Raw genomic sequence first — 57,372 nt, 5'->3', positions numbered from 1 at the left:
CGGGGATGTGCCCCGCGTCGTAGGCCTGCTGGCCGGCGTCGAGCTTGGTCAGTTCGAAGCTGCAGTCCAGCACCAGTGGGGGATGCGCACTGCGTTGCGCGTCGGCCAGTTGCTCGGCGGAGATGAGGGTGTCGTAGGTCATGTGGTTCATTTCCTGGAATCGGGGAGGGCGTCCATGGCGCGCAGCGAACAGGGGGTGCGGCTGGCGATGGTTCATTGGGAGACTTCCTTCATCAGCGCAGGCGTGATCGCCGCCTTGTAGCGCGTGATGTCCTCCACGATGAAGTTTCGAAAGCCATCCATCGGCAGGTCGCGCTCGATGGCGGCGTCCTTGCGAATGGCATCGCGCACCTCCGGCGTCGCCAGTGCGCGGCCGAGGTGATCGGACAGCAGCTTCACCACCGCCTGCGGCGTGCCGGCGGGCGCCACCAGGCCGTACCACTGCGTCACCGGCACGTTCACCCCAAGCTCCCTGAAGGTCGGCACCTCGGGGATCGCCGGGTTGCGCTTTTCTCCGGTGATCGCCAGCAGCCGCAGCTGGCCCTGGCGCACCTGGCCGACCAGCGGGGATGCGGTGGCGAAGAAGCTGTCGACCTGGCCGCCCATCATGTCGGTGATGGCCGGGCCCGACCCTTTGTAGGGCACGTGCAGCATCTCCACGCCGGCCTTCTGCTTGACCATTTCCATGCCGATGTGTGCGGCGCCGCCAGTGCCGGTGGAGGCGAAGCTCAGCTTCTGCGTCTTCGCGGCATCGAGCAGGTCGCGCGCCGTCTTGAAGCGCGAACCTTGGCTGACGAACAGGCCGTGCGGCGCCTCCAGGATCAGCCCGATCGCCGTGAAGTCGTCGGGCACCTTGTAGGGAATGCTCTGCGCCTTCATGGCGGGCGAGACCGCCAGGTTGCCGCTCATGGCCAGCAAGAGGGTGTAGCCATCGGGCCTGGCCTTGGCAACGATGTCGGCGGCAATGTTGCCGCCGGCGCCGGCGCGGTTGTCGACGACCACGGCCTGCCCGAGCGTCTTGCCCATGGCGTTGGCGATCAACCGGCCGTACAGGTCGCCGCCGCCGCCGGGCGGAAAACCCACCACGAGCTTGAGGGGCTGCTCGGGGTAGGCCGCCTGGGCGGCGGGCGCGGCCAGGGCCAGCATGCCGGCGCCGGCCAACGCGAGGACGCACAGACGGCGGCGGCTCGGGACGAGGGTGTGCATGTCATGTCTCCTTTGTTTGTTCGTGAGCGGGGAGGCGCTGTGCGCACCCGTGGGGATGCAATTCAGCGGAGCCAGGCCGCCTGCGCGGCCACGACACGGTCGACCGAGGCGCCGCACTGGCCCAGATAGGCCGCGGGATCCGTCATGTCGCGGATCTCGTCGTCGGTCAGCAGCTTGCCGAGGCCCGCGTGCTCGCGCATCGCGTCGGCGAACGTCAGCTTCTGCGTGATGCCGTGCATCGAGGCCTCGTAGATCCATTCGTGCGCGGTCTGCTTGCCGACGCGCTCCGACAGTTCCAGCATCACGCGTTCCGACAGCAGGTAGCCGCGCATCCTGTCGAGGTTGATGGCCATCACGTCGGCATTCACCTTCAGGCCCGCCAGCAGGTTCCTGGCCTGGAACAGCATGGCGCCGGCGATCATGCAGCACTCGGGCAAGGCCTTCCATTCCATCTTCCAGGCGATGCCGTCGCGCTCGCCCTCCTGCACCATGCCCTCGACCATCATTGCGGCGTTGTAGCGCAGCGGCCTGGACAGGCCCGCCAGGTTCTCGGCGGAGGTCGGGTTGCGCTTGTGCGGCATGGTGGACGAGCCGAGCTTCCCTTCAGAGAAACCTTCCTCGACTTCGCCGAACTCGTTGCGCTGCATGTTGAAGAGCTCGTTGCCGATCTTCGACAGCGTGCTGCCCACCATGGCGAGCAGGCTCGTGTATTCGGTGAAGCGGTCGCGCGCCGGTGCCCAGCTGATCGTGGGCACGCCCAGGCCGAGCTTCTGCAGCAGCAGGGCCTCGAGCTCGATCGCCTTCGGGCCCAGCGAAGCCTGGCTGCCCACCGCACCGGCGAGCATGCCGACCAGGACGCGCGGTGCGGCCTGCACCAGGCGCTCGTGGTGGCGGCCGAGCTCGTCGAGCCACAGCGCACACTTGTGGCCAAAGGTGATCGGCAGCGCCTGCACGCCGTGCGTGCGGCCCGCCATGGGCGTGTCGCGGTGGGCCACGGCCAGGCGGCTGAGTTCCTTGCCCACGGCCTGCAGGTCGCGCATCGCCACGGCGTGGAATTCCTTGAGCTGCAGTGCCACGCCGGTATCGACCACGTCCTGTGTGGTGGCGCCGTAGTGCACCCATTCGCCGTTCTCCCTGGAGCAGGCGGCCTGCAATTGCTTGAGTGCTGGTACCAGTGAATGCTTGATGCGGCGGATCTCGGCCGACATCGCGGCGATGTCGATGTTCTCGACCTTGGCCTTGCTCGCGATCTCCTTCGCGGCGGCTGCCGGGATGATGCCCAGCTCGGCCTGTGCGGACGCCAGCGCGGCTTCGAAGTCGAGCCACTTCTGGATGCGGTTCTCCTCGCCGAAGATGGTGCGCAGTTCATCGGTGCCCCAAAGGTGCTGAAGCGATTGCATGTCGAAGACGGAAACGGGCATGGAAGTCCTGTGGGTATTAGCGAGAGGTGAGGGAGTCCAGCAACGCGCGCGGCAGCATGCGGCCTGGGTTGAAGGTGTTGGCCGGGTCCAGCGCACGTTTGATTTGCGCCATCGCGGCCAGCGCGACCGGGCTCTTGTAGTGCATGAAGGCCGCTTGCTTTTGCCGCCCGATGCCGTGCTCCGCGGAGATGGAGCCGCCCAGCCGCGCAGCGGTGGCATGCACGACGCCGTGCACCGCCTCCTCGTGCGAACGGAAATCGGCATCGGCCATGCCGGCAGGCTTGCTCTGGTTGTAGTGCAGGTTGCCGTCGCCCACGTGGCCGAAGCAGACGATGCGAATGCCGGGCATCAGCTGCTGCAGCGCCGCGCCGGCCTCGGCGATGAAATCGGGAATGCGCGAGATGGCCACGGAGATGTCGTGCTTGATCGACGGGCCTTCCAGCCGCTGGGCCTCGGGGACGTGCTCGCGCAGCGCCCAGAAGGCATGGGCCTGGCTGTCGGAGGCGGCGAGCGCGGCATCCAGCACCAGCCCGTCATGCATTACGGCACCCAGCACGTCCTCCACCGCTGGCTGCAGGTCCAGGCTCGCGGAGACTTCGGACACGTCGAGCAGGACCGACCACGGCGTCACGCCGCCAAGCGGTGCGCGCATGCCTGCCGTGGCGTGCCGGAGCACCAGGCCCAGCGGGCCTTCGCCGATCAGCTCGAACGCGGTCACGCGCTCGCCCACCGCATCGGTCAGTCGCGACAGCAGCACCACCGCGGCCTGCGGGTCGCGCACCGCGACCCAGGCCGTGACCACCTGGCGCGGCCGCGAAAAGAGCTTGAAGGTGACGGCGGTCACGATGCCCAGCGTGCCTTCGCCGCCGATGAAGAGCTGCTTCAGGTCGTAGCCCGTGTTGTCCTTGCGCAGCGCACCCAGCAGATCGAGCACGCGGGCATCGGCCAGCACCACTTCCAGGCCCAGCACCAGCTCGCGCGTGTTGCCGTAGCGCAGGACCTGCTCGCCGCCCGCGTTGGTGGAGACCACGCCGCCCACCGTGGCACTGCCTTCGGATGCCAGAGAGAGCGGGAACAGGCGGCCCGCCGCCTCGGCCGCCGCCTGCGCCTCGAGCACGGTGCAGCCGGCCTCGACCGTGAGCGTGTTGTCCAGCGGATCCGCGCGGCGAACGGCGCGCATGCGCTCGAGGCTCAGCACCACCTCGGTCCTCGAATCGTCGGGCGTAGAGCCACCGACGAGGCCGGTGTTGCCGCCCTGCGGCACGATGGACACGCCCGCGGCCGCGCAGGCCGCGACCACGCGCGACACCTCGTCGGTGCTGGCCGGCCGCACCACGGCGCGTGCGGCGCCGGGGTAGGTGCGGCGCCACTCGGCCTCGTAGCGGGCCATGTCGGTGGCGGCCGTCAACACGTGGGCGGCGCCCACGATATCGGACAGCGTCTCGGCCAGCGTGTCGGTGACAGGGGCGGCGGGAATGGCGATGGTCGCGGTCATGCAGAAGGCGGGTGCCTCTACGCGCCGATCGTCCTGGCGCGAGAAAAACACCCGATGTCTCCGTCTCTAAAAACGCTTCTCGGCAACCCTGCACGATGGAGCAGGGCGGCCCTGCTCCATCGTGCAGGGATGGCTCATCTATGATTTGAAGTATTTCATTGATTGAAATATAGTTCAATAAACAAAATTCTAGTGAGCGTGCCCGGCACTGTCAACCGTGCCCGCACCGATGCGACGATCGAACACAATCTGCACCCATGAGATCCACCCCACCTTCGAAAAAGACATCGGACCTGAGCCCGGCTCGCAAGACGGCACGGCGTGCATCGAACGTCGCCTCGCTCGCGAAAGCGCCGGCATCCGAGGTGGAGGCCAGTGCGCCGCAGCCGCCCTCCGGCGTGCTCGAGCGCGGCCTGTCGATCCTCGAATGCTTCACCGAGGACCGGTTGCGCCTGAAACTGCGCGAGCTGGCCGAATGCACGGGCCTGGACAAGGCCACGCTGCTGCGGCTGCTCGGTGTGCTGGTGCGAGCCCGCATGGTCCACCGCTTCGACGACGGCGCCTACGCGCCCGGCCCGGCGCTGCTGCACATGGGCATGCTTTACCGGCGCACCTTCGATATCGGGACACGGCTGCAGCCGGTCCTGCAGGAGGTGATGCGGCAGACAGGCGAGACGGTGGCCTTCTACGTGCGCGATGGCGATGAACGCGTCTGCCTCTACCGCGAGAACAGCAGCAACGAGGTGCGCCACCATGTGGAAGTGGGCGCGCGGCTCAAGCTTTCGGCTGGCGGCTCGTCGTCGCATGTGCTGCGCTATTTCACGGGTGGCAGCACGCCCCAGGCGGCGGCCATAGCGCGCGACGGCTTTGCCATCACTCGCGAGGAACGCGTGCCGCAGATCGCGTCGGTGGCCGTGCCGGTGTTCGACAGCGATGGAGTCTTCCAGGGCGCGCTGGTCGTGATCGGTATCGCGCAACGGCAGAGCGCGGCGGCCCAGCGCAAGGCCGTGCAGATCGCGCAACAAGCCTTGGTGCAGCAGGGCTTCAGCAGCCGTCCGCCCCGGGACTGGCACCGCTAGCCGCAGCGGGCGGGGCGCGCATGCCCCGACGGGTCAGCCGTTGTGCCGGTTTCGCCTTCCAGGCATGAAGCGGCAGACGCTAGGTTGCGCCGAACAGCGCGCTGGCCGGCGCGAAGGGCGCTGCGTCCTGCGCTGCATCCGTGAACCTCTCGCACCAAGCCCCCAGCGCGGCGGCCTGCGCATCGTTCATCGCGGGCACGAAGATGCGCATGCGTTGCTGCAGGCCGGCCCACGTGTAGGGGTCTTCGGGATCGCCGCGGCGCAGTTCACGGTAGGCCGCGAGCTGCCTTCCATCGTGCAGCGTGATGGTCACCCGGCTTGGGCGGCGCTGTGGAAAGGCCTCTTGGAACTCGTCCTTCGGCAGCACCCACATGCGCGCGGCTAGCGCACGCAGCGTCGGGTTGTCGATGTCGGGCGCCTCGGTGTCGGCGATGCCGAGCGCGCCTTTTTGCAGCAGCACCGCCAGCACGTAGCGCAGGCAGAAGCTAGCCTCGGCCGGCTTGACGGGCCACTGCACACCAGCGATCTTGAGCGCGTGCGGGAAGATCTCGATCTTCATCGACTGCACGTCGGCGGCGCTGATGGCGTGCTCCTCGATGAGCGCGCGCGTGGCGTCGAGCGGCGTGAAAAGCATCGCGCATGCCGGCCAGGCCTTGATGCTGGCTGTATGCAGCCGCTCGGGCGCGTCCAGCCCCCCATCCACTGAGGCCAATGGCCCTTCGCCCGCGAGCGCGGCGTACATGCCGCGCCGCCCGGTAAAGAAGGCTCGCGCGCCCGGCAGGCCGACCTGAGCGGCGTATGCTGCCGTCATGCCGTTACGCACGGCGAACGCGGGGTGCAGCGACTTGGATTCGTGCGCATCGTCGTCCACCAGTTGCCAGAGGCCGGCCGCCTGCGTGGCGGCGATGCCCAGCGCATGGTGCAGCCGTGGAGCATCCAGTCCCATCGCCATGCCGGCCGCAGCGGCTGCGCCGACGGTGCCGGCCGTGGCGGTCGCGTGAAACAGGCCTGCGTGGCGCGCGCCCAAGGCCTCGCCCAAACGCAGTGCGACTTCGTAACCGGCCACGATGGCCCGTGCGGCGCGTTCGCGCGTCAGCCTGAGGGAAGACGCCAGCGCCAGCACAGGCGTGATGGCGACCACGCCCGGATGCAGCATCGCCGCACGGTGGGCGTCGTCGATTTCGCGAAGGTGCGTGATGCCGGCGTTGACGAAGCCAGCGGCCAGCGGTGTCGCGCACGCGGCGTTGGTTCCGAACAGCGCCGCTTGGCCCGCGCCGGGCATCAGCGTCTGTCCCAGGCCGCGCAGCGTCGCGGCGGCCGGCAAGTCCCGAGCCGACCAGCCGGCGGTGAACCAGTCCAGCAGTGCCTGCGCCAGTCGCGCGCGCGCAACTGCCCGCAACGGCTGCGCCGCCTGATCGAACAGGTGCGCCACCAGAGTGGATTCGGGCAGGGCCGCGTTGGCGGAAGCTGTGGTCACGGCGATCACCATATTTTATTGAATGAAATAGATATCATTATATAAAATACTGCTTCTTGCTGAGACTTCCATGAGCCTCTCCATTCAATCCTTCTTCGATACGTCCACCGCCACGTTTTCCCATGTGGTCGACGACGGCGCTGGCGTCTGTGCCGTCGTCGACCCGGTGCTGGGCTTCGACCAGAATTCCGGTCGCACCCATTCGCGTCCGGTCGAGACCGTTGCCGCGCACATCGATGCGCACGGCCTGCGGGTGCAGTGGCTCCTTGAGACGCATGCCCATGCGGATCACCTGTCCGGCGCGCCCTGGCTGCAGCGGCGCTTCGGCGGCGCGCTGGCGATCGGCGCGGGCATCACCGAGGTGCAACGTGAATTCCGCGGTGTCTTCAACGCCGACGACATGGCTGTGGACGGCTCGCAGTTCAACCGGCTGTTCGCCGATGGCGAGGTCTTCTCCATCGGCCGACTGCAGGCTCAGGCGATGCATGTGCCTGGTCATACGCCAGCTGACGTGGCGTATCGCATCTCGGATCCCGGGGGCGGCCCGGATGCCGTCTTTGTGGGCGACACCTTGTTCATGCCCGACGTGGGCACGGCCCGCTGCGATTTCCCAGGCGGCGACGCGCCCACCTTGTTCCGTTCGATCCGCCGCCTATTGACGCTGCCGCTGAAGACAGTGCTCTACCTTTGCCACGACTACCCGCCCGCGCACCGCGAGGCAACCTGCATCACCTCTGTCGCACAACAGCGCGCTGACAACATCCATGTGCGCGACGGCGTACTCGAGGCGGTATTCGTTGCGCGCCGCCAAGCTCGCGACGCCACGCTGGCTTTGCCGACGCTGATGCTGCCGTCGGTGCAGGTCAACATGCGCGGCGGCCGCATGCCGCCTTCGGATGCCAACGGCACCGCCTATCTGAAGATTCCCGTGGACCGGTTGTGAACACGCGTTGGCGGCAGAAGGACTTGGGGGGGCGGTATTCGATTGCGTCTTCGCCCCGATCTCGCGTACGCCCTTGGCCGAAACGAATGCTATTGACGTAGCTATGCTGCAACGGCTCGGCCCCCCCGCGCATTGAGTCTGAAAACGCTCACTGCGCACCAGGCTGTCGGACACGCAGCGACTGCGCCGCGGCCGAGTGGGCTTCACGCTGCCAGGTATACCCGTGGTGGCGTCGCTGCGGCCCAATTGCCGCGGCTCCGCGGCTCCTGTCTAAGGCAACGCTGAAAAAGCCGCCGATTTGATTGGTTCATCGGCGAGGGGTTTGCGCATTGCGGGATTGAGGGCCGGAGAGGAGCGATTTCGAGGCGATTGGGCGCCATGGGTGCCCGCGCAGGGGCGCTGGGCGCCCATTGTGGACGCACTCATATTCCAACCACTTGGGACATTGATAGCTGTCATGCACCAGCTTGCGATGGCTCAACCCGCCGCCCGGCACTCCGCGCGGACCGTCAAACACGGTCCCACCGCCGGCGGTGAGCCAAGCGGCCCACCGCGAGATCGACGACTTCATGACCGTCCCGCGCTCGCGCTCAAGGTGACGAGAAGCTCGTCCAATTGCTCGAACTGCTCGGGCATCCCGCCCTCCATCCCGACGATGGCACCGTCGAGAGCATCCTTCGAGGGATAGAGTTCATGCAAGACCAGCAGCGTCTTGCCACCTTTTTCCTCGAAGGTCACCGTGGTGACGGCACCATCGTCACTTTCGTCATTGGTCCAGACGAGGCGCGAGTGCGGTGTCACTTCGATATACCTACCGAAGAACGCCATAGGCTTTGAGGCTTCGTGGCCGAACTCGAAACGGTACCTGCCCCCGACACGAACATCCGCCTCGCAGGAAAGCAGGGACACGCCTGTCGACTTCGGTGCCCACCACCGCTTGAGCAGCTCGGGCTTGGTCCACGCCTCGAACACGATGCGCGCCGGGCCGTTGAAGGTTCGCGTAACGACTAGCTCACGCTCGGATTTCCGTTCCACTGTCGTGCGGTTCTTCATGAGGGTAGGCTCACTCTCTCTTCTTGCGTCCATCGACCTTCTCCTTCCGTTTCAATTCCTCGACAACCTTGTCCAGCTCGTCGAAGCGGGCGTCCCAGAGCTGGTGGTACCTCTCGATCCATGCCGCCTCTTCCTCAAGTCGGCGCAGGCCGAGCTTGCAGGTCCGCACGCGCCCGACCTTCTCCGTGGTGACGAGCCCCGCCTGCTCCAAGACGCCGACATGCTTCTTCATGCCCGTGAGGGTCATGTGGAACTTCTCGGCAAGGTCCGTGATTGAAGCGTCTGCACCTCCGAGCTGCTCCAGAACGCCGCGTCGGGTGGCGTCCGAGAACGCGGCGAACGAGGCATCGAAGCGGGCCCGGCTATACTGAACCATGCAGTTCAGTATACACACGGATTGGCGGCATGCAAGGGGAGGCCGAGCGCGCGCTGCGCTGCCGGCCGCCTTCCCCAAAATCGACCCCATCTTGATGCAGATTCAATCGACTCGGCGATCCCCAGGCCCGTAGCTTCGGAATTAAAAAAAGCCCACCACCCTTGCGTCGTTGCGTTGTAGCTGGATGAAGCAACAAACCCTTGCCGCAGCAGCCGATCAAGGCGCCGGATTCGAACAGTACCGCCGAGCAACCAAGCGCGATGTGTTCCTTGCGACGATGAACGAGATCGTTCCCTGGCACGCACTGTGCGAGGCGATCGAACCGCACTACCCGAAGGCCGGCAACGGCCGCCCGCCAGTGGGCCTGGAGCGCATGCTGCGGATGTACTTCGTGCAGCACTGGTTCAACCTGGCCGATGAGGCTTGTGAAGAGGCGCTGCTGGACAGCACGGCACTGCGCGGCTTCGTGGGCATTGATCTGGGCCGAGAGCGCGTGCCCGACGGCACGACGTGCTGAAGTTTCGTCGTCTGCTGGAGAAGCATCAACTGGGCGAGCGGCTGTTTGCCACGGTCGGCCAGGTGCTGCAGGCCCGGGGCCTGAAGGTGGGCACGGGCACCATCGTGGACGCCACCATCATCGGTGCGCCCAGCTCGACGAAGAACGCCGACAAGGCGCGCGACCCCGAGAGGTCATGCGGCGTCCATTCGCCGTTCTTGTCATCAGCTAGCACCAGCGAGTCATTGTTCCTGCGGTGTCGGAGAAAAATTCGCAACCTTCTCAAAGTGCCGCACTGCCGATCAACCCCAAGTTCGCCTTGAGCATGTCAAACACCTTGCGGGTACGCGGACTGATGACGTTCTTGCGGATGAACAAGTGGTAGGCCAAGTCGGGAAGGCGGGGTAGACCGTCATTTTCGCCCAGCACGCGCAGGTCCGCACCCACCAGCTCGACACCGCGCGCAGTCACGCCCAAGCCGGCACGCAGAGCAGCCTTAATACCTATCAAGCTCGAGGCGGTGTAGCTGGCCGTCCAGCGGATCCCGGCGGCGTCCAGCGCCTCACGTGCCATCTTGTGGAACACGCTGGGTCCTTCCACCAGGATCAGCGGCAGCGGCTTGACGCGGTCATGCACATAGTTGGCCGAACACAGCCACACGGTTGGCGATGTGCGCAACACCACGCCCTCCAGCGTGGCGTCGTGGCGGTTGGAGATCGTCATGTCGATCTCTCCGCGCTTGAGCGACTCCATGAGGAAGGGGCTTCGGCCCACTTGAATGTCCAACTGCAGCAGCGGTGAAGCGCGCGCCACCTGTGCCAGTAGCGGTGGCAGCATGGTGTCGGCCACGTCGTGCGGTGCACCTATGCGCAGCACGCCTTCGAGGTGGCCCTGCTGCAAGCTGCGCAGAGCCTCGTCATTGATGGTCAATAGGTGCCGCGCATATTCCAGCAGCTTTTGTCCATGTGGCGTGAGGCGTTTGTGGCGTCCGTGCTTTTCAAACAGCGGGCGGCCGATCTGGTCCTCCAGCCGCTGCATTTGCTGCGTCACCGCGGATTGCGTTTTGGACAGGCGCACAGCGGCGGCGGCGAAGCTATCTTGCTCGTCAATGGCCACCAAGGCCCTGAGCAATTCCAGATCCAGGGTGTCCATATATTAATAAGTCTAATGCATTTCCTTTGGCTTCTCGCTTGTTGGGCGTAACTGGTTTGCCTAAAGTAAGTCCAGTCAGGCCTTATTTCACTTAGGAAACCTTCATGAGCGTAGCAGAGCAGCGCAAACAAGCGGTTGCGGACAGCATTCGAAACATTAAAGATTCTGTTGGCAATGGCGAACCCACGCGCGAGTCTCTGGCCGCGGTGCTGGTTGCCCTCAACCAGCTCGCGGCGCGCAAAGAGTTGTGGAGCGCCAGTGAGTTCGCCGCGCCCCAAGGCGGCGAACTGCAGGCTCGCTACCTGATTGCCGAAGACGCTGATCAGAGCTTCGCGCTCTACCTGAATGTCATGCGCCCAGGCAAGCGGATCGTGCCCCACAACCACACCACCTGGGCCTGTATCAGCGCGGTGGAAGGGACCGAGGTCAACCGCCTCTATGAGCGCCAGGACGATGGCTCGGCGCCGGGCAAGGCTCAACTCATGCAGACCGGCTCCATGACGGTAGAACCCGGCACCGGCATCGCGTTGATGCCCGATGACATCCACTCCGTGGAGATCCCGGTCGGCCAGGTCATCCGCCACCTGCACATGTATGGCCGCGCGCTGGAGACGCTGAACGCGCGGACCGCCTACGACATGGAAAAAGGCACCTGCGAGACCATGTCCATCGGCGTGCCGACCCGACGCTCATGAACGCGCCCGACCACGCGCCAACCCTCGCAGTTGCAATGACATCCTGGGTAGAAGCGGCCACGCTCAAGGCCTGGCTGCACGACGGGCGCGAGATAGCGCTGTTCGATGTGCGCGAGCACGGCCAGTATGGCCAAGCTCACCTGTTTTACGGCATCTCCCTGCCTTATAGCCGGCTGGAGATCGAGGCTCCTCGCCTGGCGCCGCGCAAAAGTGTGCGCCTTGTCGTTCACGATGGCGGAGATGGCGGAGATGGCGTTGCGTTGACAGCTGCGCAGCGCCTGGTAGCGCTGGGTTACACCGATGTCCATGTGCTCCGTGGCGGCACGGCGGGCTGGCAGGCTGCGGGCTTTCCGCTGTTTGCCGGCGTCAATGTTCCATCCAAGACCTTTGGTGAATTGGCCGAGCAGGTCTATCGCACGCCACATGTCGGCGCGAATGATCTGGCGGCGATGCTGGAGCGCAAGGAAGACGTCGTGGTGCTCGACGGACGGCCGTTCACCGAGTTCCAGAAGATGAACATCCCGACGGCCATCAATTGCCCCAACGGCGAGCTGGCCCTGCGCATCCGCAGCCTCGTTCCGAGCGAGAAGACCCGCATCGTGATCAACTGCGCAGGGCGCACGCGCAGCATCATCGGCGCGCAGACGCTGATCAATCTGGGTTTGCCCAACCCGGTGTTCGCGCTGGAGAACGGCACGCAAGGTTGGCACTTGGCCGACCTGGCGTTGGAGCATGGGGGAAGCCGCCGCTACGGCAATGCGGACGAACCCGCCGCAAAAAGCGCCATGCAGGCAGCGGCCAGTGCATTGGCCCGGCGCTTCGAAGTGCCTACAGTCACCGCGGACACCGTGCGCACATGGGCGGTCGATCCGCAGCGCACCTTGTTTTTGTGCGACGTGCGCACGCCCGAAGAATTCGCCAAGGGCAGCCTGCCCGGCGCCCAGCACACGCCGGGCGGCCAACTGATGCAGGCCAACGACCAGTACCTGGGTGTGCGCCATGCCCGGCTGGTGGTGTTCGATTCGGACGGTATTCGTGCCCGTACGGTGGCGAGCTGGTTGCGCCAGATGGGTCATGACGCCAGCGTGCTGGACCAGGGCCTGGATAGCGGACTCGCGCTCCCTCCGGCCGAGATTGCGCCGTTGCCGCCGCTGCCGTCTATCAGCCCGAAGGCTTTGGCTGCGGGTCTGGCCGGGCGCGGCGTGGCCGCCATCGACTTGCGGCCCAGCATGCAGTTTCGCAAGGGGCACATTGCAGGCACGCGTTGGTCGATCCGTCCGCGCCTGACCGCCGCCTTGGCTGGCGAGCAGCGGCCGGTGGTGCTGATTGCGGACGATCCCGCGGTAGCGGGCTGCGCGGCCATTGACCTTGCGGAGCTCGGCCTGCACGCCAGCCTGCTCGAAGGCGGCACGGCGAGTTGGCAAGCAGCGGGGCTGCCACTGCGAGCCGGTGACGGCGCGCTTCCCGACAGCGATTGCATCGATTTCTTGTTCTTCGTCCACGACCGGCACAACGGCAACAAGGAGGCGGCGCGCCAGTACCTCGCCTGGGAGGTCAACCTGGTGGGCCAACTGGACGCGCTGGAACTGAGCGCGTTCCGTTTGCCGCCCGCTCTGCCGCCGCACCCGTCCTCACCTTCCGCTTGATCGCCTGAGTCAACTGCCCTTCACTTCACGGGAGACCGCCATGCTTGCCAAGATCAAACTCACCGCCGCCTCGCTCTGCTGGAGCCTGTGTGCCCTGCAGGGCGCATCAGCCCAGCCCATGCCGCAGGTGGGCGAGTTTCCGAACCAGCCGATCAAGTTCGTCTCCCCGTTTCCGCCTGGCGGCGGCAATGACGCCAGCACGCGTTTCGTGACCAGTCGCCTCCCGGAGATCATTGGCCAGTCCGCTGTGGTGGACAACCGCGCGGGCGCCGGCGGCAACATCGGCGCGAAGGCTGTGGCCGAGGCCAAACCCGACGGCTACACGGTTCTTACGGGACAGGTGTCGCTGATGGCCGTGAATCCCTCGCTCTATGCCGCGCCGGGCTTCGATCCGTTGAAGAACTTTGTGCCCATCACCCAGATCAATGCCGCGCCGTTGGTGCTGGTCGTGGCCAGCAACTCACCGCTCAAAACCATTGCCGATCTGGTCGAAAAAATAAAGGCGCAACCCGGTCGCGTCACCTATGCCACGCCTGGCAATGGCACGCTCTCGCACCTGGTGGGCGTGGTGCTGGAAAAGGACAGCGGGATGACCATGACCCATGTTCCGTACAAGGGCGCAGCCCCGGCGATGACCGACCTGTTGGGTGGCCAGGTGGACCTGCTCATTACCTCCACCGCATCGGTGGCCGGCTCCATCCAAAGCGGCAAGATGCGCGCCTTGGCGGTGACCAGTCCGCGCCGCATCGGTGTGTTCGAGAAGGTGCCCACGCTGGAAGAGCTGGGCTACCGCAACACGACCTTTGAAGACTGGTACGGCTTCTTTGCTCCGGCCGGCACGCCGCCCGATCGCGTTGCCTATCTGAACAGGAGCATCGTTCGAGCACTCAACACGCCCGAAGTCACCAAGCTGATCACCGACGGCGGCAGCGCCGTGGTTGCCAGCAGTTCCGCCGCCTTTGCCGCACAGCTGAAGGATGACATTGCCCGCTGGTCGCGCGTCGTGAAGCTCTCGGGCGCCCGTCTGGACTAGCACCTGCATGAGCAAGCCATTTCTTTCAAACCCAGGGAGCGCAAGCTCTACGTTGACCCGGCTGGTCCACGCCGGCAAGCAGCCGCAGTACGACGGTGGGCGTCCTGTGAACCCACCGCTGGTGCGGGCCAGCACCGTGCTGTTTGAAAGCGTGGCGCAGCAACAGGAGTTGCGCATCAGGCGCGACGGCGAGCGCTTGTTCACCTATGGGGCCCGCGGCACGCCTACGGTGTTCGCGCTCGAAGACCTGGTCTGCGAGTTGGAAGGCGGCTGGCGCGCGCGCCTGTTCCCTACCGGTCTGGCGGCCATCGCCATGACGCTGCTGTCCTACCTCAAGCCCGGTGATCATGTCCTCATGTCGGACAGCGTCTACGAGCCGGCTCGCAATCTGGCCGACTCCTTTCTCGCGCGGTACAACATCCGCTGCACTTTTTTCGCGGCCGACGGCAGCGATGTCGAAGAGAAGTTCGAGGCTGGTACGCGAATGATCTACGTCGAATGCCCGGGATCGCTGGTCTACGAAATGTGTGACCTGCCTCGCCTGGCCGCGCTGGCGAAGGCACGCGGCGCGTTGCTGGTGGCAGACAACACCTGGGGCTCGGGCTGCCAGTACCGGCCGCTGGCCTTGGGCGCGGACGTGTCCATCATGGCTGCCACAAAATACCTGTCGGGCCACTCTGACGTGATGATGGGCACAGTGGCTACCACGCGCCAGGCCTGGCAGCCAGTGGCGGAATGCTGTGATGCGTTTGGAATGACCGTGAGTCCTGACGATGCCTGGCTGGTGCTGCGAGGCGCGCGTAGTCTGGCCGCCCGCCTGGCCATGCATGAAAACCACGGTCTGCAGGTGGCGCACTGGCTGCAATCGCGTAGCGAAGTTGGCAGGGTGTTCTGCCCGGCCCTTGCCGGCGATCCGGGCCACGCACTGTGGCAGCGGGATTGCAAGGGAAGCAACGGCCTGGTTTCTTTCGAACTTCAGCCGGACTACCGTCGTGATGCGGCCGAACGACTTATCGACAGTCTCGTGTTGTTCGGCATTGGCGCGTCCTGGGGCGGCTATGAAAGCCTGGTCGCGCTCGCAGACATGAATCGCGCCCGCAGTGTGGCTGACTGGTCTGGCTGCGGACAGGTGATCCGGCTCCATGTCGGGCTGGAAGATCCGGCTGACCTGATTGCCGACCTGGCGCAGGGATTTGCCACACTGGCCTCCTGAAGCTTCGACAGCGGTGATCAGCATGTCTGGCGTCCGCGCCCTCACGCACCCCTGGATTGCCGGGACCCGAAGCCTGTGGCCCGGCGTAGCCGCGCCGCTGCTAATCATGCTGGGCGCCACCTTCCTCTCCGAGCATTACGGTGGGCCGCAACTGCTCTACGCGTTGCTGCTCGGACTGGCCTTCCACTTCCTGCATGAGGACGAACGCTGCCGCCCCGGCATCGAGTTCTGCGCCAAATCGCTGCTGCGCATCGGCGTGGCCCTGCTGGGCGCGCGCATCACGCTGTCGCAGATCGGACAACTGGGCGCCGGACCGCTGGCGCTGGCCGTTTTAAGCATTGCCAGCACGATCGTGCTGGGCGCCTGGCTGGCGAGACGGCTGGGCTTGCGGACAGACTTCGGCCTGCTGTGTGGCGCGGCCGTGTCCATCTGCGGCGCGTCGGCCGCGCTTGCCGTGTCGGCGGTGATGCCAAAGTCGCAAGATGGCGAGCGCCACACCTTGGTGGCCGTGGTGGGCGTCACAGGGCTGTCCACCCTCGCCATGGTTGTCTATCCGCTGCTGGCCCAGCAGCTCGGGTTCAGCGACACCAGCGCTGGCATTTTTCTGGGCGGCACCATCCATGACGTTGCACAAGTGGTGGGCGCGGGGCTGATGCTGTCGCATCCCACCGGAGACGTCGCATTGATCGTCAAGCTGGTCCGCGTCACGCTGCTGGTGCCAGTCGTGGCCGCACTGGCCTTCTACTGGCGGCGCAGCAGTGGGTACACAGCAGCAGGCGCGGGCCGGCGGGCGCCGCTACTGCCATTTTTTTTAGTGGGCTTCGTCGCCCTGGTGCTGGTCAACAGTACAGGCTTCGTTACGCCAGAGGTCACTGACGTGTTAGGTCAGGTCTCGCGCACCTGTCTGGTGGTCGCCATTTCGGCACTGGGCATCAAAACCTCATTGGGGGAACTGGTGAAGCTGGGCTGGCGTCCCATGGCGCTGATGATCGTCGCCACTTTGTGGCTTGCTGCCGTCGTGTTGGCCTATCTGTGGGTATTTAGGCCGTGAGTGCCGAACGCAGCCACGGCTCTCCGAATCGGATGAGCGCGCCCCTCAGGCCACCACCATCGGACCTGCACGGGATCAATCTAGAGACCGTCCAAGTCTCGATTGCGAGCCTCTATCGCATCTCGAATATGACTCGGGCGCAGGAGCCTTCGTAGTGCAGTTCGCTCGGTGACAGTGACGCGGTGGATCTTGGACTTGAGCAGGGTGCGAAACATCGCAATAAGACGAGACAGGTGGGGAAGAGGGCAGCAGGCCCCGCTGGCAACATTCAGTTCCGGACCAATGCGCAACAGCGCCGAATGCTGGTGGCGAACCATCAGAAAGAAAATCCCGGGCCAGGTACATTGCGCTGCCGGTCTGGCTAGGGTGAGCGAGATCGACTTGCACGCGGGCGAGGCACTGACCTTGCGCGACGGGATACCCGAACCAGGGCGGCAGGTCAACGCCGGCTCCCCTGTCCGCATGGCGCGAGGGTTGGATCGTCTTCGACGCCACGCCGCTCGGCGTGGCTGCCCCCGCGTTGTTCGTGCAGGCCTGCGAACTGATGACGCAACCCGCCTCGTGCGCATGTTGAAGGCAGGCGCGAGGAAAAGCCGGGGCCCTTCACCAAGCCCAGGTTGCTGGTCCACAACGAACCGGACGCAGGCGTGAATCACCCGCTTCTCGCCATCCCTTGCAGCAGCCGACTCAGATCCCTCTTCCCTCTCGCATTGGCGCCGCGCCACGCCTGCCTCGCCGCCGCGACGAATCGCTCTTCCGCGGGGTCGGGTATGTCGGCGGCCAGATCCGCCCTGTCAAGCCATCCGATCTCGACCTCGCAGTGCCGCTCGATCTGCCTGGCGAGCGTGTCGCCGATGGGGCGTGAACTCTTGATCTGGCTCCACATGCTGGGCGACACCTCGATCTTCTGTGCGAAGGCTTGATCAAGTCCCTTGGCCGGAAGGCCGGCAGCGATGGCCTCTTCAAGAAAGCGCCGATGAAGCATGAGCGCATTGCGGCGACGTGTGACTGTGAGATTGGGCACTGTTCAAAAACAACGACAGAAAAAAAGATTGTCCGAGGTGTTGACGCAGCAGTAAAGACTATTTACAGTTCACTTCATTCGCGGTCTTGGCCGCATGAATCTACTTACTACTTCTTCGATCACACCACGCAAGCAGGAACCATCGTGAAAGCCAGACTGACCCTCACCAACATTCGACCCGCATCGGGCCGGGCGTTCGTGCGCGTCTCGTTTTGCGGCGACCTCGGCATGCTGCCGTCGAAGCTCCATCAGCGCCCGAACCCCATGCACGCCACGCAAGCGAACTTGTGGGCTGGAGCATATGAGGATCAGGTGCCACCGGGCGGAGGTAGCGCGTAAGCGCGCATCTCCCAAGCGCTCTCAAAGAAGAGGCCCGGACACCGCAAGGTTCCGGGCCTTTTTGTTTTCAACTTGAGCGGCATGCCGCTCGCAACCTCGCAGCGCCATGCATCGCCATGGACTGCCCTTGTAGTGATCGCGCTGCATGGCACCGCGGCTCAACCCGGTGGGTGCTCCTTAACAATTTGCTGCGAGGCACGGCCGACCACTGGAACGGACCGAAGCCTCGCATCGTGCGGACATGGCTCAGTCGGTAGAGCGCGACCTTCCCAAGGTCGAAGTCCCGGGTTCGAACCCCGGTGTCCGCTCCATTTCGGGTGTGTCTTCACCACACCACCAGGGATCAGCCGCGTGGACGGTCTGGTGGGATGTGCAGGGACGTGGACCACCCCTGTGCAGCGATGTCGACGGGGCAGCGCGCTCGAAGCGCGGCCCATCGCGTGAGGTCACAACCGAAATGGACGTTTTCAGGCCCCGGTGACGGAACTGGCATACGTGTCCGCCTTAGAAGCGGAATTCTGGGAGTTCAAATCTCCCCTGGGGCACCACTTTTCACTTTTCTCTGGGTGTAGTGTCAATCTGGTAGACGGCCTGCCTTGGAAGCAGGAGGCTGCAGGTTCAAATCCTGCCACTCAGACCATTCATGCTTGTTCATGCGTGTGTAGCTCAACTGGCAGAGCACTGGTCTCCAAAACCAGCGGTTGAGGGTTCGACTCCTTCCGCGCGCGCCAACCTTTCGTCTCGTTCGTCTAGTGGCCAAGGACATCGGGCTTTCATCCCGAAGATCGCGGGTTCGACCCCCGCACGAGACGCCATCTTCAGGCCCTTCAAATCCTTGAGGGTCGGCCAGTCAGCTTTTTTCCGTGTGTGGCGCAGTTGGTAGCGCGCGTGCTTTGGGAGCATGAGGTCGCAGGTTCGAGACCTGCTACACGGACCATACCCGAGCGGGACCGGGCCATGCAGATGGCCCTCCCGCGGAAACCGGCCGCAACGATTGGGCGGCGCCGGAACCCGTCACCGGAAGCTATTTGTTGGGGAGTGGTGCGAGCGGTCCAAGCCGCCTGGTTCTGAGCCAGGATTTCGCCGGTTCGAATCCGGCCTCCCTTGCCAGTTTGTTCCGCTAACTCAGTGGCCAGAGTGCCTCCCTGTCCAGGAGGAAGCCAGGGGTTCGACTCCCCTGCGGAACGCCATCTCATGCCGCCGCGATAGCTCAGTCGGTAGAGCGTCGGATTGAAAGTCCGGGCGTCGAAGGTTCGATCCCTTCTTGCGGCACCACCCCTTTTTCTCTCCTTCCCGCGTTAGCTCAATGGACCAGAGCGCCTGCCTACGAAGCAGGGGGTTGCACGTTCGAGTCGTGCACGTGGGACCACCTTTCACGGATCGTGAGCAGCACCGGCGACTGCAGCGGACTGTAAATCCGCCTCCTCCGGAATACTTCGTTCGACTCGAAGACGATCCACCCGTCGGTCCGTGCGGGCCTGGCCGAACCACATTTTTCTCGGCGCGGTAGCAAAGCGGCCGTGCAACGGATTGCAAATCCGTCCAGCCCGGTTCGACTCCGGGCCGCGCCTCCACCATCGACACCCCGTTAGCTCAGCGAACAGAGCAGCGAGCTCCTACCTCGTGGGTCGGGAGTTTGAATCTCTCACGGGGCACCAGCACCACGTATCACCATCAACCACAGGAGCCACCATGCGCAGACGTACCACCCCGATCCGCACGATCGTCGTGCGGCCAGCCAAGCCGCGCAACCCGGTGATGCTCGCCGTGGTGCAGCGCCTTGCCACCTTCGCCGGCCGCCGGCACGCGGCGGATCTGCGCGCACGCGAGCGTCTCCAACGCATGGACCTCGATCAGCGTGTGCGAGAACTCGGCGAGTGGTGACGGCGATCGACCGCGCAACTTCAGTCCTTCCCGGTAGGTCATTGGGCAGAGCGGCGCACTGTTCATGCACCTGTCAACGTTCGATCCGTGTCCGGGGAGCCAATCCAGCCCTTTAGCTCAGAGGCAGAGCAGTCGGTCGATAACCGACAGGTCGACGTTTCGAAATCGTCAGGGGCTACCAGTCTCATGGTGCGCGTAGCTCAATGGCAGAGCTGCGGGTTGTGGTCCCGCTGACGACGGTTCGATTCCGTTCGTGCACCCCATACCCTCTCCATGGCGGAATCGGCAGACGCGCCAGCCTCAAACCCTGGAGCCTTCGGGCACTGTCCGTTCGAATCGGACTGGAGAGACCAACACCGTCGCGTAGCTCAGTCGGGCCGAGCGCTCGCCTCATAAGCGAGAGGACGGCGGTTCGAGTCCGCCCACGACGACCATTCCACGCGGGCATAGCTCAGCGGCAGAGCAGCCGGCTTTTAACCGGCAGGTCGAGATTTCGAAACTCTCTGCCCGCACCACTCGCCCCAGCGTGCCCTTAGCTCAGCGGACAGAGCGCTGCCCTCCGAAGGCAGAGGTCGGAGATTCGACTTCTCCCGGGCGCACCACCACGAATCAACACAACAGGGAGACCATCATGGAACTCATGAGGAACGTCCAGACCTGGACCGATGGCCTGGAGATCGAATACGAAGCGATCAACCAGATCCGCAACCTCTCGCGGCTGCCGATTTTGGCCGGCCACGTGGCGGTAATGCCCGACGTGCACTTCGGCAAGGGCGCGACGGTGGGATCCGTGATTCCAACGATCGGCGCCATCATTCCGGCGGCTGTCGGTGTGGACATCGGCTGCGGCATGTGTGCGGTGCGCACCGACCTCGTCGCCGGCGACCTGCCGGACAACCTGGCGCCGATTCGTGGCGCGATCGAGTCCATGGTCCCGGTGGGCTTCGCGATCCACGGTCGCGAGCTGAATCCCACGCACGAGGGGCCGCACGGCCGTGTGCTGCGCGATCGTATGGAGGTGCTTTTCAAGCGCTTCGAAGCGTTGGGCATTCTGCCGGTGCTGGGCCAGGTCGATGCGCGCCGGATCTGGAAACAGCTCGGAACGCTGGGCGGCGGAAACCACTTCATCGAGCTTTGCCTCGATGAAGTGGGTGTCGTCTGGGTGATGCTGCACTCCGGGTCGCGCTTCATCGGCAAGACCATCGGCGAAGCGGCGATCGGCATGGCGCGGGAAAGCGCGCATCGTGCCGGCGTGCCGCTTCCGGACCGTGACCTCGCTTGGTTGAGCGAGGGCACGACCGAGTTCGACCGATATGTCGAGGCATTGCGCTGGGCGCAGGACTATGCGGCGCTCAACCGCGACTTGATGCTGTTCCGTGTCATGAACGTGTTGCGGGAGGCATTCGGCCGTCCCATCGGATCGACCAAGGAGGCGATCAACTGCCATCACAACTATGCGAGCGTCGAGGAACACTTTGGCCGGCAAGTGTGGGTGACCCGCAAAGGCGCCGTGAGCGCCCGCGAGGGACAGCTGGGCATCATCCCCGGCTCGATGGGGGCGAAGAGCTTCATCGTGCGCGGCAAGGGCAACCCGGCTTCGTATTGCTCATGCAGTCACGGCGCCGGCCGGCGCATGTCGCGCGGCGCCGCGAAGCGCTTCTTCGACCTCGCGGCGCTGGCCGCCCAGACCGAAGGGGTCGAATGCCGGAAGGACGAAGGAGTGATCGACGAGATCCCCGGTGCCTACAAGGACATCGATGTCGTGATGGCGGCGCAGGCCGATCTCGTCGGCATCGAGCACGCCCTGAAGCAGGTGCTCTGCGTCAAGGGCTGACCGCCGTACTCTGCGGCGGTCTCGACTCAACGGAACCATCGCCGCGAAAGGAGGCGACATGAATGCACACGTTTTGCAACTCGACATCCAGGGAACGCCGCAGGCTTGGATCTCGCTGGAGCAGGCCGCGCTGCATTACGCCAGTGCGTCTGTGGCATGGGAGGACGGTGGGCCGCCGCTGGCGACGCTGCGCGGCGGCTTCAACGTTGCGCGCGGCGTTCAGTCGCGGATCGAGGTGGCGCCGATCATCGCGCTGCGCGGCGCGTCGAAGATCAACCTGTTCGACGTCGTACCGGGCCTGAGCAAGAGCAAGCTGCTGCGCCGCGACCGGCACACCTGCGCCTATTGCGCCGGCGTTTTCCGGGAGCGGGATCTGCAGTGCGAGCATGTCATGCCGCAATCGCGCGGCGGGCTCTGGTCATGGACCAACCTGGTGGCCGCCTGCGGAGTGTGCAACAACCGCAAGGCTGCGCGCACGCCGGAGGAGGCGGATATGCCGCTGGTCTATCTGCCCTACGTGCCGAGCCGCTTCGAAGACTTTCTGCTCGAGGGCAGGAACATTCGGGCGGATGTGCACGAGTGGCTGGCGAGGCGGCTGCCGAAGGGGTCGCGGCTCCATTGAGTTCGGGCCTTCTCAGGTACGGCCAGATCAGAAGGGCGCCTCGAGGGTCGTAACACGCTTTACACGCTGCTCGTGTTCATCGATGACGCCACCAGCCGATTGATGCAGCTGCACTTCGTGCCTACCGAATCATCCTTCGCGTACTTCGAAGCCACGCGCGCCCATCTCGAGCAGCACGGCAAGCCGGTGGCGTTCCACAGCGACAAGGCCAGTATCTTCCGCTCGACGCAAGTCTCTACCGACTTCGGCCGCGGCACCACGCAATACGGCCGCGCGCTGTTCGAGCTGAATCGACATCTGGTGCGCCAACTCGAGCCAGGCCGAGGGCCGTGTGGAGCGCGCCAACCTGACCTTGCAGGATCGCCTGGTGAAGGAGCTGCGCCTGCGCGAGATCAACGCGCGCGAGGCGACCAACGCCTTTGCGCCGCATTTCATCGCCGACTTCAACACCTTTGCGAAGCCACCTAACAGGCTGCTGAAGTACCAGGCACGCCGAAGGCGCCCAGCGCACTGAAGACGGCATTCTTGTGATTTCGGCGTCCCAAGTCCGCTGCCATCCCTGTTTCCCCCGTTTTGAGGCGCGTTTGGGGCTCTCACTGGCCCGCTACGCGGCCAACGGACGGACTTCTGCCAAGGTCCGCATGCGCACCAAGTTGTAGGCGGCCATCGTCAGCACGAACAACTGGTCGACTTTCTTGATGCCGCGCACCATCACCTGCCGGATGGGGCCGACGAACTTGGCCCAGCCGAAGCCCTGCTCGATGAGCTTTCGCTTGCGCTGCGAGATCGCATAGCCCTCGCTCCGGGCGATCTCGTCGGCCACCGCCGAACGACGCCCCGCTTTGTTCTGCGCCACATGCGGCGTGACGTTCATGCGATGCAGCGCCTCGATGAACTCGGCCGCGTCATAGCCCTTGTCGGCACCAAGCGTGACCTCGGTATCCGCTCTCGCGGTGGCTTGACGTGCGTCCCTGATCATGACCTTGGCCGCTTCACGTTCGGCAAAGCCGTCGGCCTGCGTGACCATGGCGTTGACGACCAGGCCGTGACGGTTGTCGGTGAGCGTGTGCCCCATGTAGCGCAACTCGCTGGCAGTCTTGCCCTTGCGGTACAGCCTCGAATCGGGATCGGTCTTCGACTCGTGCGTTTCGTTGCTGCGTCGCTGCCCCTTGAAGTCCCCGCCGCTGCCGGCATCGTCGTCACCGCCCTTGCTAACGAAGCTCTTGTGTCCTGCCCAGGCCTGGATCAGCGTGCCATCGACGCTGAAGTGCTCTCCCGACAACCAATCCTTGTTCTCCGCCGTCTCCAGCACTTCGTTGAAGAAGGCGACCACCGCGTCGTGCTCAATCAGGCGCTGGCGGTTCTTGCTGAACACCGTCGGCACCCACACCGCGTCGTCCATCGCCAGGCCGATGAACCAGCGAAACAGCATGTTGTATTGCGTCTGCTCCATGAGCTGGCGCTCCGAGCGGATGCTGAACAGAATCTGCAACAGCATCGCGCGAAGCAGCTTCTCCGGCGCGATGCTCGGGCGGCCGCCCTTGATGTCGGCCTCGTACATCCGAGAGAACAACTCGTCCATCTTGGCCAGCGCCTCATTGACCATCACCCGGATGCGGCGCAGCGGATGGTCGGCGGGAACGAAGTCGTCCAGCCGTCTCATCGTGAACAAACCTTCGGTGAATGTGTCAGGGCCGCGCATCGCAGGGGGTTTCGTGGGTCTGCAAGGACAACGCCCCAGGCCCACTTTCGGGGGACTTTCGAATGAGGTATTTCAGCAGCCTGCTAAGCGGGACTTTGATGCCCATCGAGCGGTGCGCGCTGATGAAGATCTGGATCTGATCTTCACCTGGCGACTGCAGCGCAAGGTGTCACTGTCGCTCACGCTGCAGCGCAAGCGGGCAATCCGAAGTCGCATCCCTCTCGTCCCTTCTCCCCTCGGATTTGCTTCGAGATCGCCCCTCGATTTGCGTAGATCGTTCGCGCTAGACCGTCTTGAGAATGGTCGGCGGGTAGTGCCCTTCCTAGACTTCGTCGACTGGGGATGAGGCACGTCCCCAGGTTAGGCCATTTCGGTGTGACCGGCCACCTCCTTATGCAGAGGGCTCGACGCGGTGCAGAACTAACATGAAAGTTCGCAACTCTTCCGATGGTGTCGACGATGCGCCGCACAGCCTGTCGCTGCGGCCGCTGGCTGTGGCACTGCTGTACCTGGGTCTCACGCCGACCGTGGCGCAGACGCTGCCAACCGGCTTCAGCGCCATCGCGGGCAGCTTGAGCGTCGCCCAGCCGAACGCTGCCACGATGAACATTCACCAAAGCACTACCCGAGGCATCGCGCAATGGAGCACCTTTTCCATCGGCGCCGGCGCGACGGTCAACGTCGTGCAGCCGGGGGTGAGCAGCGTCCTGCTCAATCGCGTGGTGGGCAACGAGCTGTCGACCATCGCGGGCAGCCTGCGGGCCAACGGGCAGGTGTTCCTCGTCAATCCGAACGGCGTGCTTTTCAGCAAGGGATCGTCGGTCACCGTCGGCGGCCTGGTGGCGTCGACGCTGGACATCTCGAACGCCAACTTCATGGCGGGCAAACAGCTCGTGTTCGAGCGCATGGACGCCAACCAGGCCACGGTCGTGAATGCGGGCAGCATCACCGCGAGCGAGGGGGGCACCGTGGCGCTGGTCGGCGCGCAGGTTCGCAACGAGGGCTCGATCGATGTCGCGCGCGGCTCGATCGGCCTGCTGTCGGGCCGCAAGGTCACGATGGATTTCGATGGCGACGGGCTGACCACCTTCCGCGTCGCGGCCGATGCGCTCGGCAGCGCGGCCTCGGTCGAGAACGCGGCGACGGGCCAACTCACCGCCGACGGCGGGCGCGTGGTGATGGTGGCCGATGCGGCGTCGATCGGCGCGCGCGTGGTCAATCAGCAGGGCACGGTGCGCGCGCGTTCGCTGTCGCAGCGCAACGGCGAGATCGTGCTGGGGGGCGGATCGGCCAACGACGTGCATGTCACGGGTGTGCTCGACGCCACCGGCCCGTCGGCCGGGCAGCGTGGTGGCGGCATCGACATTGCCGCGCAGCGCGTGCTGCTTGATGGCGCCACGCTCGACGCCAGCGGCGCCGCGGGCGGCGGCGACATCAAGATCCACGCGACCGACATGGGCGCCGTCGTCGGCGCTTCGGTGCTGCGCAGCGATGCGACGCAGGAAGGCGATGGAGGACGCATCGTCGCGTTCGGCGACGTCGGCCTGCGGGCATGGGGCCAGTTCTCGGCGCGCGGCGCGGGCGCTTCGGGCGCCGGTGGATTCATCGAAACCTCGGGTGGAGCGTTGGACCTGGCCAACGTGAGCATCGACGCCGGCGCAGCCTCGGGAATCGCGGGCCGGTGGCTGATCGACCCGTTCGACATCGTGGTCCTCCACACGCCCGATGGCGGGCCGCCGGCATCGGAGCTGAAGTTTCCCTTCTCGGCCCCCGGGCCCCTGCAATCGGCCGTCTACGACTCGACCATCAACACCGCCCTCCAGGGCGCCAGCGTGACCATCGACACCGGCAAGCAGGCCGCCGGCACGGCCACGGACGGCCAGATCAGCTTCTTCGACAACGTCGCCATCAACTACACGGGCACCGAAGCGCGCACGCTCACCTTCAACGCAGCGCGCGACATCACCTCATCGCCCGCGGCCCCGCCGCAGATCCAGGCGCTCAACGGGCCGCTCAGCGTCAACCTGAACGCCGGCGTGGGCTCGGGCCTGGGCGGCTCGATCCTGTTCTACGGCAGCATCGACACCAAGGGCGGCAATGTTTCCATCAACGCGCCGGCTGCCACCGCTGCCTTCAACAGCAAGGTGGCCACCACGACCACCGGTGCCAACCTGACGGGCGGAAACATCGCGACCCATGGCGGCAACGTCAGCATCGTCGGCCAGGCCCGGGCGCGGGAGTTTGACCCAGGCGTGGTGGTCGGGGTCGCTGCATTCGTCGTCGACCCCAATCCCCCCGCCGGCACGCGTTTCGGCGTCGAGCTCAATAACTACAGCATCGATGCCGGCAGCGGGAACATCTCGGTGCGCGGACAGGGCTTGGCGGCCGAGGGTGCCTTTCCCACCGGCGAACCGACAACCGGCGCCGTGATCCTGCGCAATGGCGCGCAGCTCGTCACCACCAGCGGCAACATCGAGGTGTCGGGCTCGACCAATGCCGTCAACGCGCAGAGCGGCCTGATCATCACGGTCGCCGCCGTGGAGGGGCCCGAGTCCGGCATCAGCACCGGGTCCGGCAACGTGACGCTGCGCGCGCTTGCGCCGGCAACGGTCGATGCCATCGACATCGGCGGGTCCGTCAGCAGCAAGAGCGGAATGATCAATTTGCGTGCGGGTTCGGTCACCACGGGCGGCGGCACCTCGGACGCCAACGCGCAAGCGATCACGCTGGGCGGCGCGGGCAACGGCTTCGTCGTCGATGCAATCGAGTTCGATCTTCTGTCTGCTCCGGTGGTGAGTGTCGGCGCTGGCGCCTTCAGCGGCTTCACCGGCAACATCGCGCTGGCCGGGCAGGTCAATTTGCCGGACCGCGTCACGCTCGAGACCCAAGGCGGGTCGATCTTCCTCGGCGCACCTGTCGTGGCGGGCTCGCTCGCGCTGCTCGCGGGCGGCAGCATCACGCAGACGGCGGCCATCACCGCCGACAGCGTCATGGCCAGCAGCGCCAACGGCAGCGTGCGGCTACTGAATGCGAACAACCAGGTCGGCACGCTGGCCGGTTTCGCGAGTAAGGGTGCCTTTGAATTCCTCAACACCGGCGCGCTGACCGTCGGAACGGTCCCGTTCCAGTCTGCCGCGGGGACGCCGGCCTTCGGCATCGGGGTCCAGGCCGTCGACGTCGGCCTGGCGTCCTCGGGCAATCTCACGATTGCGAACAACGTGTTCGCGGCCGAAAGCCTCGGCCTGCTGAGCGCCGGCAGCATTGCGATCGGTGCGGACATCGGCGGCGCCGACGTGCGGCTGGCCGGCGTCAACGGAATCGCGCAGAGTTCCGGCGGCATCGGCGCGACGAGTCTGGTCGCGATCGCACCGGGAGGCGATGTGAGCCTCACTTCGGCCGAGAACAAGGTCGGCACGCTCGCAGGGCGAGCCGCGGGGCGTTTCGACTTCCTCGACGCCGACGGCCTGATCGTCGGCAACATTCCTGTCGTTCCGCCGCCGCCGCAGGACGAACTTCCCGTCTTCGGCACCTTCCCACCTGCTCCCACGCTCGCTTCTGCCCTGCAACAGGTGATCGGCGCGAACGGCGTCACGGCCAACGCAGCGCGCGTGCGGACCGTGAACGGCGACCTGACCATCGCGTCCGGCATCGCCGCCGGCCAGGGCGCCCTGCTGCAAGCCGACGGGGCCGGCAGCCTGGTCCTGCACGCCGGCGTGCAGGCCAAGGACATGGCACTGCTGGCCGGGGGCAGCGTGCTGCAGTCGGGGCCGGGCGCGGTCGCGGCGACCCAGCTGTTCGCGAGCGGACAAGGTGGCAACGTGACGCTGCTCAACGCGGGCAACCTCGTGGACACCATCGCGGGAAGCGCCGGCAACGGCTTCGACTACGCGCAGGCCGGCGCGCTGAAGATCGGCAACTTCGCCGGCACCGATGCCTTGCAGCCGGTGACCGGCAGCGGCATCAGCGGCCCCAACGTGCGCGTCGAGACGCAGGGCGCCGACCTCACGGTCGAGGCGCCCGTCATCGCAACCGGCAACGCGATCCTGCAAACGCTGGGCGCCGGCAATCTACAGCTTGCGGGCGCGCTGAGCGCGAACAACCTCGTGCTCGGCGCCGCCGGCAGCATCACGCAGATCGTCGGGGTCGGCGGCGCGCCCAAGCCCGGCACTGCCCAGCTCCAGGCGCCGGGCGACACGTCGCCGCTGACCGCCTCCAGTCTGCTGGCGGTCTCGAGCACGGGCGACGTGTCGCTGGTCAATCCGAACAACCGCGTCGGCACCATCGCGGGCAGCGCACCCGGCCGCTTCGACTATGCCGACGCCGATGCGCTGACCGTGGGCACCGTGACGGTCTCGGACCGGCAGCAGACGCTGTCCGCCACCGGCATCACGGCGAACACAGTGCGCGTGCGCACCTTCACCGAGGACCTCACGCTGGCGGCCGGAGTGACGTCCACCGAGGCCGACCTGATCGCCGGCGCGCGGTTCCAAAATCCAGCGGGTGCGGGTGCTCCGGGCGGCGGCACCTGGCGCATCTGGGCCGACACCTGGGTGGGCGAGAACCGCGGCGGGCTGGTCGGCTCCGGCATCTTCCCCAACTACTACAACTGCAGCTTTGGCGGTCCGTGCGGGGTCACCGTGCTGCCTGGCAGCAACCATTTCATCTATGCGCAGCAGCCAACGCTCACGGTGGAGATCGGCAGCGGGATCCGTCGCGCGGCCTTTCCAAATCCGCCGGTCGGATTCAGGATCGCCGACGGCCTGATCCTTGGCGACAGGGGCGTCGGCGTTACCGGGGTGGTCGACGCGCTCCCGGACGCGTCGCGTCCGCCCGGCACCTACGCCATCGGCGGCCGCTTCGCTTCAGCCGAAGGCTATGCCATCAACGTGGTGCCCGGCCGCTTCGTGATCGAGGACTTCCCGTTGTTCAAGCTGCCGGACGTGGTGCGCGACATGCCCACCACTTGGCTATATGACCGCAACATCGGTCAGCAGGCGCCGATATGCCTCGCGACTGGGCCGCTAGAGGGCGACCGCGCGCAGCAGGGCGCCGACGTGCTCGCGCGCGAATGGTCACGCGTGCGCTCGCGGCCGAATTTGACGAGCTGCGTCGATATGGAGAAGCGCAACGGCTGCGCGGATTTCTGACGCCACAGCCATGGCTGACCTCCAGTTCCTCATCAAGAGCGATTCGCCGGCCAGCGCCGATTTGATGTTCTGGCGCGTCATCGGGCATGAGGCGCTGGCCCGGCCTTCGATGTACGAACTCACGGTTCTCTCCAAGAACAGGGCGATCGCCGCGGGGGACATCCTAGGCCGGGCGTTCGACGTCACCATGGAGTTCGAGGATGCGGACGGCGGCAAGCACGAACGGCATTGCCACGGGCATGCGGTGCGCTTCACGCGCGCGACGCAGGTCGGTCGCTTCTTCGAGTACCGCATCGTTCTGCGGTCGTGGTTCTGGCTGCTGACCAAGCGCAGCAACTCCCGCATCCTGCAGGAAATGCCTGTGCTCGAGGTCCTTGATGCGGTGTTCGAGGACAGTCCGATCAAGCGCTTCAAGAAGACCAAATCGGACAACGTGATCGGGACGCATGCGCCACACCGCTACTGCGTGCAGTACCAGGAGAGCGACTACTGCTTCCTCTCGCGCCTGATGGAGGAGGAGGGCATCTACTACTGGTTCGACGCCCACGAGAGCCCCGGCACCATGCACCTGTCGGACACGAGCGACATGGCACATGAGAAGCTGCCGGTGACCGACACTTTGACCTTCGCTGCCGAGTCCGGGGGCGAGGCGCGCTTCAACGAGATCGTGCGCTGGGTCAGCATGCATCAGTTCGATACCGGCAAGTTCGCCTCGCGCGACAGCGATTTCAAGGCCATCACCAAGCAACTCAGCGCCGACAAGGGCGATCCCGACACGCATGAGCTCGCAGACCTCGAGACCTTCGAATTTCCGGGCGGCTACTACGACGGCGACGACACCGACAACATCGCACAGGTGCGGCTGGACGAACTGGTCGGCCGTCGCCATCGTCACTGGGCCCTGACCGGCTGGCCTGACGTCGCGGCCGGACGAAGCTTCAAATTCGAAGGCGACCCCGACGGAACGCGCGACGGCGACTACATCATCGCGGCTTGCACATTCGTGGTCAGCCACCCCGGCTACGAGAGCCTGGACATGGTCGATCCCGAGCGCTCGGTGGGCAGCGTGCTGCAGGAAGCATTGAATGATGATCCCGTCAATGCCGATACGCGCACGGTGCTGGAGGATCTGATCGCCGGCACCCCGACGCTGCGCCTTGGGCCGCGCGGGACAAGCGCGTTTCTGCTGACCGTCATGCCGTCGGAGATGCCGTGGCGGCCGCCACGGCTGACGGCGCGCAGGACCATGCCCGGTCCCCAGACGGCGATCGTGGTCGGAAAGCAGGGCGAGGAAATCTGGACCGAGAAGTACGGCCGCGTGAAGGTTCAGTTTCACTGGGACCGGTATGGCAAGCGCGACGAGAACAGCTCCTGCTGGATCCGGGTGTCCCAGCCGTGGGCAGGCAAAGGCTGGGGCTCGGTCAGCATCCCGCGCATCGGGCAAGAGGTCATTGTCGATTTTCTGGAAGGCGATCCGGACCGGCCGATCATTGTCGGAAAGGTCTACAACGGCGACAACATGCCGCCCTATCCATTGCCGGGCGACTGTGTCGTGAGTGGGTTGAAGACCAACACGCACAAGGGCAAGGGTTACAACGAGATGTCGATGAACGACACGGCAGGCAAGGAGAAGATCACCATTCATGGTCAGTACGACATGAATACGACGGTTCAGCATGACCAGACGACCACGGTCAAGAACAATCGCACGGACCATGTAATTGTCGACGATGCCTTGAACGTCGATGCGAACCGCACCATGCACGTCAAGGGCAAGCTGTCCGAGACGATCGACACCGGGCAAGAGATCACGGTCAGCGCAGGCTACAAGGAAACGATCACGGGCGGCGCCACAAGCACGATCAGCGGCGGCCTGACCAGCACGGTGAACGGCAAGTCGGACACCACGATCACGGCCGGCAAGAAGCTGACCGTGACGGCTGGCTTCGACGAAACAGTAACTGGCGAACGCAAGATGACCGTTACCGGGCCCATCAAGCAAAGCGCCAGCGCCACGCTCGACATTCACGCGAGCGCGGCAGGTACCTACACCTCCGAAGCATCGCTCAAGTTCGCGGTGGCGGGATCCGTCATCGAAATCACGCCAAGCGCCATCACCATCAGCTCGGCCGGCTCGACCATCAAGGTAGATGCCGCAGGAGTCGCGATCAGCGGGCCGAAGATCTCGCTCAACGGCTAGTGCAGTCATGGCACTCAATCCCGTTGAGCGTCGTCTTGTCGACCTTCGCCAGCACTGGGAGGCGTTCCGCGCCGACCAGTCGAAGCGCCTCCTGGTCTGGGAGGTGCCAGACAGCGCCACGCGCATGCTCCAGTGCTTCTTCGAGGCGCAGAAGCACGAATCGGAATATGCAACGGGGGATCTCTTCGTTGTGTTCGATGCACCTTTCGCCAATTCGATCCAGTATGCCCGGGCGTTGAAGCAAGCGCTCGCGGGCCAGTACGAGGCCAGCCGCGAAGCGCTCGACGCGCAGGGCATCACCGCCGACTGGCAGTTCGATCCGCAGGACTACCCCGATTCCGCGAGCGGTTTCCTGGGTGGCCTCCGTTCATTCGGCTCGGGACACCATGCGCACATCGGCCATCTAGTCGCCGTGTTGATGCCCGAGAGCGTTGCCGACGATCGCGCCTGGGCATCGTGGCTGTCGCGCGCGCTCGATGCCGGTCCACCGGAACGCTTGAGGCTGGCCGTGATCGATTCCATTGAGGCGCCGCGTCTCGCAGGATTGAGCGCCAAGGCGCGCGAACTCACGTATGTCGATGCGCCGAAGATCGACGCATTGGCCACGGCACAGGAAACCTTTGCGCAAGAAGCGGTGCCAGGCCCGGTTGGCGTATTTCGCAACTACCTGATCGGCCTGGTCACGCTGGTCGAAAAAGGATCGGCCGACCAGGTCAAGGCGAAGGCAGCGGATGCCGTCGTGTTCGCCCGCAAGCAGAAGTGGGCCGACCAGGAGGTGGCGGTCTCGATGCTGTTCGCGGGCGCGTTGCTCAAGGAAAAACGATTCGATGAATCAGCCGAGGTGTATCGGCATGCCCGCCAACTAGCGCTGAAAGCGGCGGCTGTCGGCCACCCGGTCGGCCGGCAACTTGTGCTGCAGACCTGGTTCGGCGAGGCCGGCGTCCACTTGGCCGCGGGCGCCGTGCCCGATGCCGCGAAATGCTATGACCAGGCGGCCGCCATCGCCCAGCAGATCCCCAACCTCGTTCTCGCGATCGAAGCGCTTCGCATGGGTGCATTTTGTCACGCGCGCGTGCGCGAAAGCGAGCTCGCGACAGAGCGTGGATTCCAGGCGCTGAGCGTCGGCGAGCGACTCAAGCCGGATGCGCGCGCGATCACCACGTTGCCGCTGGCCGCGATGGATTTGCTTCGTGTCATCGACCCCGAGCGCGTCGGCCTGATGGAAGGCATCAAGCAGCGGCTCGATGCCCGTGTCGAGGCGTCGGGCGCAGCCGCCGAAGCCCGGGCGGCGGACCTCGAGAACAGCAGCGACGCTGAACAGTTTCGTGCGGTGGAGAAGGATCTGGCACGCGAAATTGAGCATGGCGGGCGAGAGGCCGCGCAAGAACTCGACGCGGTGGCGGCAGATGGCAATGAGCAGTTCGTCGACGTCTTTTCTTATGCGCGCGAGCTGATTGGACCTCAGTGGCCGCTGGGGACCGCCTTGGCCTTGCCGGCCGCTCCGCGGGCAGGCGCGTCGGCGTGCATCGACGGAGTCGCTGCATCATGATGCCCGCAGCCAAACACGGCGATCCGCAGCTTGGCGTGGACATCCATCTGTGCGTCGTGCCGCCCTCGCCGTCACCCGTGCCGTTGCCGACGCCGCACATGTCGATCGTGTTCGACCCGTTCGACTACGTGCCGTATCTTGGCGCTACGGTCACCGTCTGCGGGATGAAGCGGGCGACCGCAGGCACCAATGCGGTGGTGGTGCATATCCCGCCCGGCTTCCCATTCGCGCCCAAGCTGCCCGACAAGGATGACGAACTTTTCATGGGCAGCGCGACCGTGGTCGCGGATGGCGATCCGTTCTCGTTCATCGGGGTGCCGGTGCTGGGCTGCCAGGTGGCAGGCATGATCAGCCCGCCGCGGCTCAAGAAGAAGGGGAAGAAGCTGATGCTTCTTCCGACGACCTTCAATCTCGCGATCCCGACCACCGTTTTCGTCGGTGGTCCGCCGACGATCTCGCTGATGGGCATGGCGTCGAAGCTCGGCTTTGCGGCCTTCGGCAAGTTCCTGAAGTCCAAGTTCTTCAAGCGCATCCGGCAGAAGCTTTTCGGGCACATGAAGCCCGGCTTCCTCAAGTGCCTGATCTTGCGCGCCGAGCCCGTGAACATCCTGACGGGAGAGGTCTCGATTGAGCAAGAGGACTTCACCCTTCCCGGGCGTATTCCGATCCAGTGGACGCGCAGCTACGCATCGGGCAATCGCCGCAGGGGCCTTTGCGGGCACGGCTGGGAGAGCCCCGCCGACGGCCGCATCGAGATCGATGCAGACGGCGTGTCGATGCACTATCCGGGCGTGGGCCCGCTCCACTTTGCGCAATTGCCCATCGCGCAAGGCGAGGCTGGGGCCGAGCTCGAGCTAATGGACGGCGCACTGCTGACCGACCACGGCACCGAATTCCGGGTGCGGACCAAGGAAGACCGCATCTACCATTTTCCCAAGGAGCTGGTCGCTGCCAACGCCGAGGAGAGGCCGGAGCTCGCGCTCGGGCGCATCTCCGATCTCTGCGGCAACTGGCTCGAGTTCGAGCGTCGACAGGGCTGCCTCATTGGCATCAATGAATCGGCGGGCCGGCGCATCGACATCGTCCTGGAAAACAACCTCATCCGTGAGGTTGCGCTGTACCTGCCAGAGACAGAAAGGCGTCACACATTCATCCGCTTGGAGCATGACGTCGAAGGTGATCTGGTGGTGGTCCGCGATGCGCTGGACAACGCATACACCTTCGCTTACGACGCGCATCACATGGTGCGCCATACGGATCGCAACGGCCTGTCGTTCTACTACGATTTCGACCGGCCTGTCGAAGTCGACTGGCGCGTGGCGCACGCCTGGGGTGACGGCGGCTTGCACAACTACCGATTCGAATACCTGGATGCGCTGAACGAGCGCCGCATCACCGATTCGCTGGGCCATGTTTCGATCGTCAAGCTGGACGAGAGTGGATTGCCGATCTCCGAGATCGATCCGCTCGGCGGCATGACGGTCTATGAATACGACGACGTCGGACGCACCACCGCGGTGGTGGACCCGGCCGGACGCCGCACCGAGTATGCCTACGACGAACGCGGCAACTTGCTGAAGCTGGTGCGCCCCGATGGCGCGGCCATCGCTACCGTGTTCGACGAGGCCGACAAGCCCGTGACGGTGACCGACCCCAACGGCGCGGCGTGGCAGCAGCGCTTCGACGCCCGAGGTCTGCTGCTGCAACAGGTATCGCCACTCGGATATGTCAGCCGTTATGAATACGGCCACCACGGCCAGTTGCTGGCCTTCGTCAATCCGCGCGGCGCACGCACCGAACTGCGCTACGACGCGGAGGGGCAACTGGCGCAGATCAACGATGCCCTGGGCCATGCCACGCTGTTCGCTCACGACGTGCTGGGCAACCTCGTGGCCAAGGGCGACGCGCTCGACCGTCGCACCCAGTTTCGCTACGACGCCAAGGGCCGGCTGATCGCGGTGAAGCTGCCATCGGGATCGGTGGTGCAGTGCGGCTACGACGCAGAAGACAACCTCACCGAATACATCGACGAGAACCGCGCCATCACGCGGCTGGAGTACTTCGGCCAAGGCGAGATCGCCCGCCGTATCCAGCCCGACGGCCATCAGGTGGAGTACCTTTACGACACCGAAGAGCGGCTGATCGGCGTGCGCAACCAGCGTGGTGACGTCTACCAACTCAAGCGCGACGAACTCGGACGCATCGTCGAAGAGATCGACTACTGGGGCCAAGCACGGGGCTACAGCTACGACGGCAGCGGCTATCTGGTGGCCAGCCAGGATCCCCTGCGCCGGCGCATCGCCTATGACTGCGACCCGCTCGGGCGCGTCGTGAAGAAGACGTTTGCCCACTCCTTTGGTGGCGAGAAGCCGTGGGAGGAAAGCTTCGCCTACGACGCCAACGACAACCTGGTGGCAACAGCCAATGCGCATGTGGCGGTGACGCGAGAGTTCGACGCCGAAGGCCGGCTGCTGAAGGAGGTGCAGGCGCACACGGAGGGACAGTGCTTCACGATCGAAAACGCGTACGACGAAACCGGCAACCGCACTCGGCGCAGGACCGACCGCAGCACAGGGCCCGGCCATGTGACCGAATACGACTACGACCTGCTCGACCAGGCGATCGGTGTGCGCATCGACGGCGGCCCGCCGATGCGCATGCAGCGCGACGCGGTGGGGCAGATCCTCACCGAGGAACTGGCGCCGGGGTTGACGCGTCGCTACGGGTACAACGCCAACGGCCTGGTGACCGAGCACGCAGTAGCGAAGGACGGCAAGGCGCTGTTCACCACCCGCTACGAGCACGACGCCGCCGGTAACCTCATACGGCGCGACGATAGCCAGTTCGGCGTGGACCGATATGTGTACGACCCGATGGGCCGGATCCTGGAACATACCGACCCGCACCAGCAGCTGAATCGCTTCTTCAACGACCCGGCGGGTGACCGGTTGGTGACTCAGGTCATTGGATCGGCGGAGCAGCCGACGCAGGCCTCTGGGGTGGGCGATACCTGGCGGCGCGAGGGGGAATACCTGGGAGTGCGATATCGGTTCGACCGAGCGGGAAACCTGACGCGGAAGGCCGACGCGGACAGTCGCCTGGACCTGGCCTGGGATACGAACCAGCGGCTGATTGCGAGCCGCCGCACGACCCGGGAGGGGGCGAAGGTCACGACGTATGGGTACGACCCGCTGGGCCGAAGGTTGTTCAAGGAGACCGAAGGCGACAGGACGTGGTTTGGGTGGGATGGGGCAGCCATGGTCTGCGACGTCATTGGTGATCGGGGCCGGGAATGGGTCTACAGGGCGGGTACCTTCGAGCCGATGGCCTTGATCTCCCATGGCCTGTCGGTGACCTGGTTGGCATGCGAGCCGAATGGGCGACCGAGCCGAGGCATGGATGCCGGCGGCCGGCTGGTGTGGCGTGGCCACGGGGCAAGCAGCGAATCGCCGGTGACCGAACCAGTTAGGTCGGTCGATGTGCCGCTAAGGTACCAGGGGCAGTACGCCGACCGCGAAACTGGGCTTTATTACAACCTCTATCGCTATTTCGACCCCGGGATCAACCAGTTTTTGTCTGTCGACCCCTTGGGGCAGTCCGCCGGCCCCAACGTCTATGGTTATGCACCGAATCCCTTCGGCTGGATTGACCCGTGGGGGCTGAAGAAATGCAACATAAATCCCGCGACCAAGAAGGCGTTGCAAGCGGCAAAGCCGTCGTCGATGGTCAACCCTCACATGCATCACATCGTGATGGAGGGCGCGTTCTCGCATTGGAAGAAGGAGAACCGGGAGCTTGTAGAAAAGGCCCGCGACATCCTTAGCCATCATGGCATCGATCTGCAGGGCGGCGCGAATGTCAAATGGGCCCAGAATTCAGGCCATTCGATCGATTATGCGAAGAAGGTATTGAAGGAACTAGAAAGCGCCAGTCCTCTTGGAAAGCAAGCGGTCGTCGACAAATTGGACGAAATCGGTACCCTGCTCGGCAAGGGACTTTTCTAGGTACAGAGATGAATGCAACAGAAGTATCGAACGAGGTGCGCAAGGCGCTCTATGAGGCAGTGTCCGCTGGTGACTTAAGGACCATCCACGAGGTGCATCGCAGTTGTCCAAGGGCGCTTGAGCAAGGGTGGACAGGCGGCGACTCGCCGGGATACCTGCACCTTGCGGCCAGAAAAGGGCAACTGGCCGTTTGCGAGCTGTTGATTGAGTTAGGGCTCGACGTCAATCGGCCAGCCGCAAGCAGTGGTGGCTCGACGCCTTTGGAGGAGGCTGCGACGGCCGGGCACTTGTCTACGGTGAGGTTCTTGATCGAAGCCGGTGCGTGGGTCGACGGACCGGCGGAATCGGCGTCAACGCCGCTGATGGGTGCTGCAATGGAGGGATACGTCGAGATCGCGCAGCTCCTGGTCGATGCCGGTGCGGACATCCACCGCGAACACCTTCGGCTCCCCCAGACCGCGCTCGACTTCGCGAGCCTCTATGCAATGAAGGGCGGCGGGCAGGCCGCAGTCGCCGAGTATCTTCGGGGAATGGGCGCCCAGCGCCCATATCTCGAAAGGCATGACTGGTCCGATGTTCCGCAGCAACCCTACATCGAACACATCGAACGCAGCATGCAGGGATTTGCGAATCCTCGTGCGCTTGCGCTGATTGACAAACCGGACGGAACATCGGTGATTTTGCGGGCCATCCGAATACCTGCAAAGTACGAATTCCAACTGATCTTCTCTGCTGGCTTGCAGCCGGGAAAGACGGAGGTAGGCTTGATATTGCCCTCCTCGTGGCCTCTCAATCGGGCGAGCTTGCAGCTGTCTCTAGTTGCCGATCCGATTGCACGCCTGAGCGCGGTGGTGCGAGCAGGCCTCGACGGGCAACCGCTGCACCATGGCGCATTGTTGACAGGCGAGCAACTTCCACTTAACGACACCGGCTCACGTCTCGGGCCATGGGTGTTAAGCCTTCATTCGGCATTGGAAGCCGAGCGTGAAGGCGACACTGCCATCGCCCAGACCCTTCTTCTGGTGCCATGTCCCGCAAAGAAGCCACCGAGGACCTCTGCGGAAGCAATGGCGTTGACGGATCGGCTCATGCGCAAACCATGGAAGAGTTTGTTGTTCGCTGACGCACCAAGTTGAAGCCGGCGGCAGTGCCAAGGTCTTCACCGGCGGCCTATGGCGAAGCCCTGATCGAACGCCTGTCTGCGGACCTCTCGGCCCGGTTTGGCCGAGGATTCAGTCGACACAACCTGTGGCAGATGCGGCTCTTTTATACGGCCTGGCCTACAGCCCGCATTCACCAACCGCTGTCTGGTCAATCGCGCGCACGCCGAATTCCCCAGAGTCTGGAGAATCAGCCCTGCCCGAGAAACTCCAGACGGTGTCTGGAGCATTTCCCGATCCACCGCCTCCGGGTCGAGCGGCGGCCAACGCTCCACCAGCCCAAGCACCCCTTCTCCGAGGCACACGGCCATCACCGCTACCAGCGCCACCAACCAGATGGCGCATTCGAGGAAAGGCGCGGGGTCGCAAGCTCGCGCGCCCAGCAGCACCGCGCAGAGCAGGGCGCTTTGATGCCCCAGGCGGGCAGCGAGGCGGTGCCGTCCTCCGGGCGAACGATGACGAGCACGCCGGGCGGGACCGCGAGGGCGGCGGCCAGCCCGAGGGCGCAGCGCAGCGCCACGAGAGGCCGCAGCAGCGCGCGCCAGTCACCTTGCAGGCACCTCGATGCGGCGCTGGCACTCGTCACGGAGATCGAGGAAAAGGCCGAACGGTTGCGGGAGCAGCCCAAGCTGTATCGGCCGGGGTGCGTCAGCGGCACGCGCGAGATGGTGGTACGCCAAACTACGTGGTCGTGTATTCGGAATCAACGATTGCCGTGACGATTCTGCGCGTCTTGCACGCCGCACAGATGTGGCCGCCCGCACGTCCCTGATGGAATGTTGTAGCTCGGATTGATGCTCGACTCGAGCTCCAGCACGATGTCCATCAGGCCGGGGCCTTCGGACGAATTTGCCCGCCAGACTGCCGCACTCTCGCACTCGAAGTCGTATCTGGCCGCGCGCCAAAGCTGCAAGCGGGCTCGGCGCCCTGACTTCCGCTGCTATCGAAGAAGATTTCAGCAATGCGTAAAGCCACAGAAAATGTGAGCATGGTGGCACGCGGCTTGCATAGCCTGTGCATTCGGCGCGATCGCTTTGCAGACGCACCAAGCTGAACCGGTTGTCTCCTCCACCCCTCTTGGTGGATTTACTCCCGGGGCGCGAGCCCCGGGAGCTTTCTCGCATCGATCCGCTGCGTGGGTGTTGCAAGCTACGCTTCGCCTGCGCCGGGGGGAGGGCTTGCGTACCCCTCTTGGCTTGCGACTGCCGCCAGCGCACCGGCGAGCAGCGCACGGGTTCCGTCATGCGATCTCTTCTCTTCATCGAACTGCCCTTGGAGGTTGTCCAGGCGCTGCTGCAGCGCCGAACCTTGCGACTGGGCCTGCGCCAGTGCGATGCCCTGGGCGGCGAGTTGATCACGCAGGGCGCGTTCGGTCTGCTGGGCAGACTGCTGTGCATCGCGCAGCGCCTGACGCTCGGCGTCGAGCAGTTCGGCCGCGGCTTCCTCGCCGCGCACGCGGCGCTGCTGCTCCTTTGAAAGGTCGCCCTCGAGCTGCTTCGTCGCCTGGCGCGCGCGGTCGACATCGGCGAGCATGCGTGTCTCATGCGCGGGGCGGCCGTTCTGGAGGTTCTGGTAGCTGCGCCTCCGAACTTGCGGACCGTCTGCAGCGCGACCTTTGGCGGATTCCCATTCGCTTGAATGCAGCCGAGACTTCGGCTGCATTTGACCCCAAAGAACGTACATGACCCCAACCCATCCCTCCCCAACCAAGGTGGCGCTACCCAGACTTCGCTTCCGCAGGGAGGGTGAGCGGCGGCCATTTCGACGTGGCGACCTGGCCATGGGCCGAAACGCGCCCCACGAATGCGCGATCGTCGTGTTGTGTGCCGGGGAGTCCGACGCACTGGATGGAAAGCTCCCTGTGAGGACGATTCGTGGGGACGACATGGATCTGGCACCTGGTGATCTGGTCCTCCTTGCGGGAGTCGACACGCAGGAGTTCGGGCCGGGGCTCCATGATCTGCTGAGGTTCATCGACACCGCCGCTGCCGGCTCCTGAGCCCTATTGGCGAGCGGTATCCAGTCGCAACGCGGTATTCGACGCCTTGCCCTCTAGCCCACACAGCTCGTGCAGGGGGATGGCGTCGCGGAAGCGGGAGCGGCCGGACGCCGCGGAATCCGCGCTCAGGCCGCGAACGCTTCGCCGTCGGCGGCCTGCACCGGGATGTGGGCGCGCTCTTCCTTGATGAAATTGGCTTCGTCCACGAACACCAGCTTGGGCCGGTGGCCACGCACCTGCTCCTCGGGCACCAGGCCGAAGGCGGCGATGATGACCAGGTCGCCCAGCGAGGCGCGGCGCGCGGCCGAGCCGTTGAGCGAGATGATGCCGCTGCCGCGCTGGCCGCGGATCGCGTAAGTCACGAAGCGCTCGCCGTTGTTGATGTTCCAGACATGGATCTGCTCGTTCTCCGCCAGGTTGGCGGCCTCCAGCAGGTCTTCGTCGATGGCGCAGGAGCCCTCGTAGTGAAGCTCGCAATCGGTGACGGTGGCGCGGTGGAGATGGTCAGATGAGGCCCCATAGTGGGGGCACGTGTGCCCCTCGCCTCTGGCAGGCCAAGTAGACCCTGTCCGGGACGTTCAGCATCAGCCGAGGCGCAGCGCCAACGCTTCCTCGCCGTGCACGAACTCAACGCGGGGTTCACCTCCGCGCAGAAAAACTTCTGCCGCGCGGACTCCTAGGTGCAGGAAGGAATTCTCCGAGCCGGCGGACGCGATGGCAAGCGACTCGAGTAGCGCCGCAATCGACGTCGGGCTACCCCCTCTGATGTAGTACTTCAGTTCGAAAAAATACGAACGCAGCGCGGGGGGACTTGGGTAACATGGTGCTGTCACATTGGTTGACAACCAGATTCAATGATGCCAGGGGAGTTACGTCTTGCGGCTCACCAAGATATCGTTCGGGTCTTTCCTGCTGTGCATCGCGAGCCTGCTCGCGTCGTCGCTGACCTGGGCGCAATCCACCAGCGTCGTCGGCATCGTCGAAGGCGGCGCCACGCTGATCCGCCAGACCACGCGCTATACGCTGGCCGAGGGCGTGGCGTTGAATGAGCAGGACATCATCGAGACAGCGCCCGGCGCTTTCGCCCAGATCGAACTTCCCGGGGGCGTCCTTGTCGGTATCGGTGAATCGACGCGGCTGATGATGCGGCCTCGCGTTGGCAAGGGGCTCGCGGCGCCGCCGCTGTATCTGCTCCAGGGCTGGCTCAAGACCAGCAGCAGCGGGACCTTCGGCTACGCAAGCCCCACCTTCGAGATCGCGACGCAAGCCGCCAACACCGTTGTCTACACGACCGGCGCGCAGTACGAGGTGTTCGTCGAAAGCGGCGCCGCCAAGCTGACGCTGCGCGATGGCGCCCAGACGATCTCCCAACTGGCCGGCGGCGACTTCGCACAACGGCGTGAAGGTGCCACACCGACGGTCGCGCGGCGTGCCGCGCCCGAGTTCCTGGCCAAGGTGCCGCGCCAGTTCCGCGACCGGCTGCCGGCGCGCGGCGAGCAGTTCGCCAAGCGCAATGTCGCGCCCAAGGCGCTCGGCGAGATCGCCTACACCGATGTGGCCGCCTGGCTGCGCACCGAACCGGCGCTGCGTCTGCCGCTGCTGCCGCTGTGGCGCTCGCGTGCAGCCGCCGACCTGAGCTTCCGCGCGGCGGCCAAGGCCGAGCTGGCGCGGCATCCCGAATGGGAACCCTATGCAGACCCCGAGGGTTATGCGCGCCGCCTGGCCGAAGAGGCCGAGCGTCGGCGCGCGCGGGAGGCCGCGCGCCAGGCCGCCCGCGCAGCCGCCGCCGCTGCGGCCGCAGCGGCAGGCACCGGCGCCGGCTCGGGTAAACCATAGTGAACCGCCGCGTGTCCAGCCGCAACTCAGCGACTACGGACAGCCAGGACTGGAGAACCACATGCGCCTCTTATTCAAGTTCAACCTGATCTTCCTGGTCGTCTTCGTCGCCGGCGTGGTCGGCGCAGGCAAGGTTTCCTACGACCTGCTGCAAAGCAACGCCAAGGAGGAAGTGCTCAACCACGCGCGCCTGACGATGGAAAAGGCGGTGGCGATACGCACCTACACCAACGACCAGATCCGCCCGCTGCTCGAAACGCAGATGAAGTACACCTTCCTGCCCCAGACGGTGCCGGCCTACTCCGCCACCGAAGTGCTGGCGACGCTGGCCAAGAGCTTCCCCGACTACACCTACAAGGAAGCGACCCTGAATCCGACCAACCCGCGCGATCGGGCGGCCGACTGGGAAGCCGACATCGTGAATCGTTTTCGCACCCAGGCCGACAAGAAGGAGTTCGTTGGCGAGCGCGAGTCGGGTACCGGGCGCTCGCTCTACATCGCGCGCCCGTTGCGCATCACGAACGCCGCCTGCCTGGTATGCCACAGCACGGTCGAGGCAGCGCCGCGCACGCTGATCGACAAGTACGGTCAGGCCAACGGGTTCGGCTGGCAGTTGAATGAAGTGATCGGCGCACAGGTGGTGTCGGTGCCCATGGCGGTGCCGCTGGCGCGCGCCGAGCAGGCCTTCAAGGTCTTCATGGCTTCGCTCATCGGCATTTTCGTGGCCATCGGCATCGTGTTGAACCTGATGCTCTACCTGCTCGTGATCCGACCGGTGACGGCGCTGTCGAAGCTGGCCAACCGCGTCAGCCTGGGCGAGCTCGATGTCCCGGAATTCGCGACGCATGGGCGTGACGAAATCGGGACGCTGGCGCAATCGTTCGCGCGCATGCGTCACAGCCTCGATCACGCCATCAAGATGCTCGACGCCTGAGGTTCACCGCGCGTATGTCCGCACCCATCCCATCCCATGTCGGTCCGTACCCGATCCGCGGCGTGGTCGGCTCCGGTGCGATGGGCATGGTGTACCTGGCGCATGACCCGGCCATCGACCGTCCGGTGGCGATCAAGACGATCCACCGTCGCCTGCTCGACTCGAGCGACGACGACCCGAGCGTGGCGGCGCGCTTTCGCGTGGAAGCCAAGGCGGCAGGGCGGCTGACGCACCGCAACATCGTCTCGGTCTACCAGTTCGGCGAAGACAACGACTGCGCCTACATCGTCATGGAGTACGTCGCCGGGCGAAACCTGCGCGATTACATCCAGGCTCCGCGCAAGCTCGAGGTGTCGCAGGTGCTGTGCCTGATGCTGCAACTGCTCGACGGCTTGCACTACGCCCACGAGCGCGGCATCGTGCACCGCGATATCAAGCCGGCGAATCTGCTGATTGCCGATGACGGGCGCTTGAAGATCACCGATTTTGGTATCGCGCGAACCGAATCGTCGAATCTGACTCGCGGCACTTCCGTCATCGGGTCGCCCGGCTACATCGCGCCCGAGCAGTACACCAACAGCGACGTCGACCGGCGCGTCGATGTGTTCTCGGCGGGCGTGCTGCTCTACCAGATGCTCAGCGGGACGACGCCATTCGTCGGCACGGACGACGCGATCATGTACAAGATCGTCTACGAGCCGCACAAGCCGCTGAGCGAGGTGACGAAGGACGCCGCGCTCGAGCCCTTCGACGCGGTGCTCGACCGCGCGCTGGCGAAGGATCCGGCGCAGCGCTACGCGACCGCCATGGAAATGCGAACCGCGCTGCTGGCGCTCGCGACGGAGGCGGTGCCGGATGTGCTCCCGGCCGACATCCTGCTCGCTCCTCGGCTCAAAGGCCCCGAGGCGAAGCCGGCCGTTGGGAAGGTGCGCGACCCGTCCGCGCCCTCCAGGCCGAGCTCGACATCGGTGCCGTCGGTACCCGACCCGGCGACGACTCCCCTGACGCCCTCGAAGCCGCTGCCCGTCACCGGCCCGCCTTCGGTCCCGGTGCCCACCGGATGGGACACCGCGGCGCTGGCCGAGGTCGAACGCGAACTGGCCCAGCATGTTGGACCGGTGGCTCGCGTGCTGGTGCGCCGCGCAGCGCGCGGGTTGACCTCGCTGGCGGCCGTGCGCCATGCCGTCGCCAGTGCGATCGTCGATTTTGAAGCGCGCGAGCGCTTCCTGGCCAAGGCCGGTGCGCCGCGCAGCGATACCGCGGTCTCGGCAGCGGCCACCAGTTTCCAGTCCACGCAGGTCGGGGGCGAAGCGCCGAGCGGCGTGCCGATGCGTGAGGGGGATGTCGAGAAGGCGGCCGCCGCACTCCTTTCCTCACTGGGACCGATTGCGCGGGTCGTCGCCAAGCGCTGCGCTGCGAAGTCGCATACCCGCGAGCAGTTCGTCGCCAGCGTGGTCGAACAGCTCATGCCGAACGTCGATGCCCGCCGTGTGCAGGCCGACTTGTGGCGTGCCCTCGGCTGAACTCGAGCGCGCCGTGATCGAGCTGCGTGTCACGCGCCGACCCGGCGCCACCGAACCCGATGCGACGGCGCTTCCGCTGCCGCCCGAGGGCCTCACGATCGGGCGCGCCGTCGATTGCGGCCTGGTGCTGGCTGACCCGCTGCGCCTTGTGTCGCGCCAGCATGCACAAGTGATCGTGGCCGACCAGGCCGCGCGCGTGCGCTGCATCAGCAGCACCGCACCCTTGTGGGTGAACGGCATGCAGCTCGACCCGGGCGGCGAACGGGCCCTCTTGGTGGGCGACCGCTTGCGCATCGGCGGGTTCGAGCTCGCCGTCGAGCCCGTGGCGGCGACGGCTGCGCAGCGCTCGCGCCTGGATCGCTGGTTCGATCTGGACGCAGCGCTCGATCCACTCGCTGCCGAATCTCCGCTGCCGGCCCTTGCACCTTCGGCCGAAGCTGCGGCAATCAGCGCGGTGGTGTCGTGGCAGACGAGCCGGCATGTCGTGCGCACCATCACATCGATAACGCCGAGTGCGCCCTCGATGCCACCGGCACCGCCGCCCCTGCAGGCCTCTCTGCCGGCAGTGACACCACGGCCCGCGCCCGCCGCGGCAGCCCATTCGCGTTCGGCAGACATGTCGCCGGAACTGCGTGAGCTCGCGGCGGCTTTCGGTCGCGGCGCCGGCCTTGGCGCCGAGGTAGCGCCGCTCACGCCGGACTGGATGGAACACCTCGGCGCGCTGCTGCGGGCCACGGCCGAAGGCACGCTTGCGCTGCTGCAAAGCCGCGCGGTCGCGAAACGCCAGATGCGCGCCGAGGGTACGCACATCACCCCGCGCCAGAACAACCCGCTGAAGTTCTCGCCGGACGCGACCGAAGCGTTGACTCGAATGCTGCAGCGTGACGCGAGCCCCGGCTTCCTCGACCCGGTGGCGGCGTTGCACGACGCGCATCACGACCTGCTGGTGCACCAGGTGGCGATGGTGGCCGGCATGCGCGCGGCCGTGTTCGAGCTCTTCTCCCGGCTGGGTCCCGAGGCCGCCGAGAACGGGGAGGGGCCGGCGCACGGTATTTCACGCCTGCCCTTGCTCCGCGCCGCGGCCCTCTGGCATCGCCACCGCATGCAGCACGCCCAGTTGCTCGAGCACCTGGATGACGACTTCGAGACCATCTTCGGACGCGAATTCCTGCGCGCCTATGAAGCCCAGTCGCGCGTCAATGCCGACGTCGATCCCGCGCCGCCGGAGGATCCATGGCCGAGCGCGCGTTGACCGTCTCGCTCGCTGCGCTGTCGCAAACCGGGCGGCGCGAGTGCAACGAAGATGCCTTCGGCTATTGGGAAGGCGCCGGTTCGCTTGTCGCCGTTCTGTGCGACGGCGCTGGTGGGCATGGCGGCGGCCAGACGGCATCGCGCGCCGCCGTGACGCATGTGCTGGAAGCCTTCGCGCTCCGTCCCGAGTTCAGCTTGAACGCGCTGCAGTGGCTTGTCCAGGGGGCCAACGGCGCAGTCGTCGCGCAACAGGTTGCCGGTACCCTGACTGCCGACATGCGCACCACCATCGTGGTGCTACTGCTCGATCTTCACAGCGGCGCGGCGCTCTGGGCCCATGCCGGCGACTCGCGCCTGTACCGCTGGCATGACGCCCGATTGCTCGGGCGCACGCGTGATCAAAGCCTCGAACAGCGCTTGCGCGACGCCGGCCTGAGTGCGACCGCCGACGCCTCGGGGCAGCTGACTTCGGCGCTCGGCTCACCGGAAGGCTTCGACTTCGAGGTCCTGGAAACGCCGCAGGTGCTCGCTTCCGGCGATGCGCTGCTGCTGTGCAGCGACGGCCTGTGGTCGGCCTTCGACGATGTGGCGATGGCGCGCAGCGTGGTCGGCTGCAGTGGCGCCCAGGCCTGGCTCGATCGCCTCGAAGCGGGCGTGCAGCAAGCCGACCGCAGCGACCAGGACAACTATTCGGCGCTCGCGATCTGGTGCGCGGCGGGTTGAATTTCGAGCAGTTCGAGCAGTAGCGCCGGCTCCGGTGGCCAGGCCGCAGCCCGGGGAATGACATCGTGCGCAGCGGCGAGCGGCCACCAGAGGCTGGCCGGCTGCGACGGCCAGGCCTCGGCTGGCTTGAATTCCTGCTCGGAGTGCGGCGGCAACGCGGCTATAGCCGCCTCGAGCGCTTCGGGTCCTTCTGCTGCCGCGCCAAGCAGCGACGCGAGCCGTGCAGCGCTTTGGTCGGGTGAGGCCGGCGCGGCAAAGCGTTCGGCCAGCGTCAACGGAAAAGCGCGTCCGACACGATCGTGCGAAGCCACGATGATGCCGCACCAGATCTCGCCGGGCGCCGGCAGCGCCAGATAGCGCCACGGCGCGAAGGCGCGAAGGCGTTCGCGCAGCGCGGCGCCGTCCACCATCGTCGCGGCGAGGGCGAGGCCGCGCTGTAGCCAACCGTCCCAGTCGCCGCGCCAGCGTGGCGGCAGGCCACGGCCGACGAAGTCTCCGCGCGCGGGCAGCTTGCCGTACCAGGACACGCGACGCGACGGCAACTTCACCATGTCGCTTGCGGGCAGCGAAAACGTGCCAGCTCCCGGAGGGTCCAGATATCGGCCTCGGGCGCGCCGGATGCGCTCGCCTCGACGTCGAGGGTGCGTGTGTCGACGACAAAGGCCAGCCGCGCTGGCGCGCCCCGCTCGCCCTTCCAGTCGCCGCGCAACAGCACCCGAAGCCAGGCGAACGGACCTTCATGAACTTCGGCGCCGACCCCGGCGGGGCCGGGCGGCAAGATGCGAATCAGCACTTTCTGCGTCGACGCCGGTCCCGGCCAGACCAGTTCCTTGGAGCGTGTCGGGCCGTTTTCGAAGCGCAGCAGCTGACCATCGACATCGATGCTGAACTGCAGCAGCTCGGCATCCATGCGCTGCGGCGTGAGGCGCAGCTTGAGCTCGGGCAGCGGAGCACCCCCGGGGAAGAACAGGGTGCCGATCGCCGCCGCCTGCTCGAATGCACCCGGCATGCTCGCATCGACGGGTGAGCTGCGCGCCTTCCAAGGCCGGCTCGACGTGTCGACGCGTTCGCTCAGCTGGTTGCGCCGGAACTCGTCGAACAGGCCGCCGGGTCCGAACAGGCGCGCGAAATCGGACGGTGCCATGTCGCGCGACGCGGCGGCGCCAAACGGGAAGCGCTCGTGCGTCAACGCGCTGCAGGTCTGCGCGAGTTCGGCCAGCGCGGCGTCGAAACTTGCCTTGGCGCCGCCGCGCGAGCGAATCAAGGTCCCGAGGCCGATGTAGACCTTGCGCAGCGCGACCGGCGCGCGGGCGGCCTCGGCGCGCAAGGTCGCGTCGAGCTCGGCATGGGCAGCCTCGTCGCGCTTGGCCGTAGCCAGGGCGTGAAGGCGGTCGAGCGCTTGCGGCCCGGCACCTGCCGCGTAGTCGCCGAGCGCGCCGAAGCGGGCCCGAAGCAGGCCATCGAAGGCGGCCTCGGCCGTGCTGCCGCCCTGGGAGGTCGCGCTGAACTCGTCGGCCAGGCGTGTCAAGAGGCGGCGCAGCGGCGAATCGGGCGCCGTGAGTTCTGTGGCCTGGCGCGCGGCGCCATCCGCATCGGTGCCGGGCGCCAACGCAAGGGCATCGAGTTGGCGCGACCAGGCGGCGATCACGCGCTGGGCCTGGCGCTTGCCGACCTGCGCGGCGATTTCGTCGCGCCAGACGCGGTCCTTCTGCAGACGCCGTACTTCGCTGCCGGTGTCGCCGAGCACCCAGTCTGCCTCGTTCGCGAGCTCATCGAAGGTCGCCTCGAGCGCCGGCACGAGCTTGCGCCGCCAGTCGCCGGCACTTGAATGCTCGGGCATCGGCCCGGCGCTCGACGCTGCGAACATGAGGGCGCCGGCCGCGCCGAGGCGCGTCGGCAGATCCTGCGCCGGTTCGGGGTCGGAAACGCGTCGCAGCAAGCGCTCGTGCACGCGCTGCGCCAGCGGCAGCGCCGCGAGGGCGCTGCGCGCCGCGCGCACCCCGGCATCGTCGGAGCGCATCGCCTCGGGCAGCCCGCTGCGCTCGAGCAGGGTCTCGACATGGCGCGCCCATTCGACGCGTTCGCCGGCGCCGCTCGCCTGAACCAGCGCCTGCTCGACCCAGGGTCGCAACTCGCCGCGGACCAGCCGCGCCGGGCTGGCGAGCATCAATGAAGCGCGCAGCGCCTCGTAACGCGTCGCGCTGTCCTCGGCCTCGCGCAGGTCGCGGCGCAAGCGCTCGATGAGCAGCGGCGCCAGACTGCGATCGAGCATCTCGCGGTAGGCCTGCTCCGCCGAGCGCGCCAGCCGCGGCCCCTGGAACAGCCCGAAGCCGAAGCCGGCGGGCGGTTCGTTCGGATCGATGCCATCGTTCGCGGCCAGGCGCTCGAGCAGCGAATAGAGCGGCAACACCTGCTCGAGGCTTGCCGACTCCAGCGAGCCGATGCGCTCGGTCAATTGCTCGACGCGCGTGCGCACCGTGTCGACATAGTCGAGGTTGCGCCGGTAGCTCTGCCACCACAGGGCAGATGCGGCGAGCAGAGCGGCGCCGGCAAAGCCGGCGCCCAACACGGCGGCTCGCCGACGCAAACGCAGCCGCTCCAGCCGCTGACCTGCCAGCGGCGCTTCGGCGATCACCAGGCGCTTCAGCAGCGAGTTCAGGAAGAACGATTTGCCGCCGGCGTCGGGTCGCGGCAGCGGCTTCAGCGCCAGGCCGTGGCTGCGTGCGAGTTCGCCGATCACCCGGTCGATCGGATTACCCTCCTGGGTGCCGCTCGTCAGCGCGATCGAGCGCAGGCGCTGCGCCGGTTCGGCGGCAATGCCGGCGAAGGCCTTGCGCACAAATCCTTCGAGAGGTGCGAGCAGGGCTTCGAACTGTGCCGCGAAGGCGTAGATCGGCAGGCGGCGCTGCGGCGTGCGTTCATGCTGCAGCGCCTCGGGGCCGCGCCGTGCCAGGCGCTGCGCGAGGTCGGCCAGGCGCGGCGCGAGATCGACCGGGATGCCGGCGACATCGGCGTCGAACACCAGGCCCCAGAGGTGCTCGCGTTGCGCGGCGTCGAGATCGCCGAAGGTTTCGACAAAGCCGGCGAGCAGGTCGGCCTTGGTCACCAGCAGATAGAGCGGAAAGGCGAGATCGAGCTCGCGGCGCAGTTCGTCCAGGCGCGCCGCGACCGCAGCCGCCTGGCGCGCGAGTTCCGCGCCGCCGTGCAGCAGGTCGGGCACGCTGACGCTGATGATCACGCCATTGATCGGCTGCACCGGCCGGTGCCGGCGCAGCAGCGCGAGGAATTGCTGCCATTCCCGGGCGTCGGCCGCGGCGTCACTGTCCTGTGTCGTGTAGCGTCCCGCAGTATCGATGAACACGGCGTCCTGGCTGAACCACCAGTCGCATTGACGCGTGCCGCCGGTACCCGCGAGCGGGTCGCGCCCGAGCCGTTCGGCGAGCGGAAAGCGCAGACCCGAATGCAACAGCGCCGTGGTCTTTCCGCCCCCGGGCGCACCGATGATCAGGTACCAGGGCAGCTGCTGCACCTGTCGCCGGCTCTGCCACCAGCGTTGGGTACCCTTCGCCTCGATGCCCTGCCGCAGCATCGCGAGCGCCTGGCGGAAGCGCTGGCTCAGTTCGGGGCTGGCATCGCCGGATTCGAGGCCCTTCAGCAGCCGCTCGTTGCGCCGCCGGGCCAGCAGCACCCGCAGCCCGCCCAGACCGAGCAGCAGGAGCGCGACCAGCGCCAGCAAGGCGACGCGTGTGCGCATGTCGTCGAAGGGATGCCAGTTGCCGAAGGCGAGCAGCGGTGCCGCGAACCACAGCAAGGCGCCTGCCGCGCCGAGGTTCACGGCGCTTTGCACGAAGCGGGTCGACGCCTTCATTCCGGGAACAGGACGATCTCGACCCGGCGCAGCGGCTTGCCGGCCGTGGCGTCGACGCGGGCCTCGACCGCGAGCCGCGCATCGCCGAGTTGCGGCCGCAAGACGTCGGCGGCGCCGCGCGCCCATTCCATCGCCTGATGCCAGGCCGAGGGCGTGCGGGCCGTCGGAGGATCGCTGCCATCGGTGTAGCCGACGACAAGTACCTTGCCCGGCAGCTTCGCGAGCGCTGCGCCGAGGCGCGTCAACGGGCCGGTGGCGTCGCCCAGCGCGTCGGCACTGACCACGACCACGCTGCGCAGCGCCTCGTCGCGGACCGACAACCGGCCGGCGTCGATGTCGTCACGCAGGTTCGGGGCCAGCCGCGGCGGCGCCGTCGGCGTGCCCGCCACTGGCACCGCCGTGGCGGTGCTTGCCGGCACGAGTTGCTGCAATGACGCCAGCACGCCGTCGACGCGCGCCGCAAGCTGCAGCTGGCCGGCGCTGTAGACGCCCAAGGCCAGCACGCCGAGCAGCAGGACCGCCGGCAACGCGACGCGTGGCGCCCGCGGCGGGCTGGCGGCCGCTGCCGCGCAGTGCCAGGGGGCGACCAACGCCGGAACCGGCGCCACCTGCTGCAGCGCGAGGTGCACGCGTGTGCGCAGGGATTCGTGTTCGCGGTTGTCGAGGACCATGCGCGCGCGCAGCCCGAGACTCAGGCAGGTGTGGAAGAGTTCGAGCAGCGCGCGGTACTCGCGCGGCTTTTCGGCGAGCCGCGTCAGCAGGCGCAACAGCTTGTCGCCGCCGTCGGCTTCGCCGTGAAAGCGCTGCAGCAGTCCGGCGCCTTGCGCCCCCCATGGCGCCGAGCCGAACTGCTCGTCGCCCCAGGCACAGAGCACGTAGCTCGCGGCCGCGATGCCGGCCTCGTCGACGCCTGCCGCGCGTGCATCCGCTTCGAAACGGTTGACCGCTGCAGCCAGCGTGCTGCGCAGCGCGGCCGGGTCGGCGGGCGTCGCGTCTCGCAAGCCGGCCATCAATGCCACGAGGGGGAGCGCCTGGGCGCGCAACGCACGCGCAGCGGCCGGCTCGTCGACGCCGTCCGGCCCGCCGAAAGCCGGCGATGCGGGCGCGGCGCCGGGCCGCTTCACTTCGCCCACCCCATGAGCAGTTGGCGCGCCTGCGCGTCGACGCGCGCGCGCGGCGCCAGCGTCCCGACGGGCAAGGGCAGGATGGCACGCCACTGCGAGTGCTCGATTTCCCGGAACGCACCGAACACCGCGACGGCACGCGCGTCGCCGCTCAGCTCGAGGGCCAGCTCGCGCGCTTCGCCAGGGCGCAGGTGCAGACTCTGGCGCACGAGCACATTCGACCCGAGGGTCGCCTCGTCATCGTCGTAGAGGCTGTCGAAACTCGCCTTCTCGAATCCGCTCGCATCGCGCAATACATAAACCCGCAGCGCCAGCGAGGCCGACGCGTTGCGTGCATCGGTGTTCAAGCTGCGCTGCGCCTGCACGAGCAACTGCAGGTTGCGTTTGGGCCCGGCCAGTACCGGTGCCGCACCGGGATTGAACATGAAATTCACGACCATCGAGGTGTTCACCCAGGGGATCTGGCGCTGAGCGGTGTCGCGCAGCACCTTGATGCGTACCGCCTTCATCATTTCCTCGACCTCGACGCCCGTGGAGCGCAGCTCGGTGGCGAGGTGGCGCGTATAGATGCTGTTGCCCCCGATCGGGCCGTCCTCGGCGACCCCGCCGGGGGCTGCAGAGAAAGCAATGAGGGCACCCGGCGCCGCCATCTCGGCCAGGCCGTTGGCGTTGCGCGATCGCCTGCGCGCCGCGAAGGGGTCGTTGCGGCAGGCGTCGATGATGAAGATGCGCGCGCGTGGACGCACCCGGTCGACATGCGCGAGCAGCGCTTCGTGCATGTCGATGGCCTCGTCGCGCACTTCGGCCTCGTCGCGCAGCGCGATATCGACCGGCAGCAGGTAGTTGCGTCCGCCGATCTGTACGCCGTGGCCGGCGTAGTAGAAAACCGATGCAACCTGATCGTCGTCCATGCGGCGCGCGAATTCCCGCAGCACGCGCTTGAAGTCGCGGGCATTGAGATTGAGATATTCGCCCACTTCGAAGTCGAGGGAACGCAAGGTCTGCGCAACCAGGCGAGCGTCGTGCTCGGGATTGTTCAGCGGAATTTCAGGGTATCGACCGTTGCCGATCACGAGTGCGACTCGGCGTTGCTTGGGGGCTTCCACCTTGGCCTGCGACTGAGCGTGGCAGACCCCGCTCCACAGCACAGGGACGAGGCCGAGGCAGGCAAGAAGGCGCCGGCGACGCATTGGAGTACCTTCGCCTTCGGCTGCGGTGCTATTCGACTTGGGAGCGGCCTGGCGTCTCATGTGTGAAGCCCTCCACTGGCGATCGCATCCCATTCTCGGCGCTGCGCAGCGGCGGCACAAGGGGAGCGCGCGGCCGCCGCGACGCGGCCGTGGTGCGGGCCCTGGGTACGCGCGATCGTCCGTTCAGGAGCCGTGGAACTGCACGCGACGGTTCACCGCGGCGTACGGATCGGAGTCTGCGATCGGCCGGTCTTCGCCATAACCAACCGTCTTCAGGCGTGCGGCGTCGATGCCGTGGCGCTGCACCAGATAGTCACGCACCGCGCGGGCGCGGCCTCGCGACAGCTCGAGGTTGTAGGCATCGCTGCCGACGGCGTCGGTGTGGCCTTCGACCGTGACGATGCTCTTCGGCACAAGCAGCTTGATGCCTTCGGCCAGCGCGTCGAGCTGGGCCCGTGCGGCCGGAAGGATGTCAGCGGAGTCGAAGGCGAAGCGTACCGGCAGGGACAGCGCCGAGGCGTCCGCGTTCGAGTCATCACGCGCAATGGGCGCAGAGGCCGAGGTACGCGCCGAGGTCTTCGCCAGTGCAACCGCCGCCGCCGCGACGAACTTCGTCGGGGCGGCAGGTGCATCATCGAGCAGGCGGATCGAACGGGTCTTGCCGAGCACCGCCGCCACGTCCAGCGGGTTCACGAGCTGGCCCTCACGATAGACGATCACCTTCTCGGCCTTCACCTGGGGGGTGATCAGGGCGGCGGCGAGGGCGAGGGCGAGGGTGCTGAAGTAGCGGGTCATTTCGGGCTCCTTGGGCGTTGGATTCGTCGATGCCCATGGGTTGCGCGCGCCGCCTGGTCGGTTCAATCTTTCTCGATCGACCCGATGCCGCGGATCGAACGTGTCACCACCGGGTCGCCGTGATAGCGCACGTGGCCGACACCCCCGATGCGCACCGCCAGCGTGGTGCTGGCAGCAAGTCGCACTTCGCCATTGCCATCGATCGTGACTTCGGCGCGCTCGCTGGCGAGCTTGGGTGCCAAATAGCTGCCCATGCCGGTGATGGCAAGTTGCTGCGCCATCACCTTGCCGCCCCCGACAGCGACTTCGCCGGCGCCGGTGATCCGCACGTCGAGGCTGCGCGCGTTTTCCAGGCGATCGAGGCGGATCGAGCCGCCGCCCGCCAGCACCAGCGCGAGCGCGTCGCTGCGCAGCGGTCCGATGCTGATCGCACCGGCCGTGCGCGACTCGAACACGCGCAGCGTCCGGACGCCGAGCTTCATCCGGATCGGCTGCTGGGTCTCGATCCGGCCGGGCGCCAGGCCGATGAGCAGGCGCCGGCCCTGAACCTCGGTCGTGATCTTGCGCAGCACCGCCGGCTCGGCTTCCAGGGTCAGCGTCTCGCGCGGGCCCTGCTCGATGCTGACCTCGCCGGCGACGGCGAACACGACCTGGTCGAAGTCGGCGACGCTGCGGGTCTCGGTGGCCGCCTGTGCCGGCTCGGCAAGAATCGCGGCAAGAACCGCGGCCGAAGCCGCGGCCCGAAGCGTCCCCCGCACGGGGAACACACGGGTGAACCAGTTCATGGTGCGGCTCCTGGGTTGCGATGAGCCGTGGCCTCAGCGCGGCAGCGCGAGGTTGGGTGGCGCGGGGTAGGGGCGCGCCTGGCAGGTGGTCCAGCCGGCATCGGTGACGATCACCGCCCCGCCGTCGCGGTCGATCGCCACCAGCTTCGCACCCTGCCGTGCGTCGGGGCCCAGGGTGACCGGCCCCTCGTCGAACAGCAGGCGGCCGTACTGCCAACAGCGCAGCCGATAGGTGCCCTGCGCCTTCTGTCTCGGCACCGGCGTCGAGGCCGGGGGGGCGGGCGGGAGCCCGGACCCGACGCGATCGTCGGTGGGGGCGGCCGCGGTGGCGACGCCTGCCGTCGCGCCGAGGGGCAGTTGCAGGACGCCGACGGCGGCGACCAGGGCGACCGCGCTCACAGCGGCCAGGCGGATGCCGAGCTGCTTCGCACGGCCAGGACGGGACTCATTTGGCTTGGACACGGAAGTTCTCCTGGGCGAGCGTGCCGCCGCTGGCTTTGACGAAGGCGCTGCGGATCAGTTCGAGCGTGGCGCCGGGGAGGGGTTCGAAGTCGGCGCCGACCAGCGCCTGCGGCAGCGAAGCCATCACGTCACGCTGCGTCGCGAAGCAGGAAATGGTCTCGGGCACGCCCTTCGTGTTCATCGTGAGCTGGAAGCGCATCGCGCCGGGCAGCGCGAGCGGTTGGGCCGCGGCGACGCGCGAGTCGCGGGCGAAGCGGTTGGGGAAGAAGCGGATGACCTTGGCCTCCTCGTCCTGCAGGTAGCAGTAGACATGCGCATCCTGCGAGGGCGCGAGGGCCAGGTTGATCGCCTCCCCGCGGGCGAAGCGGGTCTGCTGCTTCGGGGTCGTCAGCGAGAGCTTGAGCGCCGCCGCCTGTGCGTGGGCCGCCTCGGCTGCCGGGGTGGCTGCGGCCCTTGCGGCTGTTGCGGTCGTTGCGGCTGCGGCCACCGGGATCGATGCGGGGGCTCCGGCCACCGAGGCCGGCGCGACGTAGCGTGCAGGCTGGTCCGGCCGCTTGATCTTGGTGTGGTCGGCGGCGAGGAAGGCGTAGAAGAACTCCTCGTTGAGCACCGCCTCGCGGCTGAGGCCCAGCGCAGCGCGGTAGCTCGCGATCGCCTCGTCGATGGCCGGGTTGAATTCGCCGTCGATCGGGCCGTCGTAGAACGCGCGCCGGCGCAGCTGGTTCTGGAAGTAGGCGATCAGCTCGATACGCGTCGACGCCATCGCGTGATACCAGTCGAACATCTCGAGGCGCGTTTCGTCGTTCTTCTTCGGATCGGTCACGCCCAGGCAGGTCCAGTACGGAGTCTTGGTGAGCTTGCCGATGAGTTCGACCGCCGCGAGCTCGACCAGCCCGCGCAGCGCCTGCGTCTGGCCTTCGGCCTTCGCCAGGTTCATGCTGTAGTTGATGCCGAACTTGTGATACGCAGCATCGCCGTCGATGCCGCTGCCCTGCTTCAGGATCATCACCGAGTTGCGCGAAGTGACGCCCGCGAGCACCGCCATGTCGCTGGTCGTCAGCACGCTCAGGTCGAGCGCCAGCATGCTGGAGCCCGCATCCTTTGCCGCGCCGAGGTTGATGAAGGGCGCGAAGCCGATGCCGATGTCCTTCTGGTTCTTGACCAGGTTCTCGTCGAACTGCGACACCGAGCCCTTGATGTCGTACAGCGGGATGGCCTGGTAGGCCGACGCGCTTTGCGCCGAGGCGAGGTAGCTGATCACGTTCGCCGTGTCCTTGCCGAACGCGACCAGGCGCACCGCCCGGCTGCGCCGCGACATGTCCGACACCGACGAGATCAGCATGTCGCGCGTGCCGGCGTTCAGCTTCTTCGTTTCGTCGGCGATTTCCTCGGTCAGCATCGTGATGTCACGCACGCCGTAGTCGAGCAAGAGCGTGTCCATGCAGCGCAGCGCATGCGAGAAGCCGGTGATCGAGCGCTGGGGCCGGTCCTCGGGCCCCTTGCGGATCTCGTTGGTCTGCTCGATGGTGGGCTGCTTGACCTCGAGCGTCTGGCAGCCGGCGAGTGCGGCGAGGGCGGCGGCAAGCGCGAGGAGGCGCGCGACTTTGGGCGGTTTCATGTGAGATCTCCCTTCTGCGGGACGTCCGCTCAGCGGCACCCGCCGCGGCCGACGATGTTGATCGCGTTGGGTGCGAACACGAAAACCTCGCGCGGCGCGGCGCCGATGCGCCCGCCGGTGTCGATGTTGCCGATGCTCTGACTCCCGCAGCTGGTGGAGCCCAGGGAGTTTCCCTGTGACTTGCCTTGTTCGTCGGCCTTGCGCTCCTGGGCGGCGATGCGGATCTTTTCCTTCGCGATCTTCGCGCGGAAGCGCGTATCGACGCCCATCAGCTCCTGCCCCGCCATTGCGTGGGCGCCGGCGCCCAGCGTGACGGCGGCGAGGACGATGCGGGCGGTGAGGGCGAGGCTTGCATTCATGGTGGTCTCCTGGGTGGGGAAGCGCCGGCGGGGGAGACGCCGGCGCAGGGAAAGAAGAAGGACGAGGTCTTACTTCGCGACGCCGACGCTCTGGTCGGCGGTGGACAGGAAGCCCGCGGCGGTGTTGACTTGGGCGGTGGCGAGCACCGTCGAGTTCGTCAGCTTGCCGCTGCCTTGCGCGCCGCCGATCTGCTGGTGCGCCGAGGCCAGGAAGCCGCCGGCCACGTTGCTCACGCCGGTGGCGCCGACGAAGCTGCCCTGGACCTTGCCGTCGTTCTTGGCGAAGCCCACTTCCTGGTTTGCGGTGCTCAGGAAGCCGGCGGCGGTGTTGTTCACGCCTTGCGCGACCACGGCGGTCTGGCTGATCTGGCCGTTCTGGGTAGCGCGGGCGATGCTCTGGTTGGCCGTCGACAGGAAGCCCGCCGAGGTGTTGACCGCGCCGTTGACGATCACGGCCGTGTTGCGGATCTTGCCGTTCTGCTCGGCCACGCCGACGTTCTGCCGCGCGGTGGACAGGAAGCCGGCCGAGGTGTTGACAGCACCGGTCGAGAACACGCCGGAGTCGGTGATCTCGCCGCCCATGGCGGCACCGAAGACGAGGCCGAGCGCGGCGAGGATGGAAAGTTTGGGAGCGGATTTCATGGTGGATCTCCTGAAGGGTTGGCGGGTTGGGGATGGAGGCATGCGCTTGCTTGCCTTCCGCTCCATGGGTTGCGGCGGGTCCGCAAACGGTTCAAGCGAATTGGCATTCGCGGCGGACAAGGCGAGCTGCAGGAATGAAAAAACCCGCCGGCGCGGGTGCGCGGGCGGGCCGGGCGGCGACAGGCCGCGGGAGTAGCGGCAGCGGCTTACTTGGCGACGCCGATGCTCTGGTCGGCGGTCGACAGGAAGCCGGCGGCGGTGTTGACCGAGCCGGTGGCGATGACCGTCGAGTTCGACAGCTTGCCGTTGCCTTGGGCGCCGCCGATCTGCTGGCGGGCGGTGGACAGGAAGCCGGCGGCCGTGTTGCTGGCGCCGTTGGCGATGACCGTCGAGTTCTCGACCACGCCGCTGTCCTTGGCGAAGCCCACCTCCTGCGTGGCGGTGCTGAGGAAGCCGGCTGCC

General features: G+C 66.3%; 42 protein-coding genes, 16 tRNA genes and 5 pseudogenes (2 of these 63 cut by a window edge). 40 read left to right on the top strand and 23 right to left on the bottom strand.

What is annotated here, in order from left to right; all coding sequences use genetic code 11:
• The 4 genes from ACSQ86_RS35965 to ACSQ86_RS35950 all read right to left on the bottom strand — a co-directional run.
• A protein-coding gene (locus ACSQ86_RS35965; protein ID WP_436310815.1) for a sulfurtransferase crosses the window boundary here: on the bottom strand, positions 1-151 show its start. It extends 719 nt beyond the left edge of the window; 151 of the gene's 870 nt are visible here — the first part of the coding sequence; its start codon is at positions 149-151; the stop codon falls past the left edge of the window.
• Positions 152-213: 62 nt separating this feature from the next.
• Entirely contained in the window at positions 214-1,206 is a 993-nt protein-coding gene (locus tag ACSQ86_RS35960; RefSeq protein WP_436306470.1) for a tripartite tricarboxylate transporter substrate binding protein, read from the bottom strand.
• Between the two features lie 62 nt (positions 1,207-1,268).
• Complete coding sequence (gene purB / locus ACSQ86_RS35955) at positions 1,269-2,627, bottom strand: adenylosuccinate lyase (protein ID WP_436306471.1); 1,359 nt, start codon at positions 2,625-2,627, stop codon at positions 1,269-1,271.
• A gap of 16 nt (positions 2,628-2,643) precedes the next feature.
• Positions 2,644-4,122 carry an FAD-binding oxidoreductase gene (locus ACSQ86_RS35950; protein ID WP_436306472.1) on the bottom strand — a complete coding sequence of 493 codons (1,479 nt, stop codon included), beginning with the start codon at positions 4,120-4,122 and terminating at the stop codon, positions 2,644-2,646.
• A 257-nt stretch (positions 4,123-4,379) separates the two neighbouring features.
• On the opposite strand from ACSQ86_RS35950, the gene ACSQ86_RS35945 reads away from it, so the two are divergent.
• The gene (locus ACSQ86_RS35945; protein WP_436306473.1) at positions 4,380-5,201 is read left to right on the top strand and encodes an IclR family transcriptional regulator; all 822 of its coding nucleotides are present in this window, start codon (positions 4,380-4,382) and stop codon (positions 5,199-5,201) included.
• Positions 5,202-5,280: 79 nt separating this feature from the next.
• Here the strand turns inward: ACSQ86_RS35945 and ACSQ86_RS35940 are convergent, their stop codons facing one another.
• A complete protein-coding gene (locus tag ACSQ86_RS35940; protein WP_436306474.1) occupies positions 5,281-6,678 on the bottom strand; it encodes an MmgE/PrpD family protein in 1,398 nt (465 codons plus the stop codon).
• A 70-nt stretch (positions 6,679-6,748) separates the two neighbouring features.
• On the opposite strand from ACSQ86_RS35940, the gene ACSQ86_RS35935 reads away from it, so the two are divergent.
• Positions 6,749-7,621, top strand: a complete 873-nt coding sequence (locus ACSQ86_RS35935; RefSeq protein WP_436306475.1) for an MBL fold metallo-hydrolase — start codon at positions 6,749-6,751, stop codon at positions 7,619-7,621.
• 567 nt (positions 7,622-8,188) lie between these two features.
• On the opposite strand, the gene ACSQ86_RS35930 is transcribed toward ACSQ86_RS35935, so the two are convergent.
• Positions 8,189-8,674: an SRPBCC family protein gene (locus ACSQ86_RS35930; protein WP_436306476.1), complete on the bottom strand. Its 486-nt coding sequence runs from the start codon at positions 8,672-8,674 to the stop codon at positions 8,189-8,191.
• A gap of 10 nt (positions 8,675-8,684) precedes the next feature.
• Positions 8,685-9,050 carry an ArsR/SmtB family transcription factor gene (locus tag ACSQ86_RS35925; RefSeq protein WP_093110303.1) on the bottom strand — a complete coding sequence of 122 codons (366 nt, stop codon included), beginning with the start codon at positions 9,048-9,050 and terminating at the stop codon, positions 8,685-8,687.
• 184 nt (positions 9,051-9,234) lie between these two features.
• Between ACSQ86_RS35925 and ACSQ86_RS35920 the strand changes: the two are divergent.
• Positions 9,235-9,737 (top strand): annotated as a pseudogene (locus ACSQ86_RS35920) (IS5 family transposase); the annotation flags it as partial.
• Positions 9,738-9,828: 91 nt separating this feature from the next.
• Here the strand turns inward: ACSQ86_RS35920 and ACSQ86_RS35915 are convergent.
• Positions 9,829-10,698, bottom strand: a complete 870-nt coding sequence (locus ACSQ86_RS35915; RefSeq protein WP_436310814.1) for a LysR substrate-binding domain-containing protein — start codon at positions 10,696-10,698, stop codon at positions 9,829-9,831.
• Between the two features lie 104 nt (positions 10,699-10,802).
• Here ACSQ86_RS35915 and ACSQ86_RS35910 point away from each other — a divergent pair, with 104 nt between their 5' ends.
• The 5 genes from ACSQ86_RS35910 (at position 10,803) to ACSQ86_RS35890 (ending at position 16,336) form a co-directional block, all read left to right on the top strand.
• Positions 10,803-11,393, top strand: coding sequence for a hypothetical protein (locus ACSQ86_RS35910; protein WP_436306479.1), 591 nt, complete (start codon positions 10,803-10,805; stop codon positions 11,391-11,393).
• A 35-nt stretch (positions 11,394-11,428) separates the two neighbouring features.
• The gene (locus ACSQ86_RS35905; RefSeq protein WP_436310900.1) at positions 11,429-13,039 is read left to right on the top strand and encodes a rhodanese-like domain-containing protein; all 1,611 of its coding nucleotides are present in this window, start codon (positions 11,429-11,431) and stop codon (positions 13,037-13,039) included.
• 40 nt (positions 13,040-13,079) lie between these two features.
• The gene (locus ACSQ86_RS35900) at positions 13,080-14,072 is read left to right on the top strand and encodes a Bug family tripartite tricarboxylate transporter substrate binding protein (protein ID WP_436306480.1); all 993 of its coding nucleotides are present in this window, start codon (positions 13,080-13,082) and stop codon (positions 14,070-14,072) included.
• Between the two features lie 7 nt (positions 14,073-14,079).
• Positions 14,080-15,285: a cystathionine beta-lyase gene (gene metC / locus ACSQ86_RS35895; protein WP_436310813.1), complete on the top strand. Its 1,206-nt coding sequence runs from the start codon at positions 14,080-14,082 to the stop codon at positions 15,283-15,285.
• Positions 15,286-15,391: 106 nt separating this feature from the next.
• Positions 15,392-16,336 carry a YeiH family protein gene (locus tag ACSQ86_RS35890; RefSeq protein ID WP_436310812.1) on the top strand — a complete coding sequence of 315 codons (945 nt, stop codon included), beginning with the start codon at positions 15,392-15,394 and terminating at the stop codon, positions 16,334-16,336.
• Positions 16,337-16,988: 652 nt separating this feature from the next.
• Here the strand turns inward: ACSQ86_RS35890 and ACSQ86_RS35885 are convergent.
• Positions 16,989-17,321 (bottom strand): hypothetical protein, encoded by a 333-nt coding sequence (locus ACSQ86_RS35885; protein WP_436310811.1) that lies wholly within the window; start codon positions 17,319-17,321, stop codon positions 16,989-16,991.
• 613 nt (positions 17,322-17,934) lie between these two features.
• Here ACSQ86_RS35885 and ACSQ86_RS35880 point away from each other — a divergent pair.
• The 20 genes and pseudogenes from ACSQ86_RS35880 to ACSQ86_RS35785 all read left to right on the top strand — a co-directional run.
• A tRNA-Gly gene (locus ACSQ86_RS35880) sits at positions 17,935-18,010 on the top strand.
• A 160-nt stretch (positions 18,011-18,170) separates the two neighbouring features.
• Positions 18,171-18,247: transfer RNA gene (locus tag ACSQ86_RS35875), tRNA-Leu, on the top strand.
• A 14-nt stretch (positions 18,248-18,261) separates the two neighbouring features.
• A tRNA-Pro gene (locus ACSQ86_RS35870) sits at positions 18,262-18,339 on the top strand.
• A gap of 15 nt (positions 18,340-18,354) precedes the next feature.
• Positions 18,355-18,430 (top strand) — tRNA-Trp (locus ACSQ86_RS35865).
• Between the two features lie 7 nt (positions 18,431-18,437).
• Positions 18,438-18,514: transfer RNA gene (locus ACSQ86_RS35860), tRNA-Glu, on the top strand.
• A gap of 46 nt (positions 18,515-18,560) precedes the next feature.
• Positions 18,561-18,636, top strand: a tRNA-Pro gene (locus ACSQ86_RS35855).
• 177 nt (positions 18,637-18,813) lie between these two features.
• Positions 18,814-18,889: transfer RNA gene (locus ACSQ86_RS35850), tRNA-Asp, on the top strand.
• Positions 18,890-18,898: 9 nt separating this feature from the next.
• Positions 18,899-18,974 (top strand) — tRNA-Phe (locus tag ACSQ86_RS35845).
• 17 nt (positions 18,975-18,991) lie between these two features.
• Positions 18,992-19,068: transfer RNA gene (locus ACSQ86_RS35840), tRNA-Arg, on the top strand.
• Between the two features lie 131 nt (positions 19,069-19,199).
• A tRNA-Cys gene (locus ACSQ86_RS35835) sits at positions 19,200-19,273 on the top strand.
• Positions 19,274-19,391: 118 nt separating this feature from the next.
• Positions 19,392-19,583, top strand: a complete 192-nt coding sequence (locus tag ACSQ86_RS35830) for a short-chain dehydrogenase (protein ID WP_436306484.1) — start codon at positions 19,392-19,394, stop codon at positions 19,581-19,583.
• Positions 19,584-19,689: 106 nt separating this feature from the next.
• Positions 19,690-19,764, top strand: a tRNA-Ile gene (locus ACSQ86_RS35825).
• A gap of 8 nt (positions 19,765-19,772) precedes the next feature.
• Positions 19,773-19,846: transfer RNA gene (locus tag ACSQ86_RS35820), tRNA-His, on the top strand.
• A gap of 4 nt (positions 19,847-19,850) precedes the next feature.
• Positions 19,851-19,936, top strand: a tRNA-Leu gene (locus ACSQ86_RS35815).
• A 4-nt stretch (positions 19,937-19,940) separates the two neighbouring features.
• Positions 19,941-20,017: transfer RNA gene (locus ACSQ86_RS35810), tRNA-Met, on the top strand.
• A 6-nt stretch (positions 20,018-20,023) separates the two neighbouring features.
• Positions 20,024-20,098, top strand: a tRNA-Lys gene (locus ACSQ86_RS35805).
• A gap of 11 nt (positions 20,099-20,109) precedes the next feature.
• Positions 20,110-20,185: transfer RNA gene (locus ACSQ86_RS35800), tRNA-Arg, on the top strand.
• A gap of 29 nt (positions 20,186-20,214) precedes the next feature.
• Entirely contained in the window at positions 20,215-21,417 is a 1,203-nt protein-coding gene (locus tag ACSQ86_RS35795; RefSeq protein ID WP_436306485.1) for an RtcB family protein, read from the top strand.
• A 58-nt stretch (positions 21,418-21,475) separates the two neighbouring features.
• Positions 21,476-22,039, top strand: a complete 564-nt coding sequence (locus ACSQ86_RS35790) for an HNH endonuclease (RefSeq protein WP_436306486.1) — start codon at positions 21,476-21,478, stop codon at positions 22,037-22,039.
• Between the two features lie 42 nt (positions 22,040-22,081).
• Positions 22,082-22,505 (top strand): annotated as a pseudogene (locus ACSQ86_RS35785) (ISNCY family transposase); the annotation flags it as partial.
• A 138-nt stretch (positions 22,506-22,643) separates the two neighbouring features.
• On the opposite strand, the gene ACSQ86_RS35780 reads toward ACSQ86_RS35785, so the two are convergent.
• On the bottom strand, positions 22,644-23,741 hold the full coding sequence (locus ACSQ86_RS35780; RefSeq protein WP_436307573.1) for an IS5 family transposase: 1,098 nt from the start codon (positions 23,739-23,741) through the stop codon (positions 22,644-22,646).
• A 425-nt stretch (positions 23,742-24,166) separates the two neighbouring features.
• Between ACSQ86_RS35780 and ACSQ86_RS35775 the strand changes: the two genes are divergently transcribed.
• The 7 genes and pseudogenes from ACSQ86_RS35775 to ACSQ86_RS35745 form a co-directional block, all read left to right on the top strand.
• A complete protein-coding gene (locus tag ACSQ86_RS35775; RefSeq protein ID WP_436310810.1) occupies positions 24,167-28,888 on the top strand; it encodes a beta strand repeat-containing protein in 4,722 nt (1,573 codons plus the stop codon).
• Positions 28,889-28,898: 10 nt separating this feature from the next.
• Positions 28,899-31,088 carry a type VI secretion system Vgr family protein gene (locus ACSQ86_RS35770; protein ID WP_436310809.1) on the top strand — a complete coding sequence of 730 codons (2,190 nt, stop codon included), beginning with the start codon at positions 28,899-28,901 and terminating at the stop codon, positions 31,086-31,088.
• A 7-nt stretch (positions 31,089-31,095) separates the two neighbouring features.
• The gene (locus tag ACSQ86_RS35765; protein WP_436310808.1) at positions 31,096-32,637 is read left to right on the top strand and encodes a hypothetical protein; all 1,542 of its coding nucleotides are present in this window, start codon (positions 31,096-31,098) and stop codon (positions 32,635-32,637) included.
• The gene (locus ACSQ86_RS35760; protein WP_436310807.1) at positions 32,634-36,641 is read left to right on the top strand and encodes an RHS repeat-associated core domain-containing protein; all 4,008 of its coding nucleotides are present in this window, start codon (positions 32,634-32,636) and stop codon (positions 36,639-36,641) included. Before ACSQ86_RS35765 ends, ACSQ86_RS35760 begins: the two co-directional genes overlap by 4 nt.
• An 8-nt stretch (positions 36,642-36,649) precedes the next feature.
• Positions 36,650-37,777: an ankyrin repeat domain-containing protein gene (locus ACSQ86_RS35755; RefSeq protein WP_436310806.1), complete on the top strand. Its 1,128-nt coding sequence runs from the start codon at positions 36,650-36,652 to the stop codon at positions 37,775-37,777.
• A gap of 11 nt (positions 37,778-37,788) precedes the next feature.
• Positions 37,789-37,896 (top strand): annotated as a pseudogene (locus ACSQ86_RS35750) (DUF1016 N-terminal domain-containing protein); the annotation flags it as partial.
• A gap of 468 nt (positions 37,897-38,364) precedes the next feature.
• Positions 38,365-38,573, top strand: a pseudogene (locus ACSQ86_RS35745) (type II toxin-antitoxin system RelE/ParE family toxin); the annotation flags it as partial.
• Positions 38,574-38,950: 377 nt separating this feature from the next.
• On the opposite strand, the gene ACSQ86_RS35740 reads toward ACSQ86_RS35745, so the two are convergent.
• Positions 38,951-39,334, bottom strand: a complete 384-nt coding sequence (locus ACSQ86_RS35740) for a hypothetical protein (protein ID WP_436310805.1) — start codon at positions 39,332-39,334, stop codon at positions 38,951-38,953.
• A 591-nt stretch (positions 39,335-39,925) separates the two neighbouring features.
• Positions 39,926-40,300: pseudogene (panD, locus tag ACSQ86_RS35735) on the bottom strand (aspartate 1-decarboxylase); the annotation flags it as partial.
• A 376-nt stretch (positions 40,301-40,676) separates the two neighbouring features.
• Between panD and ACSQ86_RS35730 the strand changes: the two are divergent.
• The 5 genes from ACSQ86_RS35730 (at position 40,677) to ACSQ86_RS35710 (ending at position 46,067) form a co-directional block, all read left to right on the top strand.
• Positions 40,677-41,636, top strand: coding sequence for a hypothetical protein (locus ACSQ86_RS35730; protein WP_436306499.1), 960 nt, complete (start codon positions 40,677-40,679; stop codon positions 41,634-41,636).
• 61 nt (positions 41,637-41,697) lie between these two features.
• The gene (locus ACSQ86_RS35725) at positions 41,698-42,570 is read left to right on the top strand and encodes a c-type heme family protein (RefSeq protein ID WP_436306500.1); all 873 of its coding nucleotides are present in this window, start codon (positions 41,698-41,700) and stop codon (positions 42,568-42,570) included.
• Positions 42,571-42,584: 14 nt separating this feature from the next.
• Entirely contained in the window at positions 42,585-44,093 is a 1,509-nt protein-coding gene (locus ACSQ86_RS35720) for a protein kinase domain-containing protein (protein WP_436306501.1), read from the top strand.
• Positions 44,080-45,345, top strand: coding sequence for a type VI secretion system-associated FHA domain protein TagH (gene tagH / locus ACSQ86_RS35715; protein WP_436310804.1), 1,266 nt, complete (start codon positions 44,080-44,082; stop codon positions 45,343-45,345). The genes ACSQ86_RS35720 and tagH overlap by 14 nt, the downstream gene beginning before the upstream one ends.
• Positions 45,327-46,067 carry a PP2C family protein-serine/threonine phosphatase gene (locus ACSQ86_RS35710; protein ID WP_436306503.1) on the top strand — a complete coding sequence of 247 codons (741 nt, stop codon included), beginning with the start codon at positions 45,327-45,329 and terminating at the stop codon, positions 46,065-46,067. The genes tagH and ACSQ86_RS35710 overlap by 19 nt, the downstream gene beginning before the upstream one ends.
• Here ACSQ86_RS35710 and tagF read toward each other — a convergent pair.
• The 11 genes from tagF to ACSQ86_RS35655 all read right to left on the bottom strand — a co-directional run.
• Positions 46,031-46,618 (bottom strand): type VI secretion system-associated protein TagF, encoded by a 588-nt coding sequence (gene tagF / locus ACSQ86_RS35705; RefSeq protein WP_436306504.1) that lies wholly within the window; start codon positions 46,616-46,618, stop codon positions 46,031-46,033. The genes ACSQ86_RS35710 and tagF overlap by 37 nt on opposite strands.
• On the bottom strand, positions 46,612-49,935 hold the full coding sequence (gene tssM / locus ACSQ86_RS35700; protein WP_436306505.1) for a type VI secretion system membrane subunit TssM: 3,324 nt from the start codon (positions 49,933-49,935) through the stop codon (positions 46,612-46,614). Before tssM ends, tagF begins: the two co-directional genes overlap by 7 nt.
• Positions 49,932-51,059: a DotU/TssL family secretion system protein gene (locus tag ACSQ86_RS35695; protein WP_436306506.1), complete on the bottom strand. Its 1,128-nt coding sequence runs from the start codon at positions 51,057-51,059 to the stop codon at positions 49,932-49,934. Before ACSQ86_RS35695 ends, tssM begins: the two co-directional genes overlap by 4 nt.
• Positions 51,056-52,165: a type VI secretion system lipoprotein TssJ gene (gene tssJ / locus ACSQ86_RS35690; RefSeq protein WP_436310803.1), complete on the bottom strand. Its 1,110-nt coding sequence runs from the start codon at positions 52,163-52,165 to the stop codon at positions 51,056-51,058. The genes ACSQ86_RS35695 and tssJ overlap by 4 nt, the downstream gene beginning before the upstream one ends.
• A gap of 267 nt (positions 52,166-52,432) precedes the next feature.
• A complete protein-coding gene (locus ACSQ86_RS35685) occupies positions 52,433-53,044 on the bottom strand; it encodes an OmpA family protein (protein WP_436310802.1) in 612 nt (203 codons plus the stop codon).
• A gap of 62 nt (positions 53,045-53,106) precedes the next feature.
• Complete coding sequence (locus ACSQ86_RS35680) at positions 53,107-53,829, bottom strand: GIN domain-containing protein (RefSeq protein ID WP_436292863.1); 723 nt, start codon at positions 53,827-53,829, stop codon at positions 53,107-53,109.
• Positions 53,830-53,862: 33 nt separating this feature from the next.
• Positions 53,863-54,291: a hypothetical protein gene (locus ACSQ86_RS35675; RefSeq protein WP_139191642.1), complete on the bottom strand. Its 429-nt coding sequence runs from the start codon at positions 54,289-54,291 to the stop codon at positions 53,863-53,865.
• On the bottom strand, positions 54,275-55,909 hold the full coding sequence (locus tag ACSQ86_RS35670) for a DUF4384 domain-containing protein (protein ID WP_436306509.1): 1,635 nt from the start codon (positions 55,907-55,909) through the stop codon (positions 54,275-54,277). Before ACSQ86_RS35670 ends, ACSQ86_RS35675 begins: the two co-directional genes overlap by 17 nt.
• 29 nt (positions 55,910-55,938) lie before the next feature.
• The gene (locus ACSQ86_RS35665) at positions 55,939-56,268 is read right to left on the bottom strand and encodes a hypothetical protein (RefSeq protein ID WP_436306510.1); all 330 of its coding nucleotides are present in this window, start codon (positions 56,266-56,268) and stop codon (positions 55,939-55,941) included.
• A gap of 69 nt (positions 56,269-56,337) precedes the next feature.
• The gene (locus tag ACSQ86_RS35660; protein WP_436306511.1) at positions 56,338-56,910 is read right to left on the bottom strand and encodes a hypothetical protein; all 573 of its coding nucleotides are present in this window, start codon (positions 56,908-56,910) and stop codon (positions 56,338-56,340) included.
• Positions 56,911-57,116: 206 nt separating this feature from the next.
• A protein-coding gene (locus tag ACSQ86_RS35655) for a hypothetical protein (protein ID WP_436306512.1) crosses the window boundary here: on the bottom strand, positions 57,117-57,372 show its 3' portion. It continues 317 nt past the right edge of the window; 256 of the gene's 573 nt are visible here — the last part of the coding sequence; its start codon lies beyond the right edge, outside the window; its stop codon occupies positions 57,117-57,119.

Source organism: Variovorax sp. LjRoot130, from assembly GCF_964253755.1.
Lineage (GTDB): Bacteria > Pseudomonadota > Gammaproteobacteria > Burkholderiales > Burkholderiaceae_C > Variovorax.
Note: the sequence above shows the minus strand (reverse complement) of the source record. Positions and strands in the feature narration are given on the sequence as shown.

Bases quoted from the DNA above. Each gene is read 5' to 3' on its own strand.
- ACSQ86_RS35960 (WP_436306470.1), bottom strand. From the start codon at position 1,206: ATGCACACCCTCGTCCCGAGCCGCCGCCGTCTGTGCGTCCTCGCGTTG.
- purB (WP_436306471.1), bottom strand. From the start codon at position 2,627: ATGCCCGTTTCCGTCTTCGACATGCAATCGCTTCAGCACCTTTGGGGC.
- ACSQ86_RS35950 (WP_436306472.1), bottom strand. From the start codon at position 4,122: ATGACCGCGACCATCGCCATTCCCGCCGCCCCTGTCACCGACACGCTG.
- ACSQ86_RS35945 (WP_436306473.1), top strand. From the start codon at position 4,380: ATGAGATCCACCCCACCTTCGAAAAAGACATCGGACCTGAGCCCGGCT.
- ACSQ86_RS35935 (WP_436306475.1), top strand. From the start codon at position 6,749: ATGAGCCTCTCCATTCAATCCTTCTTCGATACGTCCACCGCCACGTTT.
- ACSQ86_RS35930 (WP_436306476.1), bottom strand. From the start codon at position 8,674: ATGAAGAACCGCACGACAGTGGAACGGAAATCCGAGCGTGAGCTAGTC.
- ACSQ86_RS35925 (WP_093110303.1), bottom strand. From the start codon at position 9,050: ATGGTTCAGTATAGCCGGGCCCGCTTCGATGCCTCGTTCGCCGCGTTC.
- ACSQ86_RS35915 (WP_436310814.1), bottom strand. From the start codon at position 10,698: ATGGACACCCTGGATCTGGAATTGCTCAGGGCCTTGGTGGCCATTGAC.
- ACSQ86_RS35910 (WP_436306479.1), top strand. From the start codon at position 10,803: ATGAGCGTAGCAGAGCAGCGCAAACAAGCGGTTGCGGACAGCATTCGA.
- ACSQ86_RS35905 (WP_436310900.1), top strand. From the start codon at position 11,429: ATGACATCCTGGGTAGAAGCGGCCACGCTCAAGGCCTGGCTGCACGAC.
- ACSQ86_RS35900 (WP_436306480.1), top strand. From the start codon at position 13,080: ATGCTTGCCAAGATCAAACTCACCGCCGCCTCGCTCTGCTGGAGCCTG.
- metC (WP_436310813.1), top strand. From the start codon at position 14,080: ATGAGCAAGCCATTTCTTTCAAACCCAGGGAGCGCAAGCTCTACGTTG.
- ACSQ86_RS35890 (WP_436310812.1), top strand. From the start codon at position 15,392: ATGCTGGGCGCCACCTTCCTCTCCGAGCATTACGGTGGGCCGCAACTG.
- ACSQ86_RS35885 (WP_436310811.1), bottom strand. From the start codon at position 17,321: ATGCTTCATCGGCGCTTTCTTGAAGAGGCCATCGCTGCCGGCCTTCCG.
- ACSQ86_RS35830 (WP_436306484.1), top strand. From the start codon at position 19,392: ATGCGCAGACGTACCACCCCGATCCGCACGATCGTCGTGCGGCCAGCC.
- ACSQ86_RS35795 (WP_436306485.1), top strand. From the start codon at position 20,215: ATGGAACTCATGAGGAACGTCCAGACCTGGACCGATGGCCTGGAGATC.
- ACSQ86_RS35790 (WP_436306486.1), top strand. From the start codon at position 21,476: ATGAATGCACACGTTTTGCAACTCGACATCCAGGGAACGCCGCAGGCT.
- ACSQ86_RS35780 (WP_436307573.1), bottom strand. From the start codon at position 23,741: ATGCGCGGCCCTGACACATTCACCGAAGGTTTGTTCACGATGAGACGG.
- ACSQ86_RS35775 (WP_436310810.1), top strand. From the start codon at position 24,167: ATGAAAGTTCGCAACTCTTCCGATGGTGTCGACGATGCGCCGCACAGC.
- ACSQ86_RS35770 (WP_436310809.1), top strand. From the start codon at position 28,899: ATGGCTGACCTCCAGTTCCTCATCAAGAGCGATTCGCCGGCCAGCGCC.
- ACSQ86_RS35765 (WP_436310808.1), top strand. From the start codon at position 31,096: ATGGCACTCAATCCCGTTGAGCGTCGTCTTGTCGACCTTCGCCAGCAC.
- ACSQ86_RS35760 (WP_436310807.1), top strand. From the start codon at position 32,634: ATGATGCCCGCAGCCAAACACGGCGATCCGCAGCTTGGCGTGGACATC.
- ACSQ86_RS35755 (WP_436310806.1), top strand. From the start codon at position 36,650: ATGAATGCAACAGAAGTATCGAACGAGGTGCGCAAGGCGCTCTATGAG.
- ACSQ86_RS35740 (WP_436310805.1), bottom strand. From the start codon at position 39,334: ATGCTCGCCGATGTCGACCGCGCGCGCCAGGCGACGAAGCAGCTCGAG.
- ACSQ86_RS35725 (WP_436306500.1), top strand. From the start codon at position 41,698: ATGCGCCTCTTATTCAAGTTCAACCTGATCTTCCTGGTCGTCTTCGTC.
- ACSQ86_RS35720 (WP_436306501.1), top strand. From the start codon at position 42,585: ATGTCCGCACCCATCCCATCCCATGTCGGTCCGTACCCGATCCGCGGC.
- ACSQ86_RS35710 (WP_436306503.1), top strand. From the start codon at position 45,327: ATGGCCGAGCGCGCGTTGACCGTCTCGCTCGCTGCGCTGTCGCAAACC.
- tagF (WP_436306504.1), bottom strand. From the start codon at position 46,618: ATGGTGAAGTTGCCGTCGCGTCGCGTGTCCTGGTACGGCAAGCTGCCC.
- tssM (WP_436306505.1), bottom strand. From the start codon at position 49,935: ATGAAGGCGTCGACCCGCTTCGTGCAAAGCGCCGTGAACCTCGGCGCG.
- ACSQ86_RS35685 (WP_436310802.1), bottom strand. From the start codon at position 53,044: ATGACCCGCTACTTCAGCACCCTCGCCCTCGCCCTCGCCGCCGCCCTG.
- ACSQ86_RS35680 (WP_436292863.1), bottom strand. From the start codon at position 53,829: ATGAACTGGTTCACCCGTGTGTTCCCCGTGCGGGGGACGCTTCGGGCC.
- ACSQ86_RS35670 (WP_436306509.1), bottom strand. From the start codon at position 55,909: ATGAAACCGCCCAAAGTCGCGCGCCTCCTCGCGCTTGCCGCCGCCCTC.
- ACSQ86_RS35665 (WP_436306510.1), bottom strand. From the start codon at position 56,268: ATGAATGCAAGCCTCGCCCTCACCGCCCGCATCGTCCTCGCCGCCGTC.
- ACSQ86_RS35660 (WP_436306511.1), bottom strand. From the start codon at position 56,910: ATGAAATCCGCTCCCAAACTTTCCATCCTCGCCGCGCTCGGCCTCGTC.